At 49.2% G+C, this 57,671-nt stretch carries 43 protein-coding genes and 1 riboswitch (2 of these 44 only partly in view); of the genes, 6 read left to right on the forward strand and 37 right to left on the reverse strand.

What is annotated here, in order from left to right:
- The 9 genes from FN001_RS11905 to FN001_RS11945 all read right to left on the reverse strand — a co-directional run.
- A protein-coding gene (locus FN001_RS11905) for a hypothetical protein (protein WP_142411964.1) crosses the window boundary here: on the reverse strand, positions 1-1,595 show its 5' end (the start). It extends 1,837 nt beyond the left edge of the window; the window shows 1,595 of its 3,432 coding nt (coding positions 1-1,595); its start codon is at positions 1,593-1,595; its stop codon lies beyond the left edge, outside the window.
- 48 nt (positions 1,596-1,643) lie between these two features.
- The gene (locus FN001_RS11910; protein ID WP_142411965.1) at positions 1,644-2,093 is read right to left on the reverse strand and encodes a phage tail protein; all 450 of its coding nucleotides are present in this window, start codon (positions 2,091-2,093) and stop codon (positions 1,644-1,646) included.
- Between the two features lie 74 nt (positions 2,094-2,167).
- On the reverse strand, positions 2,168-2,404 hold the full coding sequence (locus tag FN001_RS18770) for a DUF6760 family protein (RefSeq protein ID WP_486463519.1): 237 nt from the start codon (positions 2,402-2,404) through the stop codon (positions 2,168-2,170).
- Positions 2,344-2,715 carry a phage tail assembly protein gene (locus FN001_RS11920; RefSeq protein ID WP_142411967.1) on the reverse strand — a complete coding sequence of 124 codons (372 nt, stop codon included), beginning with the start codon at positions 2,713-2,715 and terminating at the stop codon, positions 2,344-2,346. Before FN001_RS11920 ends, FN001_RS18770 begins: the two co-directional genes overlap by 61 nt.
- 139 nt (positions 2,716-2,854) lie before the next feature.
- Entirely contained in the window at positions 2,855-3,280 is a 426-nt protein-coding gene (locus FN001_RS11925; RefSeq protein ID WP_142411968.1) for a phage tail protein, read from the reverse strand.
- Positions 3,281-3,299: 19 nt separating this feature from the next.
- Positions 3,300-5,042 carry a phage tail sheath subtilisin-like domain-containing protein gene (locus FN001_RS11930; RefSeq protein WP_142411969.1) on the reverse strand — a complete coding sequence of 581 codons (1,743 nt, stop codon included), beginning with the start codon at positions 5,040-5,042 and terminating at the stop codon, positions 3,300-3,302.
- 92 nt (positions 5,043-5,134) lie between these two features.
- The gene (locus FN001_RS11935) at positions 5,135-5,920 is read right to left on the reverse strand and encodes a hypothetical protein (protein WP_142411970.1); all 786 of its coding nucleotides are present in this window, start codon (positions 5,918-5,920) and stop codon (positions 5,135-5,137) included.
- A 25-nt stretch (positions 5,921-5,945) separates the two neighbouring features.
- Positions 5,946-7,814 (reverse strand): ATP-binding protein, encoded by a 1,869-nt coding sequence (locus tag FN001_RS18515; protein WP_142411971.1) that lies wholly within the window; start codon positions 7,812-7,814, stop codon positions 5,946-5,948.
- Entirely contained in the window at positions 7,787-9,577 is a 1,791-nt protein-coding gene (locus FN001_RS11945; protein WP_185911913.1) for a BTAD domain-containing putative transcriptional regulator, read from the reverse strand. Before FN001_RS11945 ends, FN001_RS18515 begins: the two co-directional genes overlap by 28 nt.
- Positions 9,578-9,890: 313 nt before the next feature.
- Here FN001_RS11945 and FN001_RS11950 point away from each other — a divergent pair, with 313 nt between their 5' ends.
- Complete coding sequence (locus FN001_RS11950; RefSeq protein WP_142411973.1) at positions 9,891-10,706, forward strand: LytR/AlgR family response regulator transcription factor; 816 nt, start codon at positions 9,891-9,893, stop codon at positions 10,704-10,706.
- 188 nt (positions 10,707-10,894) lie between these two features.
- Here FN001_RS11950 and FN001_RS11955 read toward each other — a convergent pair whose 3' ends face one another.
- The 5 genes from FN001_RS11955 to FN001_RS11975 form a co-directional block, all read right to left on the reverse strand.
- A complete protein-coding gene (locus tag FN001_RS11955) occupies positions 10,895-12,628 on the reverse strand; it encodes a [FeFe] hydrogenase, group A (RefSeq protein WP_142411974.1) in 1,734 nt (577 codons plus the stop codon).
- Positions 12,622-14,454, reverse strand: a complete 1,833-nt coding sequence (locus FN001_RS11960; RefSeq protein WP_142411975.1) for an NAD(P)-binding protein — start codon at positions 14,452-14,454, stop codon at positions 12,622-12,624. The genes FN001_RS11955 and FN001_RS11960 overlap by 7 nt, the downstream gene beginning before the upstream one ends.
- A 284-nt stretch (positions 14,455-14,738) precedes the next feature.
- The gene (locus FN001_RS11965; protein WP_142411976.1) at positions 14,739-15,950 is read right to left on the reverse strand and encodes a hypothetical protein; all 1,212 of its coding nucleotides are present in this window, start codon (positions 15,948-15,950) and stop codon (positions 14,739-14,741) included.
- Between the two features lie 86 nt (positions 15,951-16,036).
- Positions 16,037-17,218: an amidohydrolase gene (locus FN001_RS11970; RefSeq protein WP_142411977.1), complete on the reverse strand. Its 1,182-nt coding sequence runs from the start codon at positions 17,216-17,218 to the stop codon at positions 16,037-16,039.
- Positions 17,219-17,239: 21 nt separating this feature from the next.
- Positions 17,240-18,424 (reverse strand): MalY/PatB family protein, encoded by a 1,185-nt coding sequence (locus tag FN001_RS11975; RefSeq protein ID WP_142411978.1) that lies wholly within the window; start codon positions 18,422-18,424, stop codon positions 17,240-17,242.
- Positions 18,425-18,630: 206 nt separating this feature from the next.
- On the opposite strand from FN001_RS11975, the gene FN001_RS11980 reads away from it, so the two are divergent.
- Positions 18,631-19,182: a helix-turn-helix domain-containing protein gene (locus FN001_RS11980; RefSeq protein WP_118530238.1), complete on the forward strand. Its 552-nt coding sequence runs from the start codon at positions 18,631-18,633 to the stop codon at positions 19,180-19,182.
- Between the two features lie 253 nt (positions 19,183-19,435).
- On the opposite strand, the gene FN001_RS11985 is transcribed toward FN001_RS11980, so the two are convergent.
- From FN001_RS11985 to FN001_RS12015, 7 genes are all read right to left on the reverse strand, one after another.
- Positions 19,436-20,197: an SDR family oxidoreductase gene (locus FN001_RS11985; RefSeq protein WP_142411979.1), complete on the reverse strand. Its 762-nt coding sequence runs from the start codon at positions 20,195-20,197 to the stop codon at positions 19,436-19,438.
- 25 nt (positions 20,198-20,222) lie between these two features.
- Positions 20,223-21,263, reverse strand: coding sequence for a zinc-dependent alcohol dehydrogenase (locus FN001_RS11990; protein ID WP_142411980.1), 1,041 nt, complete (start codon positions 21,261-21,263; stop codon positions 20,223-20,225).
- Between the two features lie 57 nt (positions 21,264-21,320).
- Positions 21,321-22,604 (reverse strand): TRAP transporter large permease, encoded by a 1,284-nt coding sequence (locus FN001_RS11995; protein WP_142411981.1) that lies wholly within the window; start codon positions 22,602-22,604, stop codon positions 21,321-21,323.
- Positions 22,595-23,089 (reverse strand): TRAP transporter small permease, encoded by a 495-nt coding sequence (locus FN001_RS12000; RefSeq protein WP_142411982.1) that lies wholly within the window; start codon positions 23,087-23,089, stop codon positions 22,595-22,597. The genes FN001_RS11995 and FN001_RS12000 overlap by 10 nt, the downstream gene beginning before the upstream one ends.
- Before the next feature lie 10 nt (positions 23,090-23,099).
- Positions 23,100-24,119, reverse strand: coding sequence for a TRAP transporter substrate-binding protein (locus FN001_RS12005; RefSeq protein WP_243122005.1), 1,020 nt, complete (start codon positions 24,117-24,119; stop codon positions 23,100-23,102).
- Positions 24,120-24,292: 173 nt separating this feature from the next.
- Positions 24,293-25,540 (reverse strand): enolase C-terminal domain-like protein, encoded by a 1,248-nt coding sequence (locus FN001_RS12010; protein WP_142411983.1) that lies wholly within the window; start codon positions 25,538-25,540, stop codon positions 24,293-24,295.
- A 138-nt stretch (positions 25,541-25,678) separates the two neighbouring features.
- On the reverse strand, positions 25,679-26,413 hold the full coding sequence (locus FN001_RS12015; RefSeq protein ID WP_118299043.1) for a FadR/GntR family transcriptional regulator: 735 nt from the start codon (positions 26,411-26,413) through the stop codon (positions 25,679-25,681).
- Positions 26,414-26,858: 445 nt separating this feature from the next.
- Between FN001_RS12015 and FN001_RS12020 the strand changes: the two genes are divergently transcribed.
- The 3 genes from FN001_RS12020 (at position 26,859) to FN001_RS12030 (ending at position 30,002) form a co-directional block, all read left to right on the forward strand.
- Positions 26,859-28,271, forward strand: coding sequence for an NAD(P)/FAD-dependent oxidoreductase (locus FN001_RS12020; protein ID WP_142411984.1), 1,413 nt, complete (start codon positions 26,859-26,861; stop codon positions 28,269-28,271).
- An 85-nt stretch (positions 28,272-28,356) separates the two neighbouring features.
- The gene (locus tag FN001_RS12025; RefSeq protein ID WP_142411985.1) at positions 28,357-29,040 is read left to right on the forward strand and encodes a helix-turn-helix domain-containing protein; all 684 of its coding nucleotides are present in this window, start codon (positions 28,357-28,359) and stop codon (positions 29,038-29,040) included.
- The gene (locus tag FN001_RS12030; protein WP_185911801.1) at positions 29,037-30,002 is read left to right on the forward strand and encodes an IS3 family transposase; all 966 of its coding nucleotides are present in this window, start codon (positions 29,037-29,039) and stop codon (positions 30,000-30,002) included. Before FN001_RS12025 ends, FN001_RS12030 begins: the two co-directional genes overlap by 4 nt.
- A gap of 637 nt (positions 30,003-30,639) precedes the next feature.
- Here the strand turns inward: FN001_RS12030 and FN001_RS12035 are convergent.
- From FN001_RS12035 to FN001_RS12105, 15 genes are all read right to left on the reverse strand, one after another.
- Positions 30,640-31,527 carry a site-specific tyrosine recombinase gene (locus FN001_RS12035; RefSeq protein ID WP_142411986.1) on the reverse strand — a complete coding sequence of 296 codons (888 nt, stop codon included), beginning with the start codon at positions 31,525-31,527 and terminating at the stop codon, positions 30,640-30,642.
- A 210-nt stretch (positions 31,528-31,737) separates the two neighbouring features.
- A complete protein-coding gene (locus FN001_RS12040) occupies positions 31,738-32,184 on the reverse strand; it encodes a hypothetical protein (protein ID WP_142411987.1) in 447 nt (148 codons plus the stop codon).
- A 214-nt stretch (positions 32,185-32,398) separates the two neighbouring features.
- Positions 32,399-32,935 (reverse strand): NUDIX hydrolase, encoded by a 537-nt coding sequence (locus FN001_RS12045; protein WP_118321973.1) that lies wholly within the window; start codon positions 32,933-32,935, stop codon positions 32,399-32,401.
- Positions 32,936-33,091: 156 nt separating this feature from the next.
- Complete coding sequence (gene proC, locus FN001_RS12050) at positions 33,092-33,892, reverse strand: pyrroline-5-carboxylate reductase (protein WP_142411988.1); 801 nt, start codon at positions 33,890-33,892, stop codon at positions 33,092-33,094.
- A 226-nt stretch (positions 33,893-34,118) separates the two neighbouring features.
- Positions 34,119-35,645, reverse strand: a complete 1,527-nt coding sequence (gene rny, locus FN001_RS12055) for a ribonuclease Y (RefSeq protein WP_142412094.1) — start codon at positions 35,643-35,645, stop codon at positions 34,119-34,121.
- Between the two features lie 222 nt (positions 35,646-35,867).
- Entirely contained in the window at positions 35,868-36,380 is a 513-nt protein-coding gene (locus FN001_RS12060) for a regulatory protein RecX (protein ID WP_142411989.1), read from the reverse strand.
- A gap of 131 nt (positions 36,381-36,511) precedes the next feature.
- A complete protein-coding gene (gene recA, locus FN001_RS12065) occupies positions 36,512-37,588 on the reverse strand; it encodes a recombinase RecA (protein ID WP_118299050.1) in 1,077 nt (358 codons plus the stop codon).
- Between the two features lie 602 nt (positions 37,589-38,190).
- The gene (locus tag FN001_RS12070) at positions 38,191-39,543 is read right to left on the reverse strand and encodes an alanine/glycine:cation symporter family protein (protein WP_142411990.1); all 1,353 of its coding nucleotides are present in this window, start codon (positions 39,541-39,543) and stop codon (positions 38,191-38,193) included.
- A gap of 148 nt (positions 39,544-39,691) precedes the next feature.
- Positions 39,692-39,795, reverse strand: a riboswitch (glycine riboswitch).
- A 470-nt stretch (positions 39,796-40,265) separates the two neighbouring features.
- Positions 40,266-41,657 carry an ATP-binding protein gene (locus FN001_RS12075; protein ID WP_142411991.1) on the reverse strand — a complete coding sequence of 464 codons (1,392 nt, stop codon included), beginning with the start codon at positions 41,655-41,657 and terminating at the stop codon, positions 40,266-40,268.
- Positions 41,654-42,319 carry a response regulator transcription factor gene (locus FN001_RS12080; RefSeq protein WP_118298298.1) on the reverse strand — a complete coding sequence of 222 codons (666 nt, stop codon included), beginning with the start codon at positions 42,317-42,319 and terminating at the stop codon, positions 41,654-41,656. The genes FN001_RS12075 and FN001_RS12080 overlap by 4 nt, the downstream gene beginning before the upstream one ends.
- A 148-nt stretch (positions 42,320-42,467) precedes the next feature.
- Positions 42,468-44,246 carry a Na/Pi cotransporter family protein gene (locus FN001_RS12085; RefSeq protein WP_142411992.1) on the reverse strand — a complete coding sequence of 593 codons (1,779 nt, stop codon included), beginning with the start codon at positions 44,244-44,246 and terminating at the stop codon, positions 42,468-42,470.
- 516 nt (positions 44,247-44,762) lie between these two features.
- Complete coding sequence (locus tag FN001_RS12090) at positions 44,763-45,656, reverse strand: S8 family peptidase (protein ID WP_142411993.1); 894 nt, start codon at positions 45,654-45,656, stop codon at positions 44,763-44,765.
- Positions 45,657-46,248: 592 nt separating this feature from the next.
- On the reverse strand, positions 46,249-47,523 hold the full coding sequence (locus FN001_RS12095; protein WP_142411994.1) for a diaminopimelate decarboxylase: 1,275 nt from the start codon (positions 47,521-47,523) through the stop codon (positions 46,249-46,251).
- Between the two features lie 136 nt (positions 47,524-47,659).
- Entirely contained in the window at positions 47,660-49,096 is a 1,437-nt protein-coding gene (pyk, locus tag FN001_RS12100) for a pyruvate kinase (protein WP_142411995.1), read from the reverse strand.
- A gap of 2 nt (positions 49,097-49,098) precedes the next feature.
- Positions 49,099-49,962 (reverse strand): rhomboid family intramembrane serine protease, encoded by an 864-nt coding sequence (locus FN001_RS12105; RefSeq protein WP_142411996.1) that lies wholly within the window; start codon positions 49,960-49,962, stop codon positions 49,099-49,101.
- A 354-nt stretch (positions 49,963-50,316) separates the two neighbouring features.
- Here FN001_RS12105 and FN001_RS12110 point away from each other — a divergent pair, with 354 nt between their 5' ends.
- Complete coding sequence (locus FN001_RS12110; protein WP_142411997.1) at positions 50,317-54,639, forward strand: 2-hydroxyacyl-CoA dehydratase; 4,323 nt, start codon at positions 50,317-50,319, stop codon at positions 54,637-54,639.
- 169 nt (positions 54,640-54,808) lie between these two features.
- On the opposite strand, the gene FN001_RS12115 is transcribed toward FN001_RS12110, so the two are convergent.
- On the reverse strand, positions 54,809-57,671 hold the end of the coding sequence (locus tag FN001_RS12115) for a Calx-beta domain-containing protein (RefSeq protein ID WP_142411998.1). It continues 8,339 nt past the right edge of the window; the window shows 2,863 of its 11,202 coding nt (coding positions 8,340-11,202); its start codon lies off the right edge, out of view; it ends in the stop codon at positions 54,809-54,811.

The raw sequence follows: 57,671 nt of genomic DNA on the forward strand, positions 1-57,671 counted from the left end.
TCCTGATGTCCAAGCCGGAGTTCTTCTTCCGGATTCCGGGTCTCTTTCTGCTTTTCTAAGTGAATCTCGATAGCTTCCCTCTGCTGTTGCTCCGAGCGCCGTTTTTCTTCCGCCTGAAGCTGTTTCTGCCTTTCCAGCCGCAGTTCCGTCTCGACCTGTTTCTGCCTTTCTAAGCGCCTTTCTGCCTCGATCCGTCGCTCTTTTTCCTGTCGCAGTTCCGTCTCGGTCTGTTTCTGACTTTCCGACCGCACCTTCTCTTTTGCACGCTCAGACTGAAACTTTTTTTCTGCGTCTGTCAGTTTTTCTTCCCGGGTTTTTATCTCTTCCCGGATCCGACTGATCTCCCTGATACTCTCTGTCGTTTTCTGAAACTCAGAACTGTTCTCTTTTTTTCCCTCGTCTTCCAGATACACCATGCGGCTCTCCGGCAGTTCCAGTTTTTCGTTTCCCGCAGGCTTCACCGGGATTTCATGTTCAGGATCCCTGTCAGGAACGCTTTCTTCTCCGGAAATTACGTCTTCCCTGCCCGGAGTCTGAATTTCATGTATTTCTTCCCTCTTCGTGAGTTGATTTCCGGATTCGTCTTCTTTTCTATAACTTTCTGTCTCCCGAAGCTGCGGCTCGATCTGTGCTTCCTGTTTTCCCGGAAGCTGGAGTTTTTCCGGAATTCGCTCTTCCCGATGATCCTGCTGTCCAAGCCGGAGTTCTTCTTCCGTATTCCGGTTTTCTTTCTGCTTTTCTAAGCGCCTTTCTGTCTCGATCCGTCGCTCTTTTTCCTGTCGCAGTTCCGTCTCGGTCTGCTTCTGCCTTTCCAGACGCAGTTCCGTCTCGGTCTGTCTTTCTCTCTCCTGCATCCGCGCATTTTCTTTTGCACGCTCAGACTGAAGCTTTTTCTCTGCGCCTGTCAGGTTTTCTTCCCGGGTTTTTATCTCTTCCCGGATCCGGCTGATCTCTTTGATACTCTCTATGGTCTTTTGAAGCTCGGGACTGCTCTCTTTTCTCTCCTCACGTTCCAGATATACCGTGCGGCTTTCCGGCAGTTCATCGGTCCTTTCCTGTATCTGCTGCACTCTCCGGTCAGTCAGTCCCGCAGTTCTGATCCTGGCAGTTTCCCGGCGGATCTCCCTGCGTTTTTCCAGATTATCGATGGATTCCCGTATCTCTCTGAGCCCACTGATCTCTTCCCAGGTGTAACCTTCCTGCCAGCGACGGAATACCTGACTCTCTCTCATCTCTGCTTCCGGTCTTACTTTTCCTTCCAGAAGCTCGCGCGCGATCTTTACCTCACGGAAGAATTTCGTTTCTTCCTCCCGTGAAAGACTTTTCATTGCAATCTCCAGCGCCGTCCGGATACTCTGTTCCAGCACCCGTGTATTGCCGATGGAAACTTTAATGCCGATGGCATTTTGCCAGTAAATGATCAGATTCTGAAAAAACAACATCAGCCGGCGCTCTTCACCGCTCTTTTTCTGCTCTGATTCGTTCTCTCCCTGCAGAAATGTCAGTGTTGCTCCGGCAAAACCATATTCCCCTTTCGAAGAATATTTTTCTTTGATTTTTTCACACCAGTCAAGATAATGGGATCTCTGCGGCATCCGCCGCATTCTCCATAACCTGTCTCTCATCCGATCACCACTCTTTTTTTATACAGCAGGATATCCCATCTCCACACCGTCATGGGCAATCTCAAATTTCTGGATCAGCAGTTCACTCCCGAGTGCATCCAGCCCTGTGACCTCCCATTTGACGATCAATCCGCCATTGATCCCGTAGGAACCCGCGTTCTTTCCATTCTTGTCGTAGATATACACATCGATCAGGCTGTTGATCCTGTATCCCGCTCTCCAATTTGCGATCTGACTCTGTCCTTTCACGCACTTTCCCTTTTCAAGGATCAGTCTTCCGCTTTTTTTATTCGATAAAACTGCGATATGAGGCGCGTAATTCATTCCCCCAACCTGAAATTCCTCGATCTCCTGCTCCTGTTCCAGGTTTGTCACCCTGGAAAATCCAAACTCCTGATTGCCAATAAAGACGCGGAAGGAAAAATTATTACACAGATCCGCCCATCCGCCTAATCCATGTCCCAGCATCTTGATCCTCCTGTCATCCGCCGGATCTGTCTCCGGCAGTTTTTATAAGCGTCCTGCACGCAAGACCGCAGGTCCTAGATCTTAAATACATTTTCCGGCTCATCATTCAGCCTGCTGTTGATCCCCGACACCTCGTTGCACCAGCGGATCCGGTCCAGATGGCTCATCGCCATAATGTCGTCATGGGACCAGTGAAGGTAATAAGCCAGAAATGCTGCTTCTTTATAGATCTTATCTGCCGGGTATGTCTCTATTGACCTGCCTCCATAAAATTTACCGGAATTTTGATCTCCTTCCCACAGTGCGGACAGATTCCTGTATACGTCGGCATTTCCATCGTATTGATCCTCTCATAGAGATCCTGAAGATACGCCAGATCCATCGTGAAGAACTTCTCTACCGTCCTCGTGTCCACGGCCGGAAGCGAGCCAAGCTTTGTGATCACGCGTGCAAGAAGAATGATCGTAAGATATCCCGGATTCTGCTGGACTCTCGGATCCTTTAACGGAAGGATCTCATCGGCCGCGTTTGCGAGACGCATGGTTCCTTCCCTGTGGATCATTCCCGTATCATCGATATAGCCCCTGGGAAGCGTAAACGTAAACTCTGTCTGAAATGCCATATTGCTCTTTCCCCTTTCCTGCAGGTTCAGCCGGGCTGAAAAAATGTCCGGATCGATCCTTACTTTTCCCAGCCCAGCTGATATTTATTTCCCGTAATATCCCGGTACATCAGGATCATTACGATTTCCCGCGATATATTTATGAAACTCTCGTCATTCCTTCATGTGCGATCTCAAGGCTCTCGATCGCAACCTCAGAGGATGTCGCATTGAAATCCGGCGCCGTATATTTTACCGGCCATGCATTGATGATCTGCCAGGACGCAGCCGGGCTTCCCGCAATATCAAGGAGTGTGATCGTAAGTGTCTTTCTCTCGACATCCCCTTCAAGTCCTGCGGTCATCCACTCATAGAGCACCATGGAATCTACCAGCCCCTGTTTCAGAGTGATATTTCCATATTTTTTCAGTCCCGGGATCTTGATCGGAGTCTGTGTCATATCGCCTTCCCGGTACTCGATCACATCGATGGATGCATCAAAACCGGTAACCTCTGAAAATCCTCCTGCCTCAAGGCCATCGATCTCTACTTTATAGTTAAATTTCCCATGCGGATATCCTGCCATGTCTTATCTCTCCTCTCAATTACTCGGCAGCAGCGCCGGAATCACTCGTTTTCTGAGAAATCCTGAAGATTACGAACTCAGCAGGTTTCACAGGTGCAACACCGATCACGCATACGAGGCGGCCATTGTCGATATCGTCCTGGCTCATGGTGTCGCGTCCGATGTTTACAAAGAAGGCCTCTGACGGAACACTTCCTGCCAGGGAACCACCGCGCCACATTCCGGTCAGGAATACATCAATGGTACGTTTTACGCGAACCCAGAGCACTTCGTCATTCGGCTCAAATACAGCCCAGTTTGTGTTTGCCTTGATAGACTCTTCAATAAAGATAAAGAGACGGCGGACATTGATATACTTCCAGGACGGATCGCTGGAGACGGTTCTCGCGCCCCATACGCGGATTCCCATTCCCGGGAACGCGCGGATCAGATTGATCCCCTTCGGGTTCAGAATATCCTGTTCTCCCTTATTAAACTGGCAGTCAAGGCCTACGCATGCACGGACAACTTCGTTTGCCGGAGCTTTGTGAACGCCGCGGCTGTTGTCGCTTCTCGCATAGATTCCCATGATGGAACCGGACGGCGGGATCGCGAAATTCTTTTTGTCAAGCGGGTCAAATACCTGAAGCCACGGATGATATAAAGCGGCATAGCTGCTGTCGAACATCTCTCTGTGAGCGATCATATCATCAACTTTTCTTGCGTCTCTCGGCATATCGAGAACTGCAAATCTGCTTCCGAGGTTCTCACAGTGAGCAACTAACGTGAGCTGCACGTTCGGATCTGTAACACCCGGAACCGCCATGATGGAAACCACATCATTATCCAGGAATGCCTGGATTCCGCTTCTTCTGCTCGCACCGTTGTCATATCCGATAAAATCAGATGCAGAGATCGAAGATACGGAGCCGTTGCTTCCGCCTGCGAAGGAAATGCTTACGACCGCATCGCCCTCTGCGGAAAGTTCATCGAACGGAGCTTTGATCTCTTTTCCTGTTCCCGCGCATGACGCAGTGATCAGATCGGATTTTGCTGTCTTTTTCTCAATGTAGTTCGGAGCTTCGATATTAAAGGAAACGTTCTCATAAACTTCCGTCTGGTCCTCATATCTGACTTCCAGAGTAAATTCACATGTACTGATCAGTTTCTTCGGAACCATGTTTTTATCAACAACATCTTCCTCAAATTCTTTTTCAAACTCAAGGATATTGTCCTGATTCTTTACGACACGGTTGTAGGAAACGTTCTCGCCATCTGAAAATCTTACAATATCGCCCGGATTAAATCCGCCGCCGTTCTTCACAACGTATTTCTTTCCGGATGCATTCTGTACGATCTCCAGGACCTGGGTCTTTGCCTTGCTGGCCGGAGAGATCACCGCCCGGATGTTGTTTCCCCACATACCCGGGTTCTTTGCAGTAAGTGTCAGAACAGCATCTTTCTCCGTCGGAACAGCTGCTGCCGCACATTTCGCATCTTCCGGGGCAACACGGGCGATAAAGCATCTTGCACCGCCATTGATAAAGAAATGTTCCACTGCGTACGCAAGGAAACGGTACTCTCCGAACTCATTCTCAGATAAATATCCGCCATATTTTCTCTTAAAATCAGAAAAGTTTGTGACAAGCTGCGGAAGTCCCTCGATCGGACCTCTCTCTGCTAATCCAATAAAGCCAGCTGTGCTCGTTCCAACGCCTTCCATCGGTTTGGAACCGGAATCAAACTCCTCAACATATACGCCGGAGGATAAGTACTCAGCCATAATCTTCATTTCTCCTTTCTCGTACATAACGGTCAACATTCGACTTGTTTTTCTTTATCATAACAGGGTCCGCCAAACATTTTCCAAACAAATCAGAGCTTTCCGTCATTGTTATCTATATTCTCATCTTCTTCCTCTTCATTCATCAGAATATTGCTCCACAGTTTTTTCAGATATTCCTCAAGATTTCCCCCATGTTCCCGGTCTTCCGGCCGGATCTCCTCACTTTTATTCTTCAAGATCCGGTCCGCCGCCTGAACAAATTTCTGTTTTTCTCTCTGCTTATGAAGTTCATTTTCTTTCAGGCTGTCGAGATATTTATTTTTTTCTGTGGAAAGTTTTCCGGTTACTTCCTGCTCCTCAAGAATTCGTTTTCTTTCTTCCTGTTCCCTCCTGCTGTCCAGAAACGGAAGCATCTCCTTTACCGTCTCAAGTTTTCCCTGATCTTTCATTTCCGAAAGTCCCGCCGCAAGACGGTTTCCCGTTTTCTCCTGTTCCAGGCGCAGGGCAGCCGCACTTTTTTCTTTCCTATGCGGGTTCACAAGTACTCTCTTCTGCAGAAGTTCAAGCGGAACGGCTCTGCTTTCCTGAAGTTGTTCATGATCCCGAAGTTCTTTTTTCCGATCCTTTCTGAGCCCGGACACAACCGCTATCTTTTCCGGCACATTTTTTTCATTCCCCGGTTTCACACTCTGCTTTGTCGCTCCGAGTTCGAACTTTCCGTAGGAATTTCCGATCTCAAGCTTCTTTTCCGGCTCTCTTCCTTCTTTCCTGCGCTTTTCCGATGAGTGAAAGCCGTCCATTTTTTCTCCTCTGCTGTTCTTCTCCCGAAGCGCAGCCTGCGAGTCCTTCCGATATTCCATATAATCGTATTCCACGGCATTTCCTCCCGGCTTTTTCTGCTCAAAAAATCCCGTACTGTCCCAGTTCCGCACCGGTCAGGCGTTTTCCGCTCTTCTGGAATTCATTTCTCAGCGCACGCAGAAGATGGCCCATCTCAACGTCTGTTCCATCTGCGGCAGCAAAAAACGCGGAATTCACAGCGATATTCTTGATATTGCTTCCCGTCAGCTCAAATTGTTCTGCGAGGAACTGCAGATCCACATTTTCTCCCAGCGGACATTCCGGAGGAAACGCCCGTTTCCACATCTCGAGGCGTTTTTCCGCATCCGGCATTGAAAACTCCACCACATACTGGAGGCGGCGTTTGAATGCCTCATCCATATTCTGCTGGTAGTTTGTCGCCAGAATGCTGATCCCATCGTACTCTTCCATCTTCTGGAGAAGAAATGCAGCTTCCATATTCTGATATTTGTCCTGTGAATCCTTCACCTCTGTCCGCTTTCCAAAAAGCGCGTCCGCCTCATCAAAAAAGAGGATACAGAGACTTCTGGACGCCTCATCAAAGATCAGATTCAGGTTTTTTTCTGTCTCGCCCACATATTTGCTGACAACTGCGGATAAATTCACCCGGAACAGCTCCAGATCCAGCTCTTTCGCCATGACCTGCGCCGCCATGGTCTTTCCTGTTCCCGGGCTTCCCGTAAACAGGATCGAAGTCCCCAGACCATATGGAAACCGGCTTGCAAATTTCCAGGTCCCATATACCTGTTCCTGATTCCTGCTCCGACTGCAGATGTCCCGTAAAAGCTGTTTTGAAGTCTCTGAAAGTACAAGATCATCCCAGGTAAACTGCGGCCGGATCAGAGATGCCTTCCCCTGGAACCGGTACTCCGCCTGCCTTCTGCATGCGTCCCGCAGCTCTTCTCTCGTGGGGAGTTCTCCGCCTCTGGCGAAAGCCATATCTCCTGCCTGTTCCAGCACATTTCGGAACTGTCCCGGTGTAAAGCGGAATCTCTGCCACATCTCACCAAAGCCGCCTTCGAACGGGATCTTCCATTTTTCTGCATACCGCATTCCCATTTCTTTTCTGGAAAAAGGACCCGGCTCACAGATTTCGAAAACGGCAGGGACCTGTGTGCTTCCCGGGATCACCGGGCGCATTGGTGTCTCCGTAATGATCACCGCTAAGACCGGCAGGGCTTCCCATTCCTTTTCCATGTCTCCAATGATCCGGAACAGCCCTGTTTCTTCCGGATTTCCGGACCATTTCAGTGCGATCACCCGTTTTCTTAAAATCGCATTCAGACCAGCTTCACGAAATATTCTTCCTCGTTTTGCACGTTCCGTTTCGCAGAGTTCCATGCCATCCAGCAGGATCAGTCCCATTTCTTTTTCCCGGCAGAATGCTCTTACATTTTCCATCCGTCCGCTGCCGTCTTTTCCTGACACATTTAACAGCAGCCAGTCCCTGACACTTGTTCTCTTTTTTCTTTCGAACCGGAGCATTTTTCGGTATACACTCCGCTCCGGATCCGGTTCTTTCGCCCCGTTCAGATCAGGAACGATTTCCAGGAAACCATTGCAAGGATCCGTCTCATATTCCTGCTCCAGAAATTCAAGGATCTGTTTTCTGACCCGGCAGAGTTCTTTTCCCATCTCATCTCTCCCTGCCGGTTCGGCGACGAGATACAGTTCCCGCTCCGCGCTTTTCCAGTCTTTTGGAACATTTTTCTCCGTTTTCCGCTCTTTCCACATCCGGAACAGCTCATCTGCACGGATTCCCTCATATTTTTTCAGATCCGGATCCCACTCAGCTAGAAGAAGAAGCTCCAGGAATAATCTTCCGGCTTCTGTCAGAAAACAACGTTCCCGCACAAGCTCGATCCGTTTCTCCAGCTCTGTTATCCGCACCGCCGCTCCTTTCTGCATCCGGCAAATGCCTTCTGCACTTCATCCCCCGGTTTTTCTCCGAATTCCTTCCGGAACAATTCTTCAAAGTCCCTGTATACACGGCTTGCATTTTTGTAGTCACCAAGCCTGCCATACGCATTGATCAGCATCGCCGCAACATCTTCGGAATACGGGTCTTCATTTCGAAATAATTCCAGATATTCTGCCGCCTCTGCAGTCTCACCTGTCCGCATCTTGTAAGCACCCAAAGATCTCAGGCACTGCTGCACGATCCGTCCCATATAGGCCCGGATCCCGTAAGTCCATTCCTCCGTACAGAACTCCAGGTAAGCACCGCCGTACAGTCTTCTGATATCCGGAAGTTTTCGCAGTTCCTGCCAGTTTTCTTTCTCCAACTGTTCCTTTATCGCCATGATCGCCCTGTAATCGGATTCAGTCCTGGAAATATCAAGAAAATACATTCCTTTCCGGCAGAGAACAAGTTCCGGCATTCCGGCCTCTTTCAGATTTTTTCTCAGATACGCCATTGTCGTATAGAAAAGTTTTCTGGCCTTATCTTCTTCCAGTTCCGGCCATAAGCTTCCGAGGATCATATCCCGGCTCACCGGTACGCCCTGCTTATTAAAGAGGAAAGCAAACAGCTCTTTCGTCTTTTTTGTCCTCCACTTCGGCTCCTCCCCGTGGTACCGAACATGAAAACTGCCAAAACTGCTGATCATGATCTTCCCCCTGCTGCTTTCCGCTTTATCCTCTCCATACGATCTGCACTCACAGATATTTTTTTCTGCTCTTTCATCCCGCAGGTAATCCCGGAACACTCCCGGAAACAGGTAATGGTTTTCTTCCCGGGCACAGAGAAGAATTCCTTCCTCCTTCAGAACTTGCAGATATTCCTCTGCCCACTGGACCTTCAGCTCTTCCCGGACAGAAGATCCGACGATCTCTTTCCTGTCAGACAGTCGTTTCAGGATCTCCAGCCCTTTTTCCGTAAACCGCTTTGTCAGGCAGTTTCTCCCATATTGTTCATAGACCGGATGATTTTTCATTGTACACAGATATTCCACAGGCAGCTTTTTTTCGTCATCCGCCATCAGATCGAGTGCATAGCAGACTCCGGCAGGAAGACCACCGAAATAACTTCTTAATTTCTCCGATATCTGTCTTCTTTCCTTTTCCGGACGGGACGAAAGCCGATGATCGGTCAGAAATCTGATATCCTCCGGTGAAAGCAGCATTCTCTCCGGACGGATCCGGAAGATCTCGCCGCAGAACATTTCTCTCAAACGGTTCTCAGATAAGTTGCCCTGCTCTTTTGAGTCCAGCCAGACAACCACCCGCATGCTCTTCGCCACTTTTTCCAGCAGACGGCCCGCAAAAAACATGACCTCTCGGGAATTCAGATACGCGATCCCGGAGATCGACACCAGTTTTCCATTACCGGTTCCGGCTGCGAGGCGGTTCGCTATTTCCGTCGTCAGATAGCGCTTGATTTCCGGAAGAAGTGTTTCTGCAGATGCGAGCTCATACAGATCTTTCATATTGACCGATGAACTCTCATTTCCGATGCTTTCATCCATCCAGCGGATAAATTCTTCGACGGTATCGACTTCATGGCTCAGATCAAAAGAAAGCTCCGCATGTTTCCTGACCTGTTCCGACAGGCATACTCTCCCGTACTCCATCGGCATATCCACCTGCGTAATTTTTCCGATATTGTTTAAAATATCCGCTTCTGCCGCCTGAAATGTTTTTGTTTTTTCCAGAATTTCTGCCGTCTTCATTCCCGCACCTCCTCTCCCGGAAATCTGCCTGCTTGTTTTTTTCATTTTTACATGTTCGATATTCTTCGTCAATGCGTCCTGCACAAGATGTCATTTTTTTGCACGAGATGTAAATAATTGTAGATAAGATAAATTTTATCATCCGCACTTTCACGCTTCAATTTGATGTGGTGGAATACATGTTTTCATGTATCAAATACATCATATTTCACATTTTTTCTTTATTTTTCCATGAAAATCAATTGTTTTTTGGAACTTCACATGATAAAATTGAGCACATATTTTGGACTCAGTCTCGTTATTGGAGGAATTTATGAATATTTCCGCGCAGATCCGGCAATCCGTCCACATCATCACCGAATACTACGAAAACCACCTGCAGCCATTCTTCGATGCCGCAGACGACGATCTTCTCTGGATCGGTCCTGCCGAAAACCAGTGGATGCAAGGGAAAGCAACGATCCTCGCCGCTTTCGCACAGGAAGACGGAACACATCATCTGACCTTCACGATGAGCAATATCTCAGCCACACCGGTTTCCTGCGGCCCGCATGCCTGCGAGATTATCCTGACGTATCTTGTATACACGTACTATCCGAGCGGAGCGATGACGGTCCATGACCAGAGACTTCACTATACCTGGCGCGATAAAAAGTTGACCGGACCCGACGGAAAATCCGTTATGGTCCCGAAGATCGCCGTGGTCCATATCTCCAACGCGTTCCCTTACGATGAGCGCGATAAGATCTATCCGGTCCACTACGATGAGATGAAGGTTCCCGTGACGGTCAGTCCGGTCACCGGACAGCGCATCACGATCAATGGGCAGAATCACGTCTGCCACTTTCTCGTTGCGAACTCCATTCTCTATATCGAGACCGGAACCCGCTCCCCGTACACGGTGGTCCACACTCTGACCAGCACCTTTGACTCCGTCGATTCTCTTTCAAAACTGGAGAAACAATATGGATCCATCTTCCTGCGGATCCATGCAAGCTTCCTTGTAAATCCATTGTTTGTTCAGTCCATCCGCCGCTTCGAGCTCACCCTGACCGACGGCACCGTTCTTCCAATCCCGGACCGGAAATACGCGAAGGTCGCAAAAGCGCTGCAGGAGTGGGGAAAATAGAACAGAAGTTCCAAAGGATTTTCCTATAAAAAAGCCCTCCGGCCTTCACCTTACATTCCGTTGGTGAAGCCGGAGGGCTTTCTTTTTATTTCTTGTTTCAATCCACAGTCGATAATTTCACGGAGACTGACTGTGATTTGCTTCGTGTAAGTGGGGGAATCCTTGCTGTTGTTAGTTAAATAATTCCCTTACTGATTTTTCCAATGCTCCGTATGCAGCAGCATATGTGCCTTGTGGGACATCGTTTTTCCGAAGAAATCGCTGTAGATCTCCTTGATATCCGGGTTCTCATGGGAATAGCGGATATCTGCCTTTGCATCCAGTGCATAAAGTTTCTTTCCGCGTATGAACGCCAGCTCCTCCCCATCATGGATCGGCTGTCCGCCTCCGCCGACACAGCCGCCCGGGCAGGCCATGACTTCCACAAAGTCATAGTGGATCTCACCGCGCTCGATCTGCTGTAAGAGTCTTCTCGTGTTTCCGAGTCCGCTGACCGCCGCAATGCGGAGCCTGATATCACCGATGGCAAATTCCGCTTCCTGAACTCCGGCATTCTCCTGAAAACCTCCGCTGCGGACCGCTTTAAAAGCGTCTGCAGGTGGGTTCTCGCCCTTTAAGGTAAAGTATGCCGTGCGGAGAGCCGCCTCCATAACGCCGCCGGTCACTCCGAAGATCACGCCCGCGCCGGTTCCCGCGTGCATCGGGCTGTCGCCAGGGATCTCCACTAAGGTATCCGGGCGGATATGGGCGGAGCGGATCATCTTCACAAGTTCTCTTGTTGTGAGAACCGCATCCACATCATGTCCGGCATACTCGCCGTAGAAGAGATCCATCTCCCGCTCGCCCTTCTTTGCCACACACGGCATAATGGACAGCGTAAAGATCTGATCCGGAGAAACACCAAGCTTTTCCGCGAAATATGTCTTCATGACTGCGCCGAACATCTGCTGCGGGGATTTCGCGGTAGAGAGATAGTTCACCATGTACGGGAACTGGGTCTTCGCGAAGCGTACCCAGCCGGGACAGCAGGACGTGAACATCGGTCTATCCTTCAGCTCGCCGCTCGTAAACCGTTTTATAAACTCTGTGCTCTCCTCCATGATCGTGAGATCCGCAGAGAATACCGTATCAAAGACGTAGTTCACGCCCATGCGTTTTAAAGCATCGAAGATCTTTCCGACCGGCGCGTCCTCGTCCGTAAGTCCGAGTTCCTCGCCCCAGGCCGCGCGCACCGCCGGTGCAACCTGTGCCACCACGATCTTATCCTTATTCTCGATCGCTTCCCAGACCTTCTCCGTATCATCTCTCTCAGAGAGCGCACCCACCGGACAGTGGGTGATACACTGGCCGCAGAGAGCACAGTCAGCTTCCCGGATCGTCTTATGTCCCGCCACATTCACGGTCGTTCTGGATCCGGTTCCCTCCACATCCCAGATGCCAAGCCCCTGTATCTTGTCGCAGACCTGTACGCAGCGCATACACTTGATGCACTTCGCAGAATTGCGGATCAGCGGGAAATCCTTATCCCACGGCTGGTATTCCGGTTCCTGTTTGAACGGAATGTCCAGGATATTCAGGTCATAGGCAACCTGCTGCAACTGGCAGTTTCCGTTTCTCGGACAGACAACGCACCGGTTATCATGCTGGGATAATAATAACTGTACCGTATTTCTTCTATGATTTCTGACCTTCGGGCTGTTGGTGTAGAGCACCATGCCATCCTTCACGACGTTGTTGCAGGATGTGATCAGCTTTTCTTTTCCTTCCAGCTCCACGACACAGACTCTGCAGGCCGCGATCTCATTGATTCCCTTCAGATAACAGAGCTTTGGGATCGGGATCCCGTTCTTCTCGGCAGCTTCCATGATCGTAATATTTTCCTCTGCCGAAATCTGTTTTCCGTCGATCGTAATATTTACCATAATGTACTCCTGCCTCCTTTAAAGATTCCGTATCCGAAATGGTCGCAGCGCAGGCACCGACCGGCCTCCTGCTTCGCCTCCTTCTCGGTCATGCAGTTCTCCACTGCGTTGAAATCACAGACACGCTCGCCGGCATCACGTTCCGTTAAGTTTACGCGTCCGCATGGGGTCTTGTCCTTCAGGCTTGCCTCCGGAATCTCCACACCGCTGGTGATCTCATGGTGATAGCCGAGATATTCGTCGATATTCGCCGCGATGACCTTCGCCGCTGCGATGGCTTTAATAACAGACGCCGGACCGCTGGAGCAGTCGCCGCCCGCGAAGACACCTGGCATATTCTCAAACGCTCCGCTCTTTAAGGTTACGATCTTGCCGCGGGATACCGGAATTCCGGCTTTCTCGAAATGTCCGGACTCGATATCCTGTCCGATGGCCTTTATGAGGACATCACATGGAATGTAGACATCCGGTTCCCCCGTCGGCTTCACGCTGGCACGTCCATCCTTGATCGCGCTGATCATCTGCGGGGTCGCGTAGATGCCATGGATCTTATGGTCTTCTCCGACATCCAGAGAGGCCGGGGCCTTTAAAGTCACGATCTCGATCCCCTCCGCGATCGCGCCCTCGATCTCACCCGGCAGCGCCGTCATATCGTTTCTCCGTCTTCTATATAAAATGCTGACTTTCTTCGCTCCAAGTCGTTTTGCCGTGCGGACTGCATCCATGGACACGTTTCCGCCGCCGATGACAACGACTTCCTTTCCGGTCAGGTCGATGATCTCGTCTTTTCCGACACTCCGCAGGAACTGTACCGCGGAGAGAACGCCGTCCGCGTCCTCACCCGGAAGTCCAAGCTTCTTATCCGTGCTGGCGCCGATCGTGATGAGCACCGCGTCATACTGTTCCCGCAGTTCCTGGATCGTGATGTCCACACCGATCTTTAAGCCATATTTTACTTCCACGCCGGTCTTTAAGATCGCGTTGATATCGTCATCCAGCCGAGCTTTCGGGAGACGATAGTTCGGGATCCCGTACCGCAGCATACCGCCGAGCTTCGGCAGCATCTCGTACACGGTCGTCTGATGTCCCATGAGCTGTAAGTAGTAAGCAGCACTTAAACCTCCCGGACCGCCGCCGAGGACAGCGACCTTTTTCCCGGTCGACGGAGCACATTTCGGCGGATCCACAACACCCGCGTAATCTGCCGCGAACCGTTTCAGTCCCCGGATATTGACCGCATCGTCGACCATGTTTCTCCGGCATCTCGCCTCACACGGATGCTCACAGATAAAACCGCAGGTGGTCGGGAACGGGTTGTCCTTCCGGATCAGGCGGATCGCGTCGGCGTATCTGCCTTCCTCCACCAGGGCCACATAGCCTGGAATGTCCACGTGGGCCGGACAGATCGCGACACAGGGAACCGGCTGGTTGTAGGTACAGGTACAGCGACCGTTCTTAATGTGCTCCACATAGTCGTCGCGGTAACCGATGAGTCCCTTGTAGACCATGTTCGCCGCCTCATAGCCGATCGCACAGTCCGCGGAATCCATGATGGAAAGCGCCGTCTTCTCCATAAGATCCAGTGTGTCCATTGTCGCTTTTCCGTTTAACACATCCCGGATCAGCTGGTTTAACTGTCCGAGACCGATCCGGCACGGAACGCATTTTCCGCAGGTCTGCGCGTGGCAGAGCTCCAGAAACGCTCTCGCCATATCAACAGGACAGAGCCCCGGCGGGCTCGACTCGATTCTTCGTTCCAGATCTTTATAAAGTCCCTCCATCACGATCCGCGCGCGGGTCGGGGACATGATTTCCAATCTGCTCATATGATCCTCTCCTCTGCAATCTTTTTTTTCATCGGTCACACCTGCCCACGCAGGCATGTCTGCCTTCCCCTCTATGGCTTATTGAATTTGTTTCTTAACATATTGTCGATTCTATCACGTGATCGTTAAATAAATCAAGTATTTTATGCATTTTGCTTAATAATCTTTTGTTTAACGTTAATTTTTAGACAAATTCATAAATATGATCGTGACCGTTACAAAAAACAGGGGATAGCAAATACTATCCCCTGGAAAACAATCCCATCAAAATCAGTTCATTTTTATTAAAGCATATTGGCAAATACACCTGCTATCATAACAGATGTTATGGTAACTGTAACGAACCCACCTACGATCATTGGCGCAAACATTTGTCCCATCAGATACTTCTTTTCTTCTTCTGTTTCTGCCAGAGCATTACAGGTTGACTCTGTGATGATCGCGTTCATAGGAAATCCATAAAGTGCTGTAAGTGCGGTTGCAAAGCTTAAACCAAATCCTGTATGTAAAACCCTTGAAATAACAAATACAAGAGCTGCCATTCCTGCAACACCGATCACGATAAGCAGTATCATTGGTACTACGATATTTCCTAACATTTCCGTTGTACAGTCTTTCAGTCCGTCATAAATAAACATCATGATCGCAAACATCACAATACCATAGGAGTTACACTTATTCATGGAATCTTCGTCTAAAAATCCTATATGAGTAAGGATAACGGATAAAATCAGCACCCATACCAGTCCACTGATACTGCCTACAAATGGAACAGGTATCTTGGCAAGCATTGTAGCGATCCATCCAGTAAGTGCCAGCTTTGCAAATATCATTACATTGCTGTTATATTTCGCAGGAAGCGGAGGAAGCAGCTTTTTATGTGCCGCTGCCTTTAATGTACCATTTACTTCATCCAGCTGTACACCTGTATTCTGATATGCAGCCCCTTTATTTGCCCTGAACTCCTTTAACATCTTGCGTCCACCAAGCTGCAGGCAGACCGCTGTAAGAGGATAACCTGCAAATCCCTGGATACAGTACATGGCAATAGCAAAAACAGCTGCATCCTTTAGCCCCTTTGCCTCTGCTGCCTGCTGCATGATCGTTGCTGCCACTACACCACCGGTCAGAGGTGGAAGACCTGCAATAACAAAGCTCTTATCCATCAGCATCGGGCAAAGGAACAATGCAAGTACCGTCATTCCCACCAGTCCGAATAGACAGATAACAATGACTTTCCACTGTTCAGCCAGCTGTTTTATACTGATGATTGTTCCCATATGGGCTACCTGCAGGTAGCAGCAGATGGTACTTCCAAAAGGGATCAGTCCTGCATTGGTAACAAGATCGTGTGGAAATACCGTCCAGTATCCCAAAAGCATGACCACAGCGCTTACAAAAACAGACGGAACCCAGGCTTTGGTTAAATTAGAAACCATTTCACCTATAATATAAGAAACACAGCAGATTAAAAATGCCAGCATGAAATTATACATAAATCCCCTTCTTTCTTGTATGTACTCCCAAAAGCTTCTCACTTAATTAAGTGCAAAGGCTTCCAGGCGCGTATCTGTAAAAATGATCATCGAAATGCAAATGACAGTTCTGCACAAACTCCTAACAGTAATGCTGATTCATCCACATCAAAACGGCTGTTATGATGGGCTGCGCCAGATCCCAGATCTGGATTTGCAATTCCCAAGAATCCCAATGCGCCTGGGTATTTGTTTAAATACTTGCAAAAAGTTTCAGAAGCAAACCATAGACCATGTTCTCCCAGCACCTGGGGACCACACATCTGTGTCAGTTTTTGTGCTGTTTCTTCTGCAACTTCCTGATCATTAATGACCGGCTCCATCAAAACCTTTGTATATGGTTCAAACTCCACCCGGCATCCATGTACATCTGCCACGTTTGTACAGGTCTTCTTGATCAAAGCCAGCACCTTTTCTCCTGCCGGGCGGCTGAAATACCGGGAAGTTCCACTGAAAAATGCCTCATCCGGGATTGCATTCCAGATCTCACCAGCCTTCTGTACGCAGATACTGAAGGTAAGAGTTTCCTCTGCATTCATCTGATTCTGTAAAGCGGAATCCAATTCACAAACAATATGACTTGCCGGGATCACAGGATTCTTTGCCAGATCCGGTCTGGAACCATGTCCGCTTTTTCCGATCACATGTACTCCAAAACAAACAGCCCCCGCCATTCTCGGTCCGGAAACCAGGTTGATCTTTCCTGCCGGCATGTCATTATACACATGAAGAGCAAAGCAGTCATCAATTGGATACTCACTCACCAGTTCCAATACATGCTGATAACCATCAAGGGCTTCTTCCCCTTCTTCAAAGCAACAGTATACTGTACCCTTTAATTGTTCACGTATCTGGGATAATACTTTTATCGTTGTCAGCATCATAGCCATATGTGCATCATGACCGCAAGCATGGCATACCCCAGGTTTCTGGGAAACACATGCTTTAGGCTGGATCAGATTATCAGTATCCTCCTTCACTGGAAGAGCGTCCATATCGCAGCGGAGCAGATGATGTTTTCCAGGCTTTTCCCCTTTTATAATAGCTACCAGCCCCGTTCCGGCAGCCAGACGGTACTCCACTCCCATTTTTTCAAGTTCACTGATGATTGTCTTGCGTGTCTCAAATTCCTTATTTGACAGTTCCGGGTTCATATGAAAATATCTGCGCATTTTGATCAGGTATTCTTCCTGTTCTTTTGCCAGCTTAAGGATATCAGGATCATTCATTCTTTCTTCTCCTTCCTGCTTTTATAAAGCATCAAGCGCATCTGCGATCCGGTTCAACGCCTCTTCAAGCTGTGCTCTCGGGCATGAAAAATTAATACGCTGAAAGCCGCCTGCTTCCCCATTAGGCCCAAATTTTGGTCCATCATCTGTTGCCACTTTTGCTTTATGGCACATAAAATCCCATAATTCCTGATCTGTCATTCCATAAGCCCTGAAATCCAGCCAGCCAAGATACGTTGCTTCCGGAATACGATATTTCACCTTTGGCATCCGTTCCTGTATAAAATCTGCTATAAACTGTGCATTCCCGCGCAAATACTCTTTTAATTCTTCCAGCCATTCCTCACTTTCATTATAAGCTGCGATCTGTGCTACCGCGCCAAATGCACCCGGCCATAAATAATATGGCTGCATTTTTTCCTGGAATGCTGCACGCATCTCATCATTTGGAATAATAATATCAGATACCAGCAGTCCGGCTACATTAAAGCTTTTAGACGGTGACGTGCAGATAATGCTGTTCTGTGCAAATTTATCACTGATCGTTGCAAAGGATACAAACTCTCTGTCTGTCAGGATAAGATCTGAATGGATCTCATCTACTACAACCTTCACTCCATTATCAATACAGATATTTCCCATGCGGGTCAGCTCCTCTTTCGTCCAAAGGCGTCCGCTTGGATTTTGAGGGCTGCATACCAGGATCAGCTTTGTTTTCGGATCTTTTGCCTGCATTTCCAACTGCTCGAAATTCATCTCATAATAACCGTCTTTATTCACAAGGGCATTGTATACAATATGACGGCCTGTTTTATTAACATAATCATAGTAAGGATAATAAACCGGAGATTGGATGATAACGTTATCTCCCGGATCTGTGAACAGTTCAATGGCAAATACAAGGGGAAGATTCAATCCCGGTGTATATGTGATCCATTCTTTTTTAATATCCCAGTGATTACGTCTTTTCTGCCAGTTAACGCAGGCCATGAGAAATTCATCTGCAAGATACCCATATCCGTAATTCTCATGAGCCGCACGGTCCTGGATCGCTTTTGCCACTGCAGGTGCTGCCTTAAAATCCATATCTGCAATACCCAGTGGGATCACATCGCTCTCTCCATACATTTCCTGACGAAGTTTGGATGACCATTTAATAGACATAACCTTGGTACGATCAATGCAACTGTCAAAATCATATTTCATACAACATACCTATCTGTGCTGATTCTGTAAAACATGTCCAATATATTAGAACAGACGATTGGAAAATGACAGACTTTCAGACACAGCACATCCTTTCCTTTTTCTAATGAATGATATATAATACAGTTGTTGGGTTTGCAAACTCAATGTATAATATATTGTACATTTTTTCCAATATATTGTCAATGGATGGGAGGATTTTTGTTTTGGAAAAAATCAACGAAATTGTTGCCAATAATATAGCTATATTGCGCAAAAAAAATCGTTTAAGCTTAGAAGAACTTGGAAAACTCAGCGGAGTCAGCAAAAGTATGCTGGCACTGATTGAAAAAGGAGATGGGAATCCTACTTTAGGGATTCTCTGGAAGATTGCCAATGGACTGGGTGTGCCTTTTGATGAATTGACAAGACGACCGGATCCAATGAACCATGTAATTAAGATTTCTGAGATTGAACCAATTCCTATTGCAGATGGTACTGCAAGGAACTATTCCGTTTTTTCTGACGATAAAAACCGCCGTTTTTCTGTTTTTTACCTGGAAATGGACAAAGACTGTCATTGGAACTCTGACCCCCATTTACAGGGAACTGTTGAATTTTTTACTGTTACAGAAGGTTCTGTGAAGATTATAAATGACGGAGAAGAATTCATCCTGAACAAAGGTGATGGTATCCAATTTCGCGGAGATGTTCCTCACAGTTACCAGAATATAGCTGACTGCCAAAGTATAGCGTACAATATTATGTACAATCCGTAAAATTATGTGGTAAATACCACATTGCCCACATTTCCAAAGACAATAAGGGAATTTTTTGTATCAGTATATATATAATGTACCCTATCACATTCTCGCGCCTCGCGCGGTCGCTTGCGATAATCTACAGCTTCGTGCGAGTGCGCATCATTGGCACGTTAGTGCCTTTTGTGTAATAGGGAATTCCTCGAAATTTCCTATTACACAAAAATACCGCCCGGAGGTTTTCCAGACGGCATTTTCATTTGTACTTATACTATTTTACAAGATATCCTCCATCAACCGGAATGATCGCCCCGCCAAGATAATCACTGGCGTGGGATGCGAGGAAGATACATGCGCCCTTCATGTCATCACCAGTACCCCAGCGATTTGCCGGAATGCGCTCGGTGATCTGCTGATATCTTGGATTCTCTGGGTCAAGCAGCGCGGAGTTCATCTCTGTTGCCATATAGCCCGGTGCGATCGCATTGACATTGACGCCTCTTGCGATCCAGTCATTGCTGAGCTCCTTGGTGAGCTGTGTCACACCTCCCTTTGCTGCTGTGTAAGCCGGAACAGTCTGTCCGCCAAACCAGGATACCATGGATGCGATGTTGATGATCTTTCCATATCCCTTCTTCAGCATGATCTTTGCAGCTTCCTGACAAAGAATGAATACAGAATTTAAGTTTACGTTGAGAACTTCATCCCACTCTTCGATCGGGAATACTTCTGCGCTATGACGTCTCTGGATACCATGAGCGTTTACGATAATGTCAAGATCGCCGCCGAGTGCTGCCACACAATCGTTGAATCCCTGATATACCTGCTCCCGCTTACTGAAATCTGCTTTTACACCATGGCACTTGAATCCACGGTCGCAGAATCCTTTTGCCACATCATAGACCTTATCGGAAGTTCCGACGATCACGACCTCACATCCTGCTTCCATCAGACCTTCTGCCATTCCATAGCCAAGTCCTCTTGTTCCGCCTGTTACGATTGCTTTCTTTCCTGCTATGTTAAATAATTCCATGATCATGCTCTCCTTTTTATTATTATTAATCAAACAGAATTACCATCTTTTTCGCTGACTCATCCGGATGATCCATCAGATGGAATACCTTGTCGATCTCGCTGAATTTAATGAATGTTGTTGCGATGCCTTCAGTGATATACTCACCCTTTTCCATTCTTGCGATCGTCGGCTGGAACGCATCCTGAGACATTCTGGAGCCAATGATGTCAAGCTCTCTCTGATTGATCATCGCCTGCGTGATTCCCTCTTTTTCTGTGCAGAATCCCATCGGTACCATGCGGCCCGCGTTGCAGAGGATACCCGGCTGCAGGCACATCGTCAGGGAGCCCGGGAAGCATGCAGAGTCAAACGCTACGGTGCAGCCATGTCCGTCTGTGATTTTCTGGATCTCCGCAACAACATCCTGAGTCCTGGAATTGATCACATAGTCAGCACCGTATTCTTTCGCGCGTTCAAGGGAAGAATCGCTGATATCACAGCAGATTACAGTTTTGCACCCCTTCGCCTTACATGTCTGTAAGATAATGGAACCGATTGTTCCGGTACCAAGGATAAATACGACATCATCTTCGACCACACGACCACGTCCTGTGCAGTGGGAACCGATTGCAAACGGCTCAACAAGTGCCGCATCTTCCCACTTGACAGAATCGGAAATCTTGTATACTTCTTTTGCCGGCGCTGTGAAATACTGTCTCCAGCCGCCGTCTGCTCCGGAACCTCTTACTTTTACATGCTCGCACACGTTCTTTCTTCCATGCGTACACTGGTAACAGGTTCCGCAGGAAGAGAGAAGATCCACGATAACATGGTCACCCACTTTCACATTTTTTACATTTTTACCGATCTTTGCGATCACACCGGCGTTCTCATGTCCCGGAATTCTCGGATATGTAGAGCACGGATTGGAGCCATGCCAGATGTGATGGTCACTTCCGCATACACCTGCGGATTTCATCTGGATAAGGACTTCATCCTCGTTTGCAAGTTCCGGAATCTCAACCTCACGCACCTCATATTTATGCGGTTCTACAACAACGACTTCTTTCATCATTTCAGCCATGATTCATTCTCCTTTTTCTGAAAAGCTTTGTTTTATTTATAACCGGTTCATTCCATGTTATCCAATGATCGACGGGAGCAGCAGTGAAATTCCCGGAACAAGTGCAAATAAGATTCCGCAGAGGATCTCTACTACAACGAACGGAACCAGCTGCTTTGACACCTGACCGACGGACTGTTTGCTGATTCCGCATGCCACGAACATACATGTTCCGAAAGGCGGTGTTGCCTGTCCCATTGCGAGGAGGAATACGAAGACAAGTCCGAACTGTACCGGGTCGATGCCGAATGCAACTGCGATCGGAGCAAGGATCGGTCCGAGGATCAGGTTAGTCGCTCCTACCTCGAGGAACATACCGCAGATCGTCAGAAGGATGATGATGATCGCCCAGAACATATATTTATTGGAAACGAATGCGAGCATAAAGTTTGTGACAGCCTGCGGGATCTGATAGTAGGAGATCAGCCAGCCAAACATCTGTGCTGTCACAACAAGGATCATCAGGTTTGCAGTTCCTTCCGCTGTATTTTCCACGATCTCCCAGATCGTCTTTAAGCTGATCTCACGGTACACAGCAAGACACACGATCAGACCGTAGACAACCGCAACGACCGCAGATTCTGTCGGGGTGAAGATTCCGGCATAGATTCCTCCGAGAATGATGACCGGCATAACGAGCGCCCATACAGCATCTTTGAAAGAAACAAGAAATCTCTTAAAAGAAAACTTATCGGATTTCGGGAATCCGCATTTTTTTGCTTTGTAGTAAGCGTAGATGCAGAGGAAAATACTGCAGACAACGCCCGGCAGGATTCCTGCCATTAAAAGAGCTCCAACATCAGTTCCTGTGATATTTCCGTAAATAACAAGTACGATACTCGGCGGGATTACGATTCCAAGTGTTCCGCCGATCGCCTGAACGGCTGCCGCGTAGGATTCCGGATATCCTCTTTTTACCATCTCCGGGTACATAAGTCCGCCAATCGCAGCTGTCGTTGCTACGGAAGAACCAGAGATCGCAGCAAAGAAGGTACATGCAACGATCGATACCAGGGAGATTCCTCCGGAGATCCATCCGACGAGGGAATCAGCAAACGCAACGAGGCGTTTGGAAAGGCCGCCTTTTGACATAACGTCGCCGGCAAGCATGAATGCCGGGATCGCCAGCATGGAAAAGCTGTTGGAATTAGCGAAAATTCTCTGTGCGATCACAACGAATGTGAGCTTCGGGTCTAAAAGAACCGCTACAATACAGGAAAGTCCCAATGCCCATGTGATCTCAAGACCACAGGCCATAGCCACGAGCAGGACAACGATCAGGGCAACTGCTGCTATCTGCATGATTCTTCCTCCTTCTTCTTTCCGAATTCTTCCCAGGTGTCTACGATCAGGGCGATGCAATTTAAAATGAAGCCGATAAACATGATCCCGTAAAGAATGCTCATCGGGATTCCCATCGCCGGGCTGATCTGGTATCCGCCGATCTCAATGAGACCGTAACCGCTGTACATGAAGATCAGGCTGACATAGATCGCAACTGCTTTCCGGATCAGATCCATCACATACTGCGCTTTTCCTTTCAGGTATCCGTCGATCAGCTCGATCCGGACAAACAGATGGTCCGTCGCTGCCAGGTTGATCCCGAGAACGATCAGCGCCACGAACAGGTATCTGGAAAGTTCCTCTGACCATGTCAGGCTCTTAAAGATGACAAATCTGCAGAATGTCTGTAAAAATACGACTCCGATCATCAGAAAGAGAACTGCGCCGATGACCGCTTTGTTGATTTTCTGGACCTTTTTAAAGGCCGCTGCAAATGTTTCCATAACGCACCTCCTAGTTTTCTGATGATAAGGACCGGATCTCAGAGATCACGTCTCCATACTGTTCTTCCCACTGTGCATACAGGTCTGCCGCCTTGTCGATAAACTGCTGTTTATCCGGATATGTGACGGTCATTCCCTGTTTTTCCAGCTCTGCGACTGCCTCGGAATCCATCTTGCGGCTGAGCTCTCTCTCCTCGATGCTGCACTCAGCCACCACACGTTTGAAGGTTTCTTTTGTCTCATCGTCAAAGGATGCCCATGTCTCAGGACTCATGACAAGGAAAACGGTCGAGTACGCATGCTCGGTCATTGCAAGGTGGTTATTGACCTGAGCGACGTTGTTTGTCAGGATAACGGTTGCCGGGTTCTCCTGTCCGTCAAGTGCGCCCTGCTGGAGTGCCGTGTAAGCTTCGCCCCAGGACATCGGGGTCGCATCTGCTCCCATTGCCTTCCAGAATGCGATATGTACCTGGTTCTCCATGGTACGGATCTTCAGTCCGGCGACATCATCCACCGAATTGACATCCCGCTTGCTGTTTGTCAGGTTACGGAAACCGGATTCCCAGATCCCGAGTCCGTAGAGCTGGACGCCGGAAAGCTTATCGAGGAAACGTGTTCCGATATCCCCCAGGAACACGGCGTCGGCCTGTTCGGTCGATGTGATCAGGTACGGAACATCCAGTGCCTGGAAATCGTTGATGAAGTTTCCGATCGTGGATTGGTTGACAACCGCGATATCGATCGTTCCCATCTGACATCCCTCGATCGTATCGATCTCAGCTCCGAGCTGTCCGTTATGGTATGTCTCGATCTTATATTTTCCTCCGGTCTCATCGTAGATCCTGTCTGCAAATGTATCCATCGACTGTCCGATGGCTCCTGTCTGTGATGAGGTCTGTGCCATACGCAGGGTGATCGTTCCGTCTGTACTGTTTTTCTGATGATTGTCCTTATAGATGCTGAAACCGCTGAGTACAACTGCCGCCGCGATGATCCCCGCTGCTGCGATGGATGATGTCTTTCTGCTCATTCCCACATATTCTCCTTTCCCTGTAACTGTTCAGTACCTTCACAGTTACGAGCAAAAATCCATTCCAGATCGGCTGCGCCGATGGGATTTTTGCCTTCATGCCTATACTTTATTACGGTCAGCGCAGCAAGTGCGCAGACCTACTGAACAGTTACCTTTCCCTTTTCAAATGCTTACGGAGTTACGAGCGCTCCGTCCCGTGCTCTCGTCTGTGTCCATGTTGTCACGGTATTTTCACACGGATATTTTGCCGCCTCGGCTTCGTCGATATCGACTCCGAGTCCTGGCTTGTCGTTTGCGTATACATATCCTTTCCGGTATTCCGGCATTCCCGGGAACACATCGAGCAGAGCGCCGTGCGGTCCCTTTAATTTCTGGATCACGAAGTTCGGCGGTTCGATCCCGGACCACTCCTGAACTCCGAAGTTCTGGGCCGCGAGGTCGATGTGGATGTTCGCTGCATGTGCTAACGGTGACATGTCGCCCGGTCCGTGCCATGCGGTCCGGACACCGAACTGCTCCGCAAAGATCTGGAGCTTTCTCGCCGGTGTGATTCCTCCCACCTGGGTGATGTGGACGCGGATGAAATCGATCAGCTGCTCGGCGATGATCGTTCTCCACTCATACGGGTTGTTGAACAATTCGCCCTGCGCGATCGGGATGCTCGTCTGCTGTCTCAGATTTCTGAGCCAGGAGAGCTGCTCTAACGGGACCGGATCTTCCAGGAAGAACAGGTCATACGGCTCAAGGCCTTTCGCGAGAGCCACAGCGTCCGCCGGAGCGATCCGCTCATGAACATCATGGACCAGCTGCATCTCATATCCGATCTTCGAACGGATCTGCTCGAACAGATGGATCGTATCGCGGATGTACTTTTTTGAGTCGAGATACAGACCGTCATGAGCGCCCTCCGGAGCTGTCGATGGCGTATCTCCATATGGAAGACCGCCGTATCCGCCGCACTGGCATCTCAGATGCGTGATGCCCATCTCCTGATACATCTGGATGTTCTCACAGATCTCATTGATGTCCTTTCCGTCTACATGGCGGTAAACCGGGATTCCTTCCCGGACTTTTCCTCCAAACAGCTGGTATAACGGCATTCCCGCCATCTTTCCTTTGATGTCCCAGAGCGCCATGTCGATTCCGGAAATCGCATTGTTCTCGATCGGTCCGTTTCTCCAGTAGCCGTTCTGGTGCATCAGCTGCCAGGTCTCCTCGATATTTTCAACCGGACGTCCGACCAGAAGAGGTCTCATATACTCTTCGATCAGATGCTTTACGGTCAGATGACGGTAAGCAAAGGTTGCGCATCCCAGTCCGTAAAGTCCCGGCTGGTTTGTCTCGATCTTTACGACCACAAGGTTGATCCCTTCCGGTGCCGTACAGATTACGCGGATGTCCTTGATTCTGACTGACATTTTCTGTTCCTCCTTTATCATTCTTTGCACCTTTTTAACTTGTCTTGATCGCTTCTTAACTTGTTACTCATCATACAAGTTAATCTTTATATTCAGGGTACCGTCCGACCTGCTTCCGGTACCCGTCATGGCTTTTCTTTATATATTTCCGTCCGCTGCTGCCTCCGGATCCTCGTTTTTATTCTCCGCGATCTTCCCGGACGCTCTCAGCGTTTCCAGCGAACCGCCCAGATGCTGTTCCATAATGTCATGCGCCCGCTTTGCGTCGCGCTCCCGGAACGCCTCCAGGATCTCTGTGTGAAAATGAAGTCCCGTCTCGTATCCGAACAGCTCGTTCATCTGCTCATGATTCTTTCTGGATTCCAGGAAAACCTTGTGCAGGCTTTTCTCGAGAAGCGGATTGCCGGAGGTCCGGCTGATCACCTCATGGAACTTCAGGTCCGCCCGAACGAATTTCGCCCGGTCTCCCTTAAACTCCTTCATCTGCTCCAGATATGTCTCCAGAGCCGCGATCGTCTTCTCGTCACAGTTCTCCATCGCCAGTACACATGCGCCCGGTTCCAGAATTCTCCTGAACTCCAGGACTTTATAGATGTCCATACAATCTTCCGAAGTGATCTTATACTCCGCCTCGTCCCAGTTCTCAACCTGGCTGTTGATCAAAAAAGTTCCCTTACCCTGGTAGCTCTTGAGAACCCCGATCCCGATCAGATACTGAAGCGCAGACCGGATACTGGACCGGCTGACTCCAAGCTCCCCGACCATCTGATTCTCAGACGGGATCTTCTCGCCGACCTTCCATTTTCCTGCTTCAATATTTTCCTTCAGGTACTCAACGACCTGATCTGTAATGTTCACGGTTTTGATTCTCATACTCTCCTGCTGCCTGTTCCCCTTTTGATTTTTACTTGTCGGACAACCTATAAGTTGATTATATTCCAAATTTTCCCAAAGTCAAGCTTCTTTTATAAATTTGGGAAAAGCCGACGAAAATGATATTTATTTTTGTGCATTTATCACAACTGTGAATTCCATGGTTTGAAATCCATATTTTCCGGTCCACACACCACGGAACCGCTGTTCACACCGCTTTTCACGCCACAATGAACCCTGTTCACAGCCGGTGAGCAATCTGGGCTGGAGTGCCGGACGCTCACCGGCATCTCCCCTTGCCAACATACTATCAAATCCATTACAATCTGATATATAAACTCCCTTGCGTCCCCCAACCAGCCATGATAAAATAGAAATGATGCGTACAGAAACCTTTCCTTTCTGTACTGATCGTAATCCCTAACCCGAAAGGAGTCCTCAATCTATGAAATCCGGAGAACACTTTGACGTGATCATCATCGGCGCCGGCCCGTCCGGTATCTTCTGCGCCTATGAACTGATCAAAGAAAAACCAGAATTAAACATCTTAATGATCGAAAAAGGAAGACCGATCGAAAAACGCGTATGTCCAAAGAGAAAAACAAAAGTATGCGTTGGCTGTAAACCATGTTCCATCACCACAGGCTTCGCAGGAGCCGGAGCTTTCTCCGACGGAAAGCTCTCCCTCTCCCCGGATGTCGGCGGAAACCTTCCGGAAATCTTAGGATATGATAAAGCAACGGAACTCATCAAGGAGTCCGACGATATCTACCTGCAGTTCGGTGCTGATCAGAACGTATACGGTGTTGACAAACAGCAGGAGATCCGCAAGATCCGTAAAAAGGCCATCAATGCAAACTTAAAACTGATCGAATGCCCGATCCGTCACCTCGGAACCGAGGAAGGCTACAAGATTTATACCCGCCTGCAGGATCACCTCCTCGCAAACGGCATCCACATGGAATTCAACACGATGGTAAAAGATATCATCATCGAAGACGGAGCTGCAAAAGGTGTCATTACCGATAAAGACGAGGCATACTACGCAGACGAGATCGTCTCCGCCATCGGCCGCGAAGGTTCCGACTGGTTCTCCCACATCTGTGCCGACCACGGGATCGATACCGAGGTCGGCACCGTTGATATCGGTGTCCGTGTCGAGGTCCGCGACGAGGTCATGGAATTCCTCAACAAGAACCTCTACGAGGCAAAACTCGTATACTACACACCGACCTTCGACGATAAAGTCCGCACCTTCTGTACGAACCCGTCCGGTGAGGTTGCGACCGAGTATTACGAAAACGGTCTGGCTGTCGTAAACGGTCATGCTTATAAATCAAAAGAATACAAGACAAACAACACCAACTTCGCGATCCTGGTATCCAAGAACTTCACAAAACCGTTCAAGACCCCGATCGAGTATGGTAAACACATCGCCCAGCTCTCCAACATGCTCTGCGACGGAAAGATCCTCGTCCAGACCTTCGGAGACTTCCAGAGAGGCCGCCGCACCACAGAGGAGCGCCTCTGCAGAAACAATATCATCCCGACCTTAAAGGATGCTGTTCCGGGCGATCTGTCCTTGGTTCTCCCGCACCGCATCATGGTCGACATCAAGGAGATGTTAAAAGCTCTGGACAAGGTAACTCCGGGTATCGCCAGTGACGAGACACTGCTTTACGGCGTGGAAGTTAAATTCTATTCCAACAAGGTCGTTGTCGATAAGGACTTTGAGACAAACATCCACGGTCTCCGCGCCATCGGCGACGGCGCATCCGTGACCCGCGGACTTCAGCAGGCATCCGCGAACGGACTTTCCGTTGCGAGAAGTATCTTGGCGAGAATGGATCAGAAATAAATGATAAAAAGAGCACCTTACGATTGATATGATACCTCCAAAGTAGACAGGTTAAATAACCAAAATCTACTTTGGAGGTATTTTTATGGGTAGGAAGCCCAGGTGTACAGTTGAAGAAAAAGTTGCTGCTGTTGAGGATTACCTGAATGGAACACGTTCTGTCTCTGAAATCATGGCAGATTTATGTATAAAAAGTACACGAACCATAAGGGACTGGATATTGGCATATCAGAATGGAGGTATGGAAGCTCTTTGCCCTGTTACAGCCAATCACTCCTATTCCAGGGAATTTAAGCTTGAAATGATTCAAAGATATATTGCCGGGGAAGGTTCGGTTACCGATTTATGCGCCAGATATGGCATCCCTGCACATGTTACACTGCAAAACTGGATTTCGTTGTATAATGCCAATAGAGAACTTAGGGATTATGATCCCAAGAGGGAGGTCTATATGGCAGAAGCACGAAGAAAGACAACGATAGCTGAACGTAAAGAAATCGTCGAATACTGTATTACCCACAACCGAGATTATAAAGGAACAGCTTCTCTGTATGATGTTTCTTATGGGCAGGTGTATTCATGGGTAAAAAAATATGATGCTAGTGGGGAAGAGGGTCTGTCCGATAAACGCGGACGTCACAAAACGGATGATGAAGTCGATGAGCTAGAACGGTTACGCCGGGAGAATATGCGACTAAAACGCCAGCTTGATGAAAAAGACATGGTAGTGGAACTGTTAAAAAAAGTGAAAGAATTCGAAGGGATGTGAGGTTTGGAAAACTACGGTTTGAATCAAAATATCTGGCAATAAAATATTTTCATGAAGGAAAACAATGGAGCATCAACTGGATGTGCAAACAGCTGGGGATATCGCACGCGGCTTACTACAAATGGTTGCACCGACCGATTACGGAGCAGGAATCCAAAAATAGAAAACTGGCAGAACTGATAAAGGAGTATGATGAGCAGTTCGGGCATATCCTGGGATACAGACGGATGACAAGCTGGATCAACCATTTCAATCACACCAGTTACAGCAAGAACAGAGTCCACAGAATCATGAAGAAGCTGGGAATCCACTCTGTTATTCGTAGAAAAAAGAAGAAATACCATCCGTTCAAGCCGGAGACGACAGCGGAAAATAAGCTGAAAAGGGATTTCAATGCCACAAAACCTAACGAAAAATGGGCTACTGATGTCACGGAATTCAAGATTCCTGAAACAGGAAAGAAGCTATATCTTAGCGCCATCTTTGATTTATATGACCGTTTTCCTGTTGCATACGTTGTAAGTAAAAGAAATGACAACAAGCTCGTATTTGATACTTATGACAAGGCACTTATTGAAAATCCGAATGCAAAACCGATTTTTCATAGTGACAGAGGATATCAATACACCAGCAAGGTTTTCCAAGCAAAGCTCCAGAATCAGGGCATGGAACAATCCATGTCCAGAGTGGGGCGTTGCATAGATAACGGTCCTACAGAAGGGTTGTGGGGAATCATAAAATCGGAAATGTATTGTATGTACCAGATAACAGATGAGCAGTCCCTTCGATCAGCAATTGACGGATACATGAAGTTTTACGCCGAGGAAAGACCTCAGGATCGGTTTTACTGTAAAACTCCGTCAGAAGTAAGGCGGGATGCATTATCGGCAAAGGAACCAGTGCAATATCCCATTGCTGAAAACAAACGGATTGCAGCATACAAATCCAAATGGTGTGCGTAACTTTAAACATACCCCCAGAGTTGCATTGTAAAATTGACGATGGAATAAATGTTTCATAAACATAAATATCCGCCACATCAGATCAGATATGGCAGATACATTTAGAAATTAATTTTAAATATTTTGCTTGTCTACTTGACAAGGGGCAGATCATTTGCAATCTNTGTAAAATTGACGATGGAATAAATGTTTCATAAACATAAATATCCGCCACATCAGATCAGATATGGCAGATACATTTAGAAATTAATTTTAAATATTTTGCTTGTCTACTTGACAAGGGGCAGATCAGATCAATGTTTCAGGGATTTTTCTTTCTGACATTGTGATGATAGGGTTACAGTACACGGGCACTCCATGCCCGCGCACTGTAACAGGATTTTGCCGATGCTTCGCATTCCGAATCGGCAAAATCTGCTGCCACAACTGTATTGTACGGAATTTTCAGTTCAGAAAATTCCTACCGTGTACAGTAACACGATAGGTGCTCTTTTTCTTAGTTCAATTCGAGTTCAGCCTCTGTGTTCCAGTCAGCGCAGGCCGACAAATTTTCTCAAAGTCTCCGTTCTCTGTCGTTTGTTTCGATCGATATCGGTATATTGTCTGCGAAGAATGTGTATATTCGCAAAATGTTTTTTCACTTTCTCGGATGTGCCCCCTGGTACGCCTCCCGGACTGTATTTTCCGTCGCATATGCCGTATACATCTGCGTGGATGCCAGGTCGGAATGCCCCATCATGGTCTGAACAGCGCGCATGTCAGCGCCGTTGCTCAAAAGATGGACCGCAAAAGAGTGGCGCAGGGTGTGCGGTGTGATGTCCTCCTCGATCCCGGCCCGCTCCCCATAATATTTGATCAGCTTCCAGAAGCCCTGACGGCTCATGACTCCTCCGCTGCAGTTTGTAAAGAGAAGTTCCGAACTCATTCCCTTTAAGAACGTCTCCCGCGAGGCCTCCAGATACTTCACCAGCGCATTTTTCGCCGCATGGCCGAACGGGATCATCCGCTCTTTATGCTCATCCCGGCAGGTGATAAAGCCGACCGCCATATTCACGTCTGAAAGCTTCATGCTTACAAGCTCCGTCACACGGATCCCGGTCGCATATAAAAGCTCCAGCATCGCCTTATCACGGATCTCTTTCGGATTCGCACAGGACGGCTGGTCCAGAAGTCTCGTCACCTCATCTACTGTGAGGATCACTGGCACCTTCTTTTCGATCTTCGGTGCATGGATCGATTCCGCAGGGTCCCTCCGGATCATTCCTCTCCTATGCATCCAGCCAAAAAATGACTTTGCGGACGCCAGGGACCTTGAGACCGTCGATGCCGCCTTTCCCTCTTTTCCCTGAAAAAGGAGATAAGAATTCAGCGCGGTCTTTGTTACCTTTCCGCACTCCGTGATCCCGTTCTCTTCCAGATAATCCGCCATCTTCAGAAGATCCCTCTGATAAGAAAGCGTTGTATTTTTTGACGCTCGCTTTTCCTCCTCCATATAATGGATGAAGGTCTGAATTTCCTCTCTCATACCTTTTCCCCGTTCATTTGCAGCTACTGTAATCCACTGTTCCCTTATTTTTTCCGGCAAAACCAATATTTTTCTACATTATATCCCCATTTTATGGCAAAATCAAACGGATTTTTCCCACTTGAATCCCTTTGCAGGGAACTCACGCAGCCCGGAAACCTTTTTCAGTACCTTTTTGCAGCAGTTCCGTGCCTTCATCCTCACTTGTGTCTACAAAAAGAACCGAAAAACTCCTGCTGAAACTTCCGGATTGATCAAAGTCTCTGCTGCGATTCCGAGTGCTGTCAATAAGATCATACTCAAGATCCGGGATTGCTCATTCCCCCGCACCGGTTCCCGGACCACGATCCACAAGAGATACGCCGCCAGCGCATAAAAGATCCCCTGTGGAAAGACCAGCCCAAAAAAGAGCAGGATCCCGCTGAATCCGCTGTGCATCGTCAGGGCACAGACGATCACTGACGCCTGAAACGATACGCAGACTGCCGACGCATAGCAGATGATCCCGGACAGCGACGTCTGGCAGATCAGGATCCCCACCAGGATCCACACAAAGCGCTTCTTCAGGACACCTGCGAACAGGCTGTAATAATCCACCGACGACAGCTCCGCAGGTGCAAAGATCCCCGCAAACCATTGTTCCAGCGTATTCTTCATCTCTGAGCTCATGTGATTGCAAAAAATCGTTCCCGCTGCAGTCCCAACAAATAAAAAAAAGGACAGCCAGAACAACTGACTGTCCAATAGTCTCCGGTGTCTGCGGATCCCAGTCATAGCGCTGCCGCCCCTGTTCCTTTTTCACAGTGTATGCGCACAGTCCCATGCTTTATCCACAATTGTTTCTGATTTTTTAGTCTTCCAGTACCTGCTCTTACCGGATTCCTTCCTTCTGGGCATACGCAAGGATCGCCGCGATCGTCTTTGCGTCCGTCATCTTCCCGCTGTAGATCAGATCCAGAAGGTCCTTCACTTCCCACTCCTCCACGTCGATGCTCTCGTCTGCGTCGAGATGCTGTTTCGACGGGATCAGATCTTTCGCGATATAGACGCCGATACGCTCGTCACAGAATGCCACCGTTGTATTGACCGTCATCAGGAATTCCAGATTTTCACTGCGGAATCCCGTCTCCTCCTCAAGTTCTCTCGCTGCACACTCGATCTTCGGCTCATCCGGCGCATCCAGCTTTCCCGCCGGGATTTCCAGAGTAAAGCGGTCCAGGGCGTTCCGGTACTGGCGCACCATCAGGATCTTTCCGTCCTTTGTCACCGGAAGAACAGCGGCAGCGCCGTCATGATGGATATAGTCATAGACTTCCTCGATCCCGTTCGCAACGACGGTGTCCCGGTAGATCTTTAAGATCATTCCTGTATAGGCAAGTTCACGTTTTAAACGAATTGTCTTTTCCATGTTTCTTTCATTTCCTCTCACTTTATGCTTTGTTCTGATCCACAGTCAATCATTTCACAAAATCCGACATGTCTGCATAGAACTGTCTGCGATTTGCTTCTTGTTCGCAATTTATCTCATTATCTGTGAATAATAGGAGAATTCTTTTTACAGCAATCAGCCCTTTAATTTCTTATTCTTCTCAAAGTTCGCATCGCAGGCCTTGATGATCGCACCGCGGAATCCATTCTCTTCCAGGGCGGCAAGTCCTTCGATCGTTGTTCCGCCCGGAGAGCATACCATATCCTTTAATTCGCCCGGATGTTTTCCTGTCTCAAGGACCATCTTCGCGCTGCCGAGCACCGCCTGGGCAACCATCTTGTAGGCGGCCTGGCGAGGAAGTCCGTTCTTCACGCAGCCGTCAGCCAGCGCCTCGATGAACATGTATACATATGCCGGTGAACAGCCGCTGGCGCTTCCCACAACATCCATCAGCTTCTCGTCCACCTTCTCCATCTTTCCGAAAGAAGTGAAGAAACCGTCGATCACCTGTTTTTCCTCGTCCGTAAACAGGTTCTCATCATAGCTCACACCGGACATTCCCTCGCCGACCATCGCCGGGGTGTTCGGCATCGAGCGGACAATTCTCGCCTCGTCTCCGAGTCCTGCCTGAAGATCCGCGATCGCATATCCGGCCGCGATGGAGATCACAACCTGATTTTTACGGATCTTTCCGTTTAATTCTTTAAACACAGTCGGAAGAACCTGAGGTTTTACCGCGAGGACCAGATATTTTACCTGCTCTGCGCACTCGGTTGCTGTGGAAACGTGGGCAACGCCCGTCTCCTCTGTGATCTTCTGCATCTTCGCTTCATGAGCACTCGTAAAAAGCAGCTCCTCCGGCTGATATGTCTTTAAAAGTCCCCGCATGATCGCGGTTCCCATATTTCCCATGCCGATAAAACCAATTTTTGCCATATGAAATTTCCTCCTAAAAATGTATCTCGACACATTCTCGCGCCGAGCGCGGTCGCTTGCGACAATCCTCATCTTCGCGCGAGTGCGCATCTTAGGCACGCAGTGCCTGTTTGTTATCGCGACAGTCACCAAGGTCTCGCGCAAGCGCGGACTTTGGCTCGTTGTTCGCGTAAATAAAAAAGCCGCAGCCATACAGATCCTCTCTGCACAGCAACGGCTTTCAATTTTATTTCGCGTAATCGGTAACTCTGGACTCGCGGATCACGTTGACTTTGATCTGTCCCGGATATTCCAGGCTTTCTTCGATCTTCTTGGATATGTCTCTTGCGAGAAGAACCATATCGTCATCGCTGATCTGCTCCGGCACTACCATAATGCGCACTTCGCGTCCCGCCTGGATCGCAAAGGACTTATCAACTCCCTTGAAGGAGTTTGTAATATCCTCAAGCTGCTTTAAGCGGTTCGTGTATGTCTCCAACGTCTCTCTTCTTGCGCCCGGTCTTGCAGCGGAGATCGTATCTGCTGCCTGAACGATGCAGGAAATAAGGTTCGTCGGCTCAACATCGCCATGGTGAGATTCCACAGCATTGATAACGATCGGGGATTCTTTGTATTTCTTACACAGTTCCGATCCGAGCTGTACATGGGAACCTTCCATCTCATGGTCAACGGATTTTCCAATGTCATGTAATAAGCCGGCACGCTTTGCCATTCTGACGTCCACACCGATCTCGGCTGCCAGTAAACCGGATAACTGTGCGACCTCGATGGAATGCTTCAATGCGTTCTGACCATAGCTGGTCCTGAACTTCATCTTGCCGAGGAGCTTGACGAGCTCCGGATGGATATTGTGAATGCCGACCTCAAGGATCGCAGCTTCACCTTCCTCGCGCATCATGTTTTCAACTTCCTTCTGCGCTTTCTCCACCATCTCTTCGATTCTCGCCGGATGGATACGTCCATCCACGATCAGTCTCTCAAGAGCAATTCTTGCGACTTCACGTCTTACCGGATCAAAACCGGATAATACGACAGCTTCCGGTGTATCATCGATGATGAGTTCCACACCTGTCATTGTCTCAAGAGTACGGATATTACGTCCCTCTCGTCCAATGATGCGGCCTTTCATCTCGTCGCTCGGGAGCTGTACAACAGAAACTGTTGTCTCTGCAACATGGTCAGCAGCACATCTCTGGATCGCTGTAACCACGTATTCCTTTGCTTTCTTGTCAGCTTCTTCTTTTGCCTTGGCTTCTAATTCCTTGATAAGCTTTGCAGTGTCGTGTTTTACATCTTCCTCAACAGATTTCAGAAGATATTCTTTCGCCTGTTCGCTGGTAAGTCCGGAGATCTTCTCCAGTTCTTCCTGCTCCTTAACAAATAATTCCTCGACCTCGGAAGAACGTTTTCTTAAAGTTTCTTCCTTCGCGGCAAGACTGGATTCTTTTCTCTCCATTGCCTCAGATTTTTTGTCAAGGTTTTCCTCTTTGCTCAGTACGCGGCGCTCATAACGCTGGATCTCGGCTCTCCGTTCTCTGGTTTCCTTTTCAAGCTCGTTTTTCGCTTTTAAATTCTCTTCCTTCGCTTCCAGGAGAGCTTCTTTCTTCTTCGTCTCGGCGACCTTCAATGCTTCATCTATTATTTCTCTGGATTTTTCCTCTGCGCTTCCGATCTTACTCTCGTAACTTTTTTTATGGTGAGCCACAGCTATCTTCCAGGTAATAGGAGCCACAATAATTGCTGCTATCAACATGCTGATTATTGGTGACACAGGAGCACCTCCTTTATTTAGTTTTCATTGTACTAATTACAACACTTCAATTCTAAACTGTTTTATGCATTATGTCAAGTATAATGCCCGCATTCCGGGGACTTCTGTGCATCCCCACGAAGGTTGTCGAACTGCAGTCCGCGGACTCTCTCAGCCTCTGAAAATCAGCACTGCAGTTCCTGTTCACCGATCAAAAACAGCTTCTCACTCCCACTGTTTCATCGCACTGTTGATCGCGTCATAAGAAAAGCCCTTTCTCGCCAGGAACGCGTAGATCTTCTGACGCTTTGCCGGGTCCGGTTCCTCCGGATCGTAGTTTTTCTTTCTCAGCAGTTCGAGGATCTGGGCAGACTCGTCAACTTCCATATCCTCGAATATCATTTCCACCAGATCATCGCTGACACCTTTCTGGCGGAGATCAAATTTCATCTGGCGGATACTCTTTTTATGTCCGTTTTTCTCTACATACCGCCTTGCATAATCCTCATCATCCAGATACCGGTAATGTTTCAGAAAAAGGATCGCATCTTCAACAGAGGCTGGCGAAAACTCCTGTTCCGCCAGCTTCTTACGCATCTCATTTTCTGTTTTTCCGGAAAACTGGAGATAGTAGAGTCCCTTATTTCGGGCTTCCCGAAACTCCTCCGGGATCGCCTCCCCATCTGCACCGGCATACATTTTCTGTTCCCGGTGTTCTTCCTGTATCCACTCTTTCATCCGTGTGTTTCCTGTATCTTTCTATCTACAGTTATCAGTTATTCTTCTCCCTGTTATTCAGAGAAGTCCCTGTACTGTCTGCAGGAATGCTGTTTCTGACGTTCCGTGAAAGGTAACGCTGTTCCTGCTTTTTACTCGTCTGCCTCTGTCTCCGCAGCCAGTGTCTCCTCCGGAGCAGCCTCCGCAGCCATCTCACCCGGGACAACGTGCTGTGCTTCCAGTCCGTGGAGCTCTCTCACCTGGTTTTCGATCTCCTCACAGATCAGCGGATTCTGCAGCAGATAATTCTTTGCGTTTTCACGTCCCTGACCGATCTTCGCGCCCTTGTAAGCATACCAGGAACCGCTCTTCTCAACGATATTCGCATCGGCAGCGAGATCAAGGACATCACCCTCACGGGAGATTCCTTTTCCGAACATAATGTCAAACTCGGCTTCTTTAAATGGCGGCGCGATCTTGTTCTTTACGACCTTTACACGGACATGGTTTCCGATCACCTCTCCGCTCTGCTTTAAGGACTCGGTTCTTCTCACATCGAGACGGACGGAGGAATAGAACTTTAACGCACGTCCGCCGGTCGTTGTCTCCGGATTTCCGAACATGACGCCAACCTTCTCACGGAGCTGGTTGATAAAGATCACGATACAGTTTGTCTTGCTGATGATCGCGGTCAGTTTTCTTAACGCCTGGGACATTAAACGGGCCTGTAAGCCGACGTGGGAGTCACCCATATCACCGTCGATCTCCGCTTTCGGAACAAGCGCCGCTACGGAGTCCACGATCACGATATCGACGGCACCGGAGCGCACCATTGTTTCCGTGATCTCCAGCGCCTGCTCGCCGTTATCCGGCTGGGAGATATAGAGGTTATCGATATCAACGCCGATATTTTTCGCGTATACCGGATCAAGTGCGTGCTCCGCGTCGATAAATCCAGCGATACCGCCGCGTTTCTGTACTTCCGCTACCATATGGAGAGCGACCGTCGTCTTACCACTGGACTCCGGCCCGTAGATCTCTACAACACGTCCCTTCGGGACTCCGCCGAGGCCGAGAGCGATATCAAGGCTCAGAGAACCGGTCGGAACCGTCTCGATATTCATATTTGCACCGGAATCTCCGAGTTTCATAACGGAACCTTTTCCGTAAGCTTTTTCGATCTGTGTGAGAGCCGCATCAAGGGCTTTTAATTTGTCATCTTTATTCATATTTTTCCTCCAAAATCCGGAACTGCACTTTTTATTTTCCGGATAACAAAATCGATCAGAATCCAGACGGTCTCCCGTAAAATCTGCAGGATCAACGCAGATGCCGCCCGATCAGTCATCAGATGCGAACAAGTGTTCTGTACTCGTTAATCATAATATAATCCCTGTAAAAAGTCAACCATTTCTTGTTGTTTCTTCGCATTGCGAAGCAGTATACTTCCCTCCCGTCTCCTTTCGTTTTATTCATTTGGCTTTCCACGATTCTTTCGGCGACCCGCCGGTGTGACGATCTGCAGCACATATTTTTTCGTGCTCACTATATCAGATCGGTGATCCGGATAAACTCCGGAAAGATTTCAGATATGGGTACTATATCGGATTTTCATCCGGCTGTCAATCGGCATCCTTCACAAATTCCGGGGGGATTTTTATACATGTACCACTTGTTATCGCGACAGTTCCAAGGCCTCGCGCAAGCGCGGACTTTGGCTCTTTGTTCGCGTAAATCAAAAAGACGGCAGCCCATGCCCACAATACACAGTCTGCCGCCTTACGCTCAGCCTTTCCGGCTGTCAATATTTCATTTTAAAAGACTTCTGCGTCTACCGCTCCTTCGATGATCTCACCACGAGTCCGCTGAGTGCCAGCAGTGCAAGGACGTTCGGGATGACCATGAGACCGTTGAAGAAGTCTGCTAAAGACCATACAAGCTCCAGTTTCAGGCTGGATCCGATCACGATGCAGACAACAACGATCAGGGAGTAAAGCTTTGACGCTTTCTCACCGAACAGGTACTTCACGTTGACAAGTCCGAAGAAATGCCAGCTTAAGATCGTGGAGAACGCGAAGAAGAACAGGCACACCGCGACGAAGATGATGCCGGCGCTGCCGAATCCTTTCATGAATGCCGCCTGTGTGAGCGCTGTGCCGTCCTTTCCGCTGCTCATAACGCCTGTCGTGAGAACGGAAAATACAGTCAGGTTCAGGACGATAAATGTGTCGATAAAGACGCTGACCATCGCGCAGAGTCCCTGATGATGCGGGGATTCCGCTTTTGCTCTCGCATGTGCGTGCGGTGTGGAACCCATACCGGCCTCGTTGGAGAAAAGACCGCGGGCAACACCATAACGGATCGCCTCGCGCACTGTGATTCCCGCGCCTGCGCCGAGAACTGCTTCCGGTGCAAACGCACCCTCAATAATGGAAAGGAACGCTGCCGGGAGAGCCGTGATGTTCATGCAGATCAGAACCAGGCTGCCGACGATATAAACACCGGCCATGATCGGAACGATCTTCTCAACTACCGTTGCCAGACTCTTTGTTCCTCCAAGGAAGATCACCGCTGCGATCACTGCGACAATAACACCGACGATCACCGGTGAAAGTTCCACATGGAATACCTGAAATGCTTCCACAAACGCTGCCCCGATGGAATTAGACTGAACCATATTTCCCATAAAGCCCAGAGCAAGAATAATAAATACCGCGAACAGAGTGGAGAACACTTTTCCAAATGTGCCCTTGAACGCCGCCTTGATGTAGTAGACAGGGCCTCCTGTCACCTCGCCGTTTACCTCTGTCTTATATGTCTGTGCCAGAACTGCCTCCGCATAGATCGTCGCCATTCCGAGGAATGCGCTGACCCACATCCAGAAGATCGCACCAGGTCCGCCTCCGATGAGGGCTGTCGCCGCTCCTGCGAGGTTTCCGGTTCCTACCTGGGCAGCGATCGCCGTGGCGATGGACTGGAACGGGGTCATCTCGCCTTTCTCATGCTTTTCGCCGTTCATGCTGAAATGTCCGAATACCTGGCGGACGCCTTCCCCGAACTTTCTGACCTGGATGAATCTTAAGCGGATCGTGTAGTAAAGTCCTGTTCCGCATAAGAGAATGATCAGGAGAAAGCTCCACAGAAAATCATTTCCTTTTGTTACAAGCTGCATCAGTGTGTCCATTTTTGTTATCCTCCTCTTTCATGATCATAGCCGCGGCCCCTGCAATCAATTCCCCGGGCTCACGCGCAAAAAATAAGAGCTGATAAGATATCAGCTCTCCAAAGAGTAGAACATTTGCATACAACGGGGATTTTCCCCATTGTGGTTATTTGTATGCCCTGTCCTTTTGCCTGAGAGATCAACCGGTACCATGGACATGAACCGGTCTTACACCTTCGGCGCTCCATTCGGAGACTCTCCAGAGTGTCCATGCGGACGTTTGTCCGTCTGGACTGCACTTATGCATAACATCCTATCACAATTTCTTCTATACATCAACGTATTTTTAAGCTAAACTAATGAATTTTGTAATTTTTGTAAAAAGTGATGCAATGATGGCAGAAATCAAAAGTGATTTCCTGCAATCTGACGAATGTGGATTTCGCTTCGCCTCCTCATCTCCTGTGCAGCCCGGATTCAACATCTCTCAGCTGCACGATCCCGGATCAGCTGCGTTTCCTTCAGCCTGAGAACGGGATTCCAATCACTCTCACCCGGCCTGCACACTGATCACAGACATCGTCCGGGAACAAGTGAAAACACGTTTCTCGAGTTTCCCCTTGTTATCGCGGCAGTCGCCAGGTTCTCGCGCAAGCGCGGACTTTGGCTCGTTGTTCGCGTAAATCATAAAAAGTTGCCGTACGCGGACACTCACTGCACGCGCACGGCAACTGATCAAGTTCTCACTCTTCCGTATTTTCCTTCTGTTCTTCCTGCTGCCTTTCTTTCTCAAGCTCCTGCTGCTTCAAAGTCTCCGAAAAATCCACCCGGATCTCCGTTCCTTTTCCTGCCTCGCTCTCCAGGGAAAGCTTCGCACCGTGCTGTGCCACGATATGTTTGACGATCGCAAGGCCAAGTCCCGTACCGCCGGTCGCCTTCGAGCGGCTCTTATCGACACGGTAGAAACGCTCAAAAATCCGCTCCTGATGCTCCGGCGAGATCCCGATCCCGGTATCCTTCACGGAGAGGAAGGTATGTCCGTTCTCCGTTCCCGTCGTCACCGTCACCGATCCGTCCTTCTTGTTATAACGGATCGCATTGTCGCACAGGTTGTAGATCAGCTCCTCCATAAGCTGCCGGTCCGCAAAGACAGGGGCAGCCCCGCCGCGGACGCTGATCGTCACATTCTGCTTTTTCGCGTTCATCTGGAGCATGTCCACGCATTCCTTTGCAAGCGGGAACAGATCCAGATCTTTATACTCCACATCCTTTTTCCCTCCGTCGAGCTGGGAAAGCTGGATGATATCGTTGATCAGGGAGAGCAGTCTCGATGCATTCTTGTGGATCTCCGCGGCGAACCGCTCTGCGTTGTCCCCGGCCATCCCATGTTCGATGAGCTCCGCGTATCCGGAGATTGCCGTGAGCGGCGTCTTTAACTCGTGAGAAACATTTGCCGTGAATTCCTGGCGCACCTGGGAACTTTTTAAGATGTCCTCATGCTGCTGCCGGATCTTGTTCATAAACGGGACCAGCTCCTTGTAGGCAGCCTGCGTCCCGGGTTCCGAGAGATTTTCCGCCATCTTCTCGATCGGTGCCACCAGATTCTTCGTAAAGTAATTGGACATCAGGATACAGAAGAAGAACAGGAGCACAAACACGCCGACAACTGTCAGCATCATGTTCTGGGTCAGAGCAAAAATATTGTCGCCTTCCCTTGCGATCCGCAGGATCCGGCCATTGTCCAAACGGATCGCGTAATAGAACATGTTTTTATCCAGTGTGGTCGAGCGGCGGGTATCGCTTCCTTCCCCGTTTTCCAGCGCCATATGGATCTCCGGACGGTCCTCATGGTTCTCCATCGCGGTAAAGTCTGCATTGCTGTCAAAGATCACATTTCCGCTGGCGTTGATCACCGTGATGCGCAGCGTATCGGGATTCAAATCATAGGCATCCGGGTGCAGATCCGAGATACTGTCAAAGATATGCATATTTTTCATGACAAGCGCATCCGCCCTCAGATCCCCGATCACCTGTTTCTGATAGACCCCGTAAAAAACGAATAAAACACACAGCAGTGTCAACAAGATTGAAAACACTGCCGTGGCAAGAAGTTCTATATGGATTTTTCTTTTCATTCGATCATGTACCCCACATTTCTCACTGTACGAATCATGGAACCCGCCTCGCCGAGTTTCTGTCTGAGCGTCCGGATATGCATATCCAGAGTTCTCGACTCTCCTTCAAAATCGATGCCCCAGACACGCTCCAGGATAATCTCACGCGTCACAACGATCCCGGCATTGTGGAGCAGCAGCTTTAAAAGCTCATATTCCTTGAAGGTCAGGCTGCATGGGACATCCTTCACATACACCATGTGCTTCTCATCATCCAGGAAGATATCCCCCAGGGTCAGGAACTTGTCCTCCTCCATCGTTCTTCTGAGCACCGCCTTCACTCTCGCGATAAGCTCCATCACACCGAACGGCTTTGTCAGATAATCATCCGCGCCGACATCGAGTCCCTTCACCTTGTCGATCTCGGTGCTCTTTGCCGTCACCATGATCACCGGAAGTTTCTTCGTCTCCGGGCGGCGGCGGAGCTTCGCTACGATCTCCAGTCCGTCCTCATCCGGCAGCATGATGTCCAGGAGGACAAGATCCGGCTGCTTCTCTTCCAGCTTTTTATAAAAATCATGAGCGCACTCAAAGCCCTCTACCTGATATCCGCTGTTTTTCAGTGCGAACATCTCAATTTCCAGGATATTTTTATCATCTTCCACTGCATAGATCAGAGCCATGTTCTTCTCCTCCTGTCTTAATTTCTGTCATTTTCCGTCATCGGCCTGATTCAGATCATGATTTTTATTTCACGATCCATAGTGCCGGGCAGCTATGCGTTCCCACGGCATACCGCCCTTTTCTCCTACTATCTTACTACACATTTTCCTAGACTGGAAGCGCGTATTTATCACGATACTGTTCCACCATCGCCGCAAACTGCGGATCTCCGTCTCTCTTTAAATTTTCCAGATATCCGTGGGCATCAAAACCATCGCGCTCGATCTCGATCACGCTGATCGCGATATTGGAACAGTGATCAGAAACACGCTCCAGATTCATAGAAATATCGGAGAGGACAAAGCCCTGCTCGATCGTACATTTTCCCTTCTGGAGTCTCTTGATATGATTTGCCTTCACCACGGTATTGATATCGTCGATGACTTCCTCTAACGGCTCCACCTTTGACGCCTCATCCGTATTATTCGTCTCGAACGCATCAATGGACATGTCCAGGATCTCCTTGACGGCATCTAAAAAGATTTCCAGCTCTTTGTCTGCCTTGCTTGAAAAATGCATCTCTTTCTCTTGCATCTCCTTCGCGGAATCCTTTAAATTCATGCCATGATCGGAAATACGCTCAAAATCACCGATGCAGTGAAGGAGCAGGGATACCGTATGGCTGTCGTTTCTGGACAGATTTTTTCCGCCGAGCTTTACCATATAGGTTCCGAGTTCATCCTCATAACGGTCTACAAGGTTCTCCAGCGCCTCCACGCGCTCTGCCTTTTCTTCTGAAAATTCCTTTAAAAGTTCTACTGATGTAAAGAAGCATTCCTTCGCCAGCTTTGCCATCTGGATCGTTGTCTGACGGCACTGCTCTACTGCGAAACCAGGAGTGTCGAGGAAACGCGGGTCGAGAAGACGGAACGCACTCTTTTCCTGCTCTGCGACAGGAACTTCCTTCTTCTGCTCATCCGGGATCGTGAGACATGCCAGTTTTACAAGTCCGTTGCCAAACGGAAGGAGCAGGATTGTCGCCGCAATGTTGAAGCTGCTGTGGATCACTGCGATCCCCATCGCATTTGCCGCTGTATCGAGGAACGAAAAATGAACGACCGCATTGATCGTGTAAAAGACGATCATAAAGATCACGGTACCGATAATATTAAAGTACAGGTGAACAAGCGCTGCACGTCTCGCATTTTTGGAGGCGCCGATACCGGAAAGCATTGCAGTCACACATGTTCCGATATTCTGTCCCATGATGATCGGAAGAGCCGTGCCGAAGTTGACTGCTCCCGTTGCACATAACGCCTGAAGAATTCCGACCGATGCGGAAGAGCTCTGGATGATCGCGGTAAGGACAGCTCCGGCGATCATTCCAAGGACCGGATTTGAGAACATGGTCAGGATCCCTGTGAATTCCGGTACATTCGCAAGCGGTTTTACAGCACCGCTCATGGTCTCCATTCCGGTCATCAGGATCGCGAAGCCGATCATGATCGTTCCGGCATCTTTCTTCTTCTCCTTTTTGGAGAACATGATAAGGCAGACACCGATGAGTGCAAGGGCCGGTGAGAACGATGTCGGTTTTAAAAGACGTACAAAAAAGTTTCCGCTCTCAATTCCTGTAAGGCTCAGGAGCCAGGAAGTAACAGTCGTTCCGATGTTGGCGCCCATGATGATGCCGACCGCCTGCGTCAGCTTCATGATGCCCGAGTTTACAAAACCTACGACCATGACGGTAGTCGCGGAAGATGACTGGATCACCGCTGTGACTCCGGCACCTAAAAGGACCGCCTTGATCGGATTTGATGTCAGTTTTTCAAGAATTCTTTCCAGTCTGCCGCCGGAAAGCTTTTCGAGACCATTTCCCATGGTCTCCATTCCGTAAAGGAACAGCGCGAGCCCGCCAAGCATCGTCAATACTCCAAAAAAGTCCATAAAATTCCCCTCTTCAAAATTTTGATCATTCATTAACTTTTTACATTTCTTTCTTACCATGTATCAGAATATCAAGGAAATGTAAAATGCTTGACAGGGGTTATGTAAAATCTGTGTAAAATTGTGTATTTAAACTGGAACACAATATAATTAAAAAATGAGATGTTTTTATACTGGAGTCGATTGATAGAATCTGTAGATTATGGTAGAATTTTCTCATGGTGTCACCATAACGGTAGGCGGTTGGTCCCCGAATTACATAGAACCTGTAAAGGAATCTTATGGAAAGGAGGGGATGCCATGAGCATTATTGATTTCATTGCGGTCGTGAGCTTCGGTCTTGCTTGTTTCGGACTGGGGTATACGCTTGGAAAAGATACTGTAAATGCAAAAAAATAACCGCCCCGACCTGACAAATCGAACGGTTATTTTTTCAACATAAAGTTCAGGATCAACCGTCTATCGGTGACACCTCTTTACAGGTAATATAACACACTCATAAAAACATTTCAACATCTATTTTCCGATCATTTTCCCCACATCCAACAGTCCCCATCCCTGCTGGTTTCTCGGCAATCCGATATCCACCGAACTTTCCCGCAGTCTCAGTTTCACATCCTTATTTGACATGTCCGGAAACCGTTCCAGTAAAAGAGCGACGGCTCCAGAGACGATCGGTGTGCTCATGGAAGTTCCGCTCTTGATCGTATACTTGTCGGCTCTGCTGGAACAGCTCACAACGCTGCAGCCCGGTGCAACGAGATCCGGTTTGCAGATACAGGCCGCCGTGGGGCCGCGGCCGGAGTAATCCACCATCCGGTTTCCGCCGACCAGTACCTCCCGGTCATCGTCCGAACAACCGACCGTGATCACCTTCCGGCTGATCCCCGGCGTTGTGATGCTCATGGTCCGCGGTCCGTTGTTTCCGGCCGCCACAACGACCACAAGCCCGGCATCCCATGCCCGGTTCACGCCTTTCACGAGGGCAGAATTTTCACTCATCCCGCGTTTCGAGCAGGCGCCCACCGATATATTTAAGATCCGGATGCCAAGCTGTTCCTTTCTCTCCAGGACCCAGGAGATCCCAGCCAGGACATCCGAAGAATAGCCATTTCCTTTTCGGTCCAGGACTTTCACCATGATAAGATTACACCCCGGTGCGATCCCGCTGTACCGCCCGCCGGACATTCGCCCACTGCCGCCGATGATCCCGCAGATATGCGTCCCATGCCCGCAGTCATCATACGCAAAATTCCGCCGGTTCACCATATCTGCGAAACCGGTCACCCGGCTTTCAAAATCCCGGTGAAGAAAGATCCCGGTATCCAGGACGGCCACGCCGATCCCCTTCCCGGAAAGTCCCATCCGATATGCACGCTCACAATGGATCTGATCTTTGATATGATTCACATGCAGGATTCCTCCATGCATTCTCTCTTACTTATAAAATATTCTATCTGCCTGTTTTGTGCGCCCTGCCGCTTTCCGATCAGTCCGAATCCATCACCGGAACTTTCCTGCCTGTGCATATCTTCTGACAGCATTCCCTGTCTTTTCTTCGTTTTCCACATTCTTCAGAAATACGGTCAAATCTTAAAGAAATCTTAATAATTCATTCAAAGAATATACAATCATTTTCCGGCCCGGTGTGCTATACTTTAACCATAAGAAATGCACGAGATATTTTAAATCCTTTATCCTAAACCTTTTTGAAATTGAAATCCTAAATGATGAATCCCTGTACGAAATGTACAGGGTTTTTTCATGTCTTTTTGTTCTGGCAGACCTGACACCCACAAGACAAAGCATGATTCTCTATTGCCCATGCGGTCACCTGAAACCGGTCCCAATTTCGCGTAAACAACAAGAGACGGTACCGTTCACCAGGAACCATACCGCCTCTTTTTTCTTTTAACTGACCGCCTGTCATTTTTCAGATCCTGCCCGCCGGCATGGATCCGGCCGCACACCATCTCATATGATCAGGCTTTTCTTTTTTCCCTTACACGTTTCTGACATTCTTAAGAATATCGCAGAAATCAAATGTAGCAAAGTAATCCTTCGGAGTCTCTGCACGGCGGATCATCTGAACGCTGCCGTCCTCCTTGAGGAGAAGCTCTGCGCTCTTTAACTTTCCGTTGTAGTTGTAACCCATCGCGAATCCATGTGCACCCGCATCGTGGATGAATAAAAGGTCACCCATATCAATCTTCGGGAGCATGCGGTCGATCGCGAATTTATCGTTGTTCTCGCAGAGGGAGCCTGTCACATCGTACTTGTGATCACACGGCTCGTTCTCCTTGCCCATCACAGTGATGTGGTGGTAAGCGCCGTACATTGCCGGACGCATCAGGTTTACCGCGCAGGCATCCACACCGATATACTCTTTGTAAGTGTGCTTCTCATGGATCGCTCTTGTGACAAGCGCACCGTACGGAGCCAGCATGAAACGTCCAAGCTCAGTGAAGAGCGCAACATCGCCCATTCCTGCCGGAACGAGAACTTCCTCGTAAACTTTTCTTACGCCCTCACCGATAACCTTGATATCGTTCGGCTCCTGGTCCGGTCTGTACGGGATTCCGATTCCGCCGGAGAGGTTGATGAACTTGATGTCAGCGCCGGTCTCTTTCTTTAACTTCACGGCAAGCTTAAAAAGAACCTTCGCGAGAAGCGGATAATACTCATTTGTCACAGTGTTGCTTGCAAGGAACGCATGGATACCGAAGTTTTTCGCGCCCTTTGCCTTTAAGATCTTGTAAGCCTCTGTGATCTGGGCCTCTGTCATGCCGTACTTCGCATCACCCGGGTTATCCATGATATCAGTTGTTACCTTGAATAATCCGCCCGGATTGAAACGGCAGCAGATCGTCTCCGGGATCGTTCCGATCGTCTTCTCCAGACACTCGATATGTGTGAAATCATCCAGGTTGATGATCGCACCGAGGTCGTAAGCCAGTTTGAACTCTTCCGGCGGGGTATCGTTGGAAGAGAACATGATGTCATGGCCGGAAAAACCGCATGCATCAGACATCAGAAGCTCTGTCTTTGAGGAACAGTCAGTTCCGCATCCAAGCTCCTGCAATGTTTTTAAGATGAACGGGTTCGGGGTTGCCTTTACTGCAAAATACTCTCTGAAGCCTTTATTCCAGGAAAATGCTTCCTTTAATTTCATCGCATTCTCACGGATTCCCTTTTCATCATAAAGATAGAAAGGAGTCGGATAGGTCTTTGCGATCTCTTCCAGCTGTTCCTTCGTTACAAACGGTTTCTTCTCCATGTACGTTCTCTCCTTATCAGTCAATATATTCCGCACCCTGAGGCGCTCGATCCTGTGCTGTATACACCACACAAAGATACAATGCACTACAGACAGCTGCGCCCGGTGCAAAGCCCGGCAGGCCGGACTCTTTCTTTTAGTCGATATTTACTACACGCATGATATTGGTGGAAGCCGCTGGCTCATGTCTTCTCGCATAATCCACAACTCCCGCAGTCACGACCGCGATATCGCCTGCTTTTACAATACCATTCTCTTTTAAAATGTCAATACTGTTCTCAATTAAAGTGTCAGTGGATTCCGCTCTCTTTGCCTGGAACGGAGTTACACCCCAGTAGAGCATCATCTTGCGGACTGCGGAGATACTCGGGGACATTCCCACAAGTTTTGTTGACGGATGCCACTTGGAAAGCATTCTCGCCGTGTAGCCGCTGATACTCGGCGCGATGATGACAGCCGCATCAAGGGACTGTGCAGTTGCAACGGATGCGTAGCTCACTGCATTGGAAATATTGTGGCGGTTATCGTCGGATACGGTTCTCTTCTCATAGAAGTCACCGTTCATGTGAGACTCGGTCTCCTCAACGATATGAGCCATCATCTTTAATGCCTCGACCGGGTACTTACCGTTTGCAGTCTCACCGGATAACATAACGACATCTGTTCCGTCATATACAGCGTTCGCAACATCGGAAACCTCCGCGCGGGTCGGTCTCGGGTTGCGGATCATAGAATCCAGCATCTGGGTCGCTGTGATAACGACCTTACATGCGGCGCTGCACTTTTTGATCATCATTTTCTGAAGATGCGGAAGCTTCTCCGGTGCGATCTCAACACCCAGGTCACCACGGGCTACCATGATTCCGTCGCTGGCCTCGATGATCTCGTCAAGGTTCTCAAGTCCCTCAGCGTTCTCGATCTTCGCGATGATTCCCATTGAGGAACCGCCCTCATCCAACATCTGGCGGATCTCACGGATCGCATCTGCGGAACGGATAAAAGAAGCCGCGATATAGTCGAACCCAAGCTCGATACCGAAACGGATATCTTCCTTATCTTTATCTGTTAATGCCGGAAGCTTGATCTTTACATTCGGGACGTTGACGCCCTTTCTCTCTCCAAGCTCACCGCCGTTCATGATCTTACAGTAGATCTCGGTTCCCTCTACACGCTCAACATGGAGCTCAATCAGACCGTCATCGATCAGGATCACATTTCCCTCTTTTACATCCTCATTTAAACCGCTGTAGTTGATGTGGACTCTCTTTGCATCTCCAACGATCTCCTCTGTTGTAAGGATGATCTCCTCGCCTGCTGTCAGGGTTACTTTCTTTCCGTCTTTTAATACGCCGGTACGGATCTCCGGGCCCTTTGTATCAAGAAGAGCCGCTACCGGTTTTCCAACCTCTTCCGCAACCTCGCGGAGCTGTTTGTAGCGTGCTCTCTGCTCATCATGAGTGCCATGGGAGAAGTTGAAACGGGCAACATCCATTCCGTTTAAAAGGAGCTGCTTCATGACCTCTCTGTCATCACTGTTCGGTCCCATAGTACAGATAATCTTTGTTTTCTTCATTATTATGCCTCCTGATTGCTGTTAGCCTGTCTTGGATCCATCCCGCCCTTTGTCACATGCTTATGGGTATACAGATGGTCCTGACAATATTCATAGTCGCCTTCACACTTGGAACAGTAGCGGAATACCAGATTCGGATCATCCTCCTCCGTCCGTCCGCAGACCGCACAGCGATGGCGTCCGATCTTCGCTGCTGTCTTCTGCGCCTCGCGCATCTGTGAGTGAAAAACCTGCTTTCTTCTGATCTCTTTCGGATTCAGACGGCTCCCCCTGGACATGAAGAGGTATACAATAAAATTAAGTAAAGACATAACGATCGCAATTCTCTGCGACATGCCGCCGAAAAGGAATCCATAGACGAAGTAGAGTCCATCAAAAAGTGCCAGATACTTCGCCTTGATCGGAAGTACAAAAAGCAGGTAAAACTGCATTTCCGGGAATGTGGCCGCAAATGCAAAAAACAGGGAAAAGTTCAGATAATCTGTGGTGAGAATATAGACCTGCCCTGTGATGATGTAGATCAGCAGTGCCGCAAGGACATGACCGATCACACCCATAAAAAAGTACACATTAAACCGGAAGGTTCCCCAAACCCGCTCCAGAGTCATTCCCAGATTGTAGTAAAGGTAGATCGCGATCAGGTTGAAAAAAAGGCTCGTAGACGGCGGCCAGATCATAAATGTGATGATCCTCCAGATCTGTCCATGAAGGATCGCTCTCGCATCCAGCATCAGATACTGAATGTAGAATGCCGGTGCCATCATCTGGACCAGGACTCCGACCGCATACAGGATCACGATATAATACATGAGATTCGGGATCGCGTACCGTCCGAATTTCCGTTCCAATTTGTTCATCAGATTCATTCTGTATTTCCTTTCTTCTGCGAAAAATGCGAATATCCCGTTCGCTCTTCCATTTTCCTACGCCCCGTATTATAATTCCCAACCGTTTCTTTTGTCAAATCATTTATACACCGCGTCCCTCTCGCCAACAACGCCCCAACATTAAATCTTTGCGCAATCTTTACAGAAATTTAACTATTTTAGGCCCCCACATCCCCATTCCGTCAATTGTATTTCCTTATTTATTGTGTTATACTATGCGTGGAATTTTGTCGAAGGCATGTTTATGCCCACATTCCGACTGGCTGCCTGCGTTTCGCGGACGGCTCGTTTTTTTCTGTTGAAAAGGAGGTATGGGGAGAACTCCCCGCTCGTATGAATCAATGTTATCGTCTTGGAATCGATATCGGTTCCACTACAGTAAAGGTTGCCGTGATCGACGACAACAACAAAATCTTATTCGCGGATTATGAGCGGCATTACGCCAATATCCAGGAAACCCTGGCCTCGCTTCTGAAAAAGTGTAAGGGAGAACTCGGTGAACTCTCTTTACGGCCCAATATTACAGGTTCCGGCGGACTCACTCTGTCGGGTTACTTACATATTCCATTTGTCCAGGAAGTCGTAGCGGTCGCGACCGCACTTCAGGACTACGCTCCGCGGACGGATGTCGCCATCGAGCTTGGCGGCGAGGACGCGAAGATCATCTACTTTACAGGCGGAATCGACCAGCGTATGAACGGAATCTGCGCCGGCGGTACCGGTTCCTTTATCGACCAGATGGCTTCCTTATTACAGACGGATGCTTCCGGTCTGAATGAATATGCAAAAAATTATAAGGCGATCTACCCGATCGCTGCCCGCTGCGGCGTATTCGCAAAGTCCGATATCCAGCCGCTGATCAATGACGGCGCGACCCGCGAGGACCTTGCCGCCTCCATTTTTCAGGCGGTTGTAAACCAGACCATCAGCGGTCTTGCCTGCGGAAAACCGATCCGCGGAAATGTAGCGTTCCTCGGTGGACCGCTGCACTTTTTACCGGAACTTCGAAACGCCTTTATCCGCACCTTAAATTTAACCGGTGACGCGATCATCGCCCCGGACCACTCCCATCTTTTTGCTGCCGTCGGCGCTGCCATGAACGCGAAGGATCACGCGGAGGTCTTCTCTCTTGACAGGCTGATCGCAGATCTCTCCGGCGGCATCAAGATGAAATTCGAAGTAAAGAGAATGCAGCCTTTATTTAAGGATGAGGCGGATTATAAGGAATTCACCGACCGCCATGACCAGTACAAGGTCCGCCGCGGTGATCTCTCCACCTATGAGGGAAATGTATTCCTGGGAATCGATGCCGGTTCCACCACAACGAAGGTGGCACTCGTCGGCGAGGACGGTTCCCTGCTCTACAGCTTTTACAGCAGCAACAACGGAAGCCCGTTGGCGACCGCAATCTCTTCCATAAAAGAGATCAAATCCCTGCTTCCGGACAGCGCGAAAATCGCCTACTCCTGCTCCACCGGCTACGGCGAGGCCCTCTTAAAGGCGGCCTTCATGCTGGATGAGGGCGAGGTCGAGACGATCTCCCACTACTACGCGGCGGCATTCTTCGATCCGTCCGTAGACTGCATCCTCGATATCGGTGGTCAGGATATGAAATGCATCCGCATCAAGGACGGCACCGTGGACAGTGTCCAGCTCAACGAGGCATGTTCCTCCGGCTGCGGTTCCTTCATCGAGACCTTCGCAAAATCCTTAAACTACAGCGTTCAGGATTTCGCAAAGGCAGCCCTGTTTGCCCAGAACCCGGTGGATCTCGGAACGAGATGTACCGTATTCATGAACTCCAACGTAAAGCAGGCGCAGAAAGAGGGCGCTTCCGTTGCGGATATCTCCGCCGGTCTCGCCTACTCTGTTATCAAGAATGCCCTGTTTAAGGTCATCAAGATCACTTCCGCCGGCGACCTCGGAAAGAACGTCGTTGTGCAGGGAGGAACCTTCTACAATGACGCAGTCCTCCGAAGCTTCGAGCGGATCTCCGGCTGCAATGCCGTCCGCCCGGATATCGCAGGTATCATGGGTGCCTTCGGAGCTGCTCTCATCGCCCGTGAGCGCTATATGCACCGCCCTCATCAGACGACAATGCTCTCCCTTGATGACATTATCAATTTAACCTATACGACTACCATGAGCCGCTGCCGCGGATGCGTGAACCACTGCGTCCTGACGATCAACCGCTTTGAGGGCGGCCGCCAGTACGTTTCCGGAAACCGCTGTGAGCGCGGACTCGGTGTGGAAAAAGCAAAACGCGATATTCCGAACCTGTTCACCTGGAAATACCACAGGATCTTCGACTATGAGCCGCTGACCGCCGACAAGGCGACAAGAGGCGTTGTCGGGATCCCGCGTGTCCTCAACATGTACGAGAACTTCCCGTACTGGGCGACTTTCTTTAAGGAACTCGGCTTCCGCGTGATGCTGTCCCCGCAGTCCAGCCACCAGATCTATGAGCTGGGCATCGAGACGATCCCGAGTGAGTCCGAATGTTACCCGGCAAAGCTTGCCCACGGCCATATTTCCTGGCTGATCAAGCGAGATGTTCCGTTTATCTTCTATCCGTGTATCCCGTACGAGCGGAAAGAAGTTCCGGGTGCCGGAAACCACTATAACTGCCCAATGGTAACCTCCTACTCGGAGAACATCAAGAACAACATGGAAGAGCTGAAGGAAAAGAACGTGAAGTTCTTAAATCCGTTCATGGCGTTCACAAGTGAGGAGATCCTCTCGAAAAAGCTGCAGGAAGTCTTCAAACAGGAATTTGACATTCCGGAGTCTGAGACAAAGAAAGCCGCAAAGAAAGCCTGGGATGAACTGAGCCAGGCAAGAAGCGATGTGGAAAAGAAAGGCGAGGAAGTCTTACAGTACTTAAAAGATACCGGAAAACACGGAATCGTTCTCGCCGGACGTCCGTACCACATCGATCCGGAGATCAACCACGGCATCGCCGACATGATCACCTCCTACGGCTTTGCAGTCCTGACCGAGGACTCCGTATCCCATTTAGGAAAGGTGGAGCGCCCGCTCGTCGTTACCGACCAGTGGATGTACCACTCCCGCCTCTATGCGGCGGCGACCTTTGTAAAGACACAGGATAACCTGGATCTCGTCCAGCTAAATTCCTTCGGCTGCGGTCTCGACGCCGTGACCACCGATCAGGTCAGTGATATTCTCACCCGATCCGGTAAGATCTATACGGTCTTAAAGATCGATGAGGTCAACAACCTCGGAGCCGCAAGGATCCGTATCCGTTCCCTCATCTCTGCCCTGCGTGTCCGCGAGGAGCGCCGCTACACGAGAAATATCGTGTCCAGCTCCTACAACCGTGTGATCTTCACGAGGGAGATGAAAAAGAACTACACGCTGCTCTGCCCGCAGATGTCCCCGATCCACTTCGAGCTCATCGAACCGGCGATCCGCAGCTTCGGCTACAACCTCGTCGTTCTCCAGAACGATGACAAGACAGCCGTGGATACGGGATTAAAATATGTAAACAATGACGCCTGCTACCCGTCCCTGATCGTCATCGGACAGATCATGGATGCCCTGCTGTCCGGAAAGTATGATCTCGACCACACGGCCGTCCTCATGAGCCAGACCGGAGGCGGCTGCCGTGCATCAAACTACATCGGATTTATCCGCCGCGCTTTGGAAAAAGCCGGTATGGCGCAGATTCCGGTCATCTCCATCAACGCGAACGGTATGGAGACGAACCCAGGCTTCACCTACACGCCGTCCATGCTTGTGAAGGCTCTTCAGGCTGTTGTATACGGTGATGTATTTATGCGTGTTCTCTACGCTACAAGACCTTACGAGGCCGTTCCTGGCTCCGCAAATGCTCTCCATGAGAAGTGGAAGAAGATCTGTGTCAAAGCACTCTCCACAAAGAGCGCCGGAATGATGACCTTCGTGAAGAATATCCGCGGCATCATCCACGACTTCGATAACTTAGAGCGCACGAGCGTCCACAAGCCGAAGGTCGGCATCGTCGGAGAGATCCTCGTGAAATTCTCGCCGACCGCCAACAACCACATTGTGGAGCTCTTAGAGTCCGAGGGCGCTGAGGCAGTCATGCCGGATCTCATGGATTTCCTGCTTTACTGCTTCTACAACAGCAACTTCAAGGCAGATAACCTCGGCACAAAGCGCTCCACGGCGCACCTCTGCAACATGGCGATCTCCCTTCTCGAGTACATGAGAAAGGCCGCAAGGATCGCTCTCGAAAAGAGCACTCACTTCACTCCGCCTTCAAGGATCAAGGAGCTGGCAGTGATGGCAAACGGCTTTGTCTCCCTCGGAAACCAGACCGGTGAGGGCTGGTTCCTGACCGGTGAGATGTTGGAGCTCATCAAGAGCGGTGTCAACAACATCGTCTGCGTTCAGCCTTTCGGCTGCCTGCCGAACCACATCGTCGGAAAAGGTGTTATCAAGGAGCTTCGCTACGCGAACCCCAAGGCCAACATCATCGCCGTCGACTATGATCCGGGCGCAAGCGAGGTAAACCAGTTAAACCGTATCAAGCTGATGCTTTCCACAGCTCAGAAAAACCTTGAAAAAGAGGAATATGTGGATCCGAATCTGGCGAAGACGTTAAAGAAGGTGGAAGAGCTTTCTTCCAAGCGTGTCAATAAGTGCCGGTTGTAATCCACACTCCATAAGCTTCTAAATACAAATTCGTCTCAGTCGGAAACCGGTTCCCGCTGAGACGAATTTGCTGTTATTCACCACCTGAAAGAAGTGGGGTCTTATCGAACTTAGATCAAGTACAGCAAAAACAGCGGCAGGTATCATTTTAGATACCTGCCGCTGTCTGTTATCTTCCGATCAGCGCCCCGGATACTCCGACGCGGTAACCATCCGGCGTCACTGCACTTACATACATTGCGCCTTCCGGTATCAGATTTCCGTTCGGATCAAGGACTCCTGCCGTCGGATTCAGGTAATACCAGACTCCGTCCACAAGGATCCAGCCGATCGCCATATCTCCGTCCGCGTTCAGATAGTACCAGCGTCCGTTCACAAAGATCCAGCCCGCTGCCATATCTCCGTTCTCATTCAGATAGTACCACTTTCCGTTCACAGATCTCCAGCCTGTCGCCATTCTTCCGTCCGCATCCAGATAATACCACTTTCCGTTCACGGATCTCCAGCCTGTCGCCATTCTTCCATCCGGGTCCAGATAGTACCAGCGTCCGGATGCGTCGAGCAGCCATCCGATGTGGGTGTATCCGTCTGCGTCACCGTAATACCAGTGACCGTTCTTAAATACCCACTCATTGCGCGCCAGCGTGCCGTCCATCTTCATGAGTCTCTTTCTGCGGACCGTTCCATTTCCAGACCCTGCCGCAGAATTGCGCTCTTTTGCTGATCCACCGCTTCTGCCCTGCGTAAGTTCTACCGGAATCGTAAGCATACTCTCATTTCCTGTCTCATCCCACGCTCTAAATACTACATTGTATTTTCCTGCATGATACAGGGTGATTTCAGCAGTTCCGTCATCCTCAAGCTCCAGATCCTGCTCTTTTTGATCGTATTCCTGATATGTCACTTTCGCAACATCTGTCAGATCATCTAAAATACGGATGCCGATCTCATACGGGGTCAGAGTCCACCGGCTCGCCGAGATCTGCTCAATCTTCGGCCCGGTGCTGTCCACGATGATTCCCTGGCTGTTGATGATAATATAATTTCCTGCATCATCCGTGATCTTCGCATAGACGATGGACTTGCTGTCCGCTTCAATGTCAGCCCATGCCCAGTCTTTCCATTCCACGTTCGCCAGCTCTTCCTTCGTGAGTCCCGTCACTTCTTTTCCGTCCGCTCCCGGAACTTTGTACTCGTAGTGCTCGATGGATGCCACATGGTCGTTGTCATCCGCAATAATCTCAACTTCCACATTTTCCTTAAACAGCAGGCCGAAGCTCACTTTATTTAAGAATGACTTCCAGGAATTCTCCCCGAGTATCAGCGCACCGGTCGGATCTTCCACATCCCGGAAGACTGCTTCCAGCTCTGTGGACTGTTCCATGGTCATTGCGAGCTTCTTATCCGTGCTCAGATAATTTCCGTCTGTTCCGGCAATTCTCCACCCGAGGAATACAAAGCCCTTTCCTTCGGATGCCTCTGATTCAAATATCTCCCCTTTCTTCAATACCTGGCTCTCCTGCGTTATAGTTCCGCCATGATGGTTCACAACCTTCGCCTCGCAGAGCTTCGTCACATGAAATTCCTTCTCCTCCGACATGCTGCCCGCAAAAGCACCTGTCGCTGTGACCTTCACTCTCACATTGCCCTGATCCTTCACCGTGAGGATTCCCGTATCCTGATCCACAGACGCGATATCCGCACCGGAGAGAATCTCATACGTGTAAGTCAGCGGCGCTGCCATATGTCCGGCAACATCACAGGTCTTCCGCTTTGCCTTCGGGTTCAGCGGGATCTCCACGGTGTCTTTATCCGTCTCGATCGTCTGCTCTTCTTCCCCGGCGATCGTAAGTCCGTCAAATCCACAGGTACAGCCATCTACGGTAAAGCGGAACGTGTAGGTTCTGGTCTGTCCGTTTTCTTCCACCGTGATCTCTGCTGTCCGCTTATCCTGGGAAGCTTCTGCCTGACGGATCGTAACGGTTCCCCGTCCTGTCAGGCTTTCCGCATTCTCAATCTGTGGGATCACAGGATTTCCGTCCCGATCCTTTCCTACATTGATGCGATAGCTTGTGATCTCTGGTGTGAACTCGGTTCCCCAGGTGAGACCTGTTGACGAAAATTCGATGTTTCGAAGCTTCGCCTGGTTATCATAAACTTTCTGTGCCGTTTTCTTTCCGTCAGCGGTCGTTGCCCTGAGAATAAAATAATTTTTGACCTCATCCGGAATCTTGATGTAATCTTGGATATAATACGTCGGAGCATTGCTCTGACGCAACCGGATCTCATCCGCACCTCCATCCGAATTGTCGCTCTGTACAAGTTCCCAGGTAACCTTTTTCTCCTCTTCCTCAGCGTCCGGAGCGACCACTTCCATGTAGACCTTATCTTCGCCGTCTTTCTTGATCCACATGACATTTACAACCGGTTTCTCAAGATCGATGTCTGCCACAGGAATGATCTGCAGCTGCGTAAGTCCCTCACCATTTGTGGACCGGACAATATACAGACCATTTTTCGCAAGCGCAAACTGATATGAGTCCTCCTGCTCAGCCAAAACCTGCTTCTCGGTGATCGATTTTTTAGAAGAAAGCTCCAGCTCAGATACCTCTGCAGCATCGGTTGCATTCGAGCTTGTGTATACAAGATACGCATTGCCCTCATCCAGCTTTTCTCCGGCTGCCGGTTCCTTTCCGTCCTTATCCGTGATCTTCACGGTGCCGTCCGGCCAGGAACCATTCGTGAGTGTTCCATTCTCATCAAACCAGTCGACCTGCAGCGTCTCCATCGTCTCAAGTCCCGCCGCATCGCGGACAAGGATCTGATACGTTCCGTTCTTATTGATCGAAAGCTCAGATTTCGCAAGCCGGTTTCCGGTATTAGATACGAGATCGGCTGTCTTTCCGTCAATCGTCGCTGCCTGGATTCCCGTATTGTCCGCAAACCATACCGGGAACAGGATCGTCTCACCGGTCTTTACCGTGCCGGCTTTCGGGATACTCTTTCCATACAGGATCAACGGCTTCGCCGTA

The organism is Clostridium sp. Marseille-P7770 (assembly GCF_902143525.1).
Lineage (GTDB): Bacteria > Bacillota > Clostridia > Lachnospirales > Lachnospiraceae > Pilosibacter.

What these genes read in the sequence shown, in the direction of transcription:
- FN001_RS11920 (WP_142411967.1), bottom strand. Translation starts at nt 2,715, where the DNA reads ATGGCATTTCAGACAGAGTTTACGTTTACGCTTCCCAGGGGCTATATC.
- FN001_RS11925 (WP_142411968.1), bottom strand. Translation starts at nt 3,280, where the DNA reads ATGGCAGGATATCCGCATGGGAAATTTAACTATAAAGTAGAGATCGAT.
- FN001_RS11955 (WP_142411974.1), bottom strand. Translation starts at nt 12,628, where the DNA reads ATGGTAAATATTACGATCGACGGAAAACAGATTTCGGCAGAGGAAAAT.
- FN001_RS12085 (WP_142411992.1), bottom strand. Translation starts at nt 44,246, where the DNA reads ATGGACTTTTTTGGAGTATTGACGATGCTTGGCGGGCTCGCGCTGTTC.
- FN001_RS11990 (WP_142411980.1), bottom strand. Translation starts at nt 21,263, where the DNA reads ATGGCTGAAATGATGAAAGAAGTCGTTGTTGTAGAACCGCATAAATAT.
- FN001_RS11995 (WP_142411981.1), bottom strand. Translation starts at nt 22,604, where the DNA reads ATGCAGATAGCAGCAGTTGCCCTGATCGTTGTCCTGCTCGTGGCTATG.
- FN001_RS11985 (WP_142411979.1), bottom strand. Translation starts at nt 20,197, where the DNA reads ATGGAATTATTTAACATAGCAGGAAAGAAAGCAATCGTAACAGGCGGA.
- FN001_RS11930 (WP_142411969.1), bottom strand. Translation starts at nt 5,042, where the DNA reads ATGGCTGAGTACTTATCCTCCGGCGTATATGTTGAGGAGTTTGATTCC.
- FN001_RS12110 (WP_142411997.1), top strand. Translation starts at nt 50,317, where the DNA reads ATGAATCAATGTTATCGTCTTGGAATCGATATCGGTTCCACTACAGTA.
- pyk (WP_142411995.1), bottom strand. Translation starts at nt 49,096, where the DNA reads ATGAAGAAAACAAAGATTATCTGTACTATGGGACCGAACAGTGATGAC.
- FN001_RS11945 (WP_185911913.1), bottom strand. Translation starts at nt 9,577, where the DNA reads ATGAAGACGGCAGAAATTCTGGAAAAAACAAAAACATTTCAGGCGGCA.
- FN001_RS12025 (WP_142411985.1), top strand. Translation starts at nt 28,357, where the DNA reads ATGGGTAGGAAGCCCAGGTGTACAGTTGAAGAAAAAGTTGCTGCTGTT.
- FN001_RS12000 (WP_142411982.1), bottom strand. Translation starts at nt 23,089, where the DNA reads ATGGAAACATTTGCAGCGGCCTTTAAAAAGGTCCAGAAAATCAACAAA.
- FN001_RS12095 (WP_142411994.1), bottom strand. Translation starts at nt 47,523, where the DNA reads ATGGAGAAGAAACCGTTTGTAACGAAGGAACAGCTGGAAGAGATCGCA.
- FN001_RS18515 (WP_142411971.1), bottom strand. Translation starts at nt 7,814, where the DNA reads ATGCAGAAAGGAGCGGCGGTGCGGATAACAGAGCTGGAGAAACGGATC.
- FN001_RS11960 (WP_142411975.1), bottom strand. Translation starts at nt 14,454, where the DNA reads ATGAGCAGATTGGAAATCATGTCCCCGACCCGCGCGCGGATCGTGATG.
- FN001_RS12080 (WP_118298298.1), bottom strand. Translation starts at nt 42,319, where the DNA reads ATGGCTCTGATCTATGCAGTGGAAGATGATAAAAATATCCTGGAAATT.
- FN001_RS11950 (WP_142411973.1), top strand. Translation starts at nt 9,891, where the DNA reads ATGAATATTTCCGCGCAGATCCGGCAATCCGTCCACATCATCACCGAA.
- rny (WP_142412094.1), bottom strand. Translation starts at nt 35,645, where the DNA reads ATGTTGATAGCAGCAATTATTGTGGCTCCTATTACCTGGAAGATAGCT.
- recA (WP_118299050.1), bottom strand. Translation starts at nt 37,588, where the DNA reads ATGAATAAAGATGACAAATTAAAAGCCCTTGATGCGGCTCTCACACAG.
- FN001_RS12010 (WP_142411983.1), bottom strand. Translation starts at nt 25,540, where the DNA reads ATGTCAGTCAGAATCAAGGACATCCGCGTAATCTGTACGGCACCGGAA.
- FN001_RS12105 (WP_142411996.1), bottom strand. Translation starts at nt 49,962, where the DNA reads ATGAATCTGATGAACAAATTGGAACGGAAATTCGGACGGTACGCGATC.
- FN001_RS11965 (WP_142411976.1), bottom strand. Translation starts at nt 15,950, where the DNA reads ATGTATAATTTCATGCTGGCATTTTTAATCTGCTGTGTTTCTTATATT.
- FN001_RS12060 (WP_142411989.1), bottom strand. Translation starts at nt 36,380, where the DNA reads ATGAAAGAGTGGATACAGGAAGAACACCGGGAACAGAAAATGTATGCC.
- FN001_RS11975 (WP_142411978.1), bottom strand. Translation starts at nt 18,424, where the DNA reads ATGAAATATGATTTTGACAGTTGCATTGATCGTACCAAGGTTATGTCT.
- FN001_RS12075 (WP_142411991.1), bottom strand. Translation starts at nt 41,657, where the DNA reads ATGAAAAGAAAAATCCATATAGAACTTCTTGCCACGGCAGTGTTTTCA.
- proC (WP_142411988.1), bottom strand. Translation starts at nt 33,892, where the DNA reads ATGGCAAAAATTGGTTTTATCGGCATGGGAAATATGGGAACCGCGATC.
- FN001_RS12020 (WP_142411984.1), top strand. Translation starts at nt 26,859, where the DNA reads ATGAAATCCGGAGAACACTTTGACGTGATCATCATCGGCGCCGGCCCG.
- FN001_RS11910 (WP_142411965.1), bottom strand. Translation starts at nt 2,093, where the DNA reads ATGCTGGGACATGGATTAGGCGGATGGGCGGATCTGTGTAATAATTTT.
- FN001_RS12070 (WP_142411990.1), bottom strand. Translation starts at nt 39,543, where the DNA reads ATGGACACACTGATGCAGCTTGTAACAAAAGGAAATGATTTTCTGTGG.
- FN001_RS12045 (WP_118321973.1), bottom strand. Translation starts at nt 32,935, where the DNA reads ATGGAAAAGACAATTCGTTTAAAACGTGAACTTGCCTATACAGGAATG.
- FN001_RS12040 (WP_142411987.1), bottom strand. Translation starts at nt 32,184, where the DNA reads ATGAAGAATACGCTGGAACAATGGTTTGCGGGGATCTTTGCACCTGCG.
- FN001_RS12035 (WP_142411986.1), bottom strand. Translation starts at nt 31,527, where the DNA reads ATGAGAGAGGAAATTCAGACCTTCATCCATTATATGGAGGAGGAAAAG.
- FN001_RS12005 (WP_243122005.1), bottom strand. Translation starts at nt 24,119, where the DNA reads ATGAGCAGAAAGACATCATCCATCGCAGCAGCGGGGATCATCGCGGCG.
- FN001_RS11970 (WP_142411977.1), bottom strand. Translation starts at nt 17,218, where the DNA reads ATGAATGATCCTGATATCCTTAAGCTGGCAAAAGAACAGGAAGAATAC.
- FN001_RS12015 (WP_118299043.1), bottom strand. Translation starts at nt 26,413, where the DNA reads ATGAGAATCAAAACCGTGAACATTACAGATCAGGTCGTTGAGTACCTG.